This is a genomic window from Vibrio ulleungensis, assembly GCF_016900875.1.
Lineage (GTDB): Bacteria > Pseudomonadota > Gammaproteobacteria > Enterobacterales > Vibrionaceae > Vibrio > Vibrio ulleungensis.
Genome location: NZ_JAFEUM010000002.1, coordinates 729,923 through 787,401 on the forward strand (window position 1 = coordinate 729,923; position 57,479 = coordinate 787,401).

Genomic DNA, 57,479 nt, shown 5'->3' on the forward strand with positions numbered 1-57,479 from the left:
TGAGTACCAATTTTCAACTTAGACTACAAAATTTGTGCGGAAGTGGCGGAATTGGTAGACGCACCAGATTTAGGTTCTGGCGCCGCAAGGTGTGAGAGTTCAAGTCTCTCCTTCCGCACCATTATTAAGGCAGCGATGCCGAGTGTGGCTACGTAGCTCAGCTGGTTAGAGCACATCACTCATAATGATGGGGTCACAGGTTCGAATCCCGTCGTAGCCACCATTCTTTCTTTTTATTAAAGAGAGATAAAGAAAACAACGTCTCGTTGAGTACCAATTGTCAGCGAAGACTACAGATTTGTGCGGAAGTGGCGGAATTGGTAGACGCACCAGATTTAGGTTCTGGCGCCGCAAGGTGTGAGAGTTCAAGTCTCTCCTTCCGCACCATCCTTTAAGGGCTCGCTTTTTAGCGAGCCCTTTTTATTTGTGCATAATTTAGCTGGTCAATAACAATCAAAGCCAACTACTGCGCAGAATATTGCAGTAGTAAAGTCACTGCGAACAAGGTAAAGATTGCCGTAGATAGTTGTTCTACCTACAAAATCTTTAACGCCGCTATTAGCGATTTTAACAAGCAAGAATGACCAGTTAATTGCTTTGGTTGGTATAATTAGTGTTCAATCATGTATTCAGCCAATAGCACTTGCACCAGCTACTCAATTTGAGATGATTCAGCCCATAATCTCAGGCCAGCAGGACGCACTATGCAACACTCAATGTGGATTGGCAGTTACTCAGACAATGATTCAAGCCAGCCTTCTTACAATCCAGGACTCACACAAGTCGCTCTCGACAGTAACAGTGGTAAGTTGTCCTTTGCCAAAAAGACACATGATCGCTCAGCCATCTCTTGCGTACAGCCCTCCTATTTGTGTAATGCAAACGCTCACCTAGCCGTGGTCACAGAGCACTGCACGCCCCAGATACCGTATCTGAATATTGTTGACCCTAAGTCAAAAGAAGTGTTGTCTACAACCGAGATCACAGGCGATGCTCCTTGTCATATCGATTACAGCGAAATACATCAATGCATTGCCGTGGCGCACTATATGGGTGGCAATATTACCCTCCTTGATAGTGAGGATCTTTCACAGTCTCGTACTATCACCCGCTCAGGAACTGGCCCAATTCTGCACCGCCAAGAAAGTGCTCATTTACACCAAGTTCAGTTTCTAAACCATTCTAAGCAACTGCTTGCGGTCGATTTAGGGTGCGATGAAGTGCTGCTGTTCGACTTAACGCCGCAGCCTGGGAATATGAGTGAGGCAACGCTATCGAGCGTTATTAGGTTACCAGCAGGTCGCGGTCCTCGGCATGTTGTCCTTAACGAAGCAGAAGATCAGCTCTATGTCCTGTGTGAGCTATCGGAATCAGTGTGCCACTATAGAAAGAATGACCAACAAGAGTGGGGGCTGCATAATGAGCTTGCGCTTATAGAGAACGAACCAACCCAAGAAGCAGCAGCGGCAATAAAGCTCTCAGCTGATGGCAGTACACTCTATACCAGTGCGCGTGCTCAAAATAAGATCGTGAGTTTTAGAGTCTCTGATAGTGGAGAGCTATCTCCCCTGCAAATCATTGATTGTGGAGGAGAATTCCCAAGAGACTTTTCGATATCACCATGTGGCCAGTGGATGGTTATCGGCAACCAACATAGCCACACTCTGTCTGTTTTAAATATTGACCAAAACAGTGGATTACTCAGCAATACCCCTCACACATTACGCTTAGGCTCACCGGTGTGTGTGCTGTTTTAATCGCGCCCAAAAACTAGAGCCCTAAAGCGTATTTTAGGGCTTTCTCTTTCAACACACCGCTACGATCCGCCAGCTTTAACGCCGCATTACGCGCAAACTTTAGACCTGCCAAATCATTGCTAAATCCTTTATAGAAAAGATCCATTGAGGTTTGCATCAATAAGTTATCGGGATATCTGATTCGATGATAACGCTTAAAGGCATCGGTGTTGTTCCCTTCCTTTGCCACACTCTCCACCAATCCCATGACATCTTTAAAGCCCAAGTTGACCCCTTGGCCTGCCAACGGGTTGATGGTATGAGCGGCATCACCGACAAGCACCGTATGACCAACAAAGTAATGATTGGCATGACGCCGAGTTAGGGGGAAACTGCCTTGGTTGAGGACTTTAACTTGTCCTAATTTGGCCGGAAACGCTCGATGAATTTCCTCTTCAAGCTGGCGATTACTCATCTTACTCAAAGCACGGATCGTCGCGGGCGCGTCGTACCATACCAGCGATGCTTGTTGACCATTAAGTGGTAGCAGGGAGCGTGGCCCAGTTGGTGTAAACCATTGCCACGTAATGTCTTGTTGCGGCAGCTGCGTTTCAACATGAATAAGCATACAGTGCTGGCGATAATCCCATGCGGTAATGCCTATGTTGGACAACTGCCGCACCTTCGAATTAGCGCCATCTGCGCCAATGATAGTTTTAGTACTCAGCGTGGTTCCATTAGACAGCGCAACCAGGGTTGCTGCGGCGTCACCCTCAGTGTTTTGCGGGGTAAGACGGTCTAAATACTCACCGGAAAATAGCTCGATCTCTGGGTAATGCTCGAACTGCTCGAGTAGAGCCAATTGTACGACTCGATTCTCAACCATGTAGCCTAGCGACTCTAACGCTAACTGCTCGGCACTAAACTCGATTTGGCAGCCATCACTTTCCCATGTCGCAAGGCGCTTATAGGGGCAACAGCGCCTTGCCAAAATACCTTCCCAAGCTCCCAGTTCATTAAGCAATTTGACCGAGCCCGCCGAAATAGCAGAGACCCGCAAGTCGACAGATTGCTCTGGGTTAAATGGTTGAGGTAGCTGAGCCTCGACTACCGCGACCTTCCATCCCTGTTTCGCTAATCCAATGGCAGTTGCACTGCCCACCATTCCGCCGCCAATAATCGTAAAATCAAATTGCTTCATGCTGTCCATAACGCTGAGAACTGTACTCAAATGATTGTACTTAAAAGTGAAATTGATTGCTGCTAAAACTTAGAAATTCACCCTGCGCTTTAGCTCTGGTCACAGTGCGTGGAAACCAGTACAATACGCGCCCTGCCGTGTGTGGTGAGATTTCCTACAACGGCAACCAAATAACAATGGGCTTTGCTCCCTTATTTAAACTAACGATCGAGCGAACAGACATGAGTAAGAAACTTCTGATTAAAACCTGGGGCTGCCAGATGAACGAATACGATTCATCTAAGATGGCCGATTTATTAAATGCTGCTAACGGTTACGAGTTAACCGAAGTCCCAGAAGAGGCTGATGTTCTGCTGCTCAATACTTGCTCCATCCGCGAAAAAGCGCAGGAGAAAGTATTCCACCAATTGGGTCGTTGGAAAACGCTCAAAGACAAGAAGCCAGGTCTCGTGATCGGAGTCGGTGGCTGTGTTGCGACTCAAGAGGGCGATCACATTCGTCAACGAGCGCCTTACGTCGATGTTATTTTTGGTCCACAAACGCTGCACCGCTTACCAGAGATGATCAAGCGTTCACAAAATGATGACGCGCCTGTCATGGACATCTCTTTCCCCGAAATCGAAAAATTCGATAGCTTGCCCGAGCCACGCGCTGAAGGCGCAACGGCGTTCGTTTCGATTATGGAAGGCTGTTCAAAGTACTGTACTTACTGCGTGGTTCCCTACACCCGTGGTGAAGAAGTTAGCCGTCCAATGGACGATGTATTGTTTGAAGTGGCACAACTTGCGGAGCAAGGGGTACGTGAAGTTAACCTACTTGGCCAAAACGTAAATGCATACCGTGGTCCTACTCATGACGGTGATATCTGCAGCTTTGCGGAGCTATTGCGCTTAGTGGCGTCTATCGACGGTATTGACCGTTTACGCTTTACCACCAGCCACCCACTTGAATTCACAGATGACATCGTTGCCGTCTACGAAGACACCCCAGAGCTTGTGAGTTTCCTGCACTTGCCAGTACAAAGTGGTTCAGATCGCATTCTTACCATGATGAAAAGGCCGCACACTGCCATCGAATACAAATCTATTATTCGAAAGCTGCGTAAAGCGCGCCCAGACATTCAGATCAGCTCTGATTTCATCGTTGGCTTTCCAGGTGAAACCGACAAAGATTTCCAAGACACCATGAAGCTTATCCGTGATGTCGACTTTGATATGAGCTTTAGCTTCATTTTCTCACCTCGCCCTGGCACGCCAGCGGCAGATTACCCGTGTGATTTGAGTGAGCAAGAGAAGAAAGAGCGCTTGTACGAGCTTCAGCAGCAGGTCAACAGCCAAGCTATGCGCTACTCGCGTTTAATGCTCGATACTGAGCAGCGCATATTAGTAGAAGGCCCATCTAAGAAGAATTTGATGGAACTACGCGGTCGTACTGAAAACAACCGTGTAGTGAACTTTGAAGGCTCCGCTGACTTAATTGGGCAATATGTCGATGTTAAAATTACCGACGTGTTCGCAAACTCTCTACGTGCAGAACTGCTGCGCACCGAAGCAGAGCTTGGGTTACGCTCTATCACCTCGCCAAAACAGATGATGGAAAAAACCCGTCGCGAAGATGAATTGGGTGTGGCCACGTTTACGCCATAGATCTTCCGCTAGATCTTCAGTTTGAACAGATCTAAACTGGAAGTAGATCGAAACGGCAATGCCGCAACAAAAAGACAAACACGAGCCCGGTCACAATCGGGCTCTTTAAGTTTAAGGGATGTGAATTGAGCAATAAAATTGTCACTCTAGAAATTAATCTAGAACCTGCAGACAACCAACGTCTGTCCAGCCTTTGTGGCCCTTTTGATGACAACATCAAACATCTAGAGCGCCGTCTAGGCGTTGAAATCAACTACCGCGGAAATTTCTTCACCATAGTAGGTAAACCTCATACTGCTGCTGCGGGTCTGGATATCATTAAGCACCTCTACATCGAAACCGCTCCGGTAAAAGGCAAGCAAATCGATATTGAGCCTGAGCAAATTCACTTAGCGGTGAAAGAGTCAGGCGTGCTCGAGCAAACCGAAGAAGCTGAGTTTACGGTCGGCAAAGAAGTCTTTATTAAGACCAAAAAAGGCATCATCAAGCCTCGCACCCCTAATCAAGGTCAGTACTTGATGAACATGGTCACCCATGACATCAGTTTCGGTATCGGTCCTGCGGGTACAGGTAAGACGTATTTAGCGGTTGCTGCGGCTGTAGATGCCTTAGAGCGCCAAGAGATTCGCCGTATTCTGCTGACCCGACCTGCTGTTGAAGCGGGTGAGAAGCTGGGTTTTCTACCAGGCGATTTAAGCCAAAAAGTCGATCCTTACTTGCGCCCTTTGTACGATGCATTGTTTGAAATGCTCGGCTTTGAAAAAGTAGAAAAACTCATCGAGCGTAACGTCATTGAAGTCGCACCACTAGCTTACATGCGTGGGCGTACCCTTAATGATGCGTTCATCATTTTGGACGAAAGCCAAAACACCACTGTAGAGCAGATGAAAATGTTCCTAACGCGTATTGGCTTCAATTCACGCGCAGTGATCACAGGTGACGTTACCCAAATTGACTTACCTCGTGGAGCACGCTCAGGATTGCGTCATGCCATTGAGGTGCTTTCTGACGTCGAAGACATCAGCTTTAACTTCTTCCAGTCAGACGATGTAGTGAGACACCCTGTGGTTGCTCGTATCGTCAATGCGTACGAAAACTGGGAAGCCAAAGACGCTCTCGAGAAAAAAGCGATGGATAAAAAACGTCGTGAAGAGCGCGAGGCCAGAGAAGCTAAGTTAGTCGCTGACGCTGCACTTTCACAAGCGCAAGCTATCTCAAATAAATAATCTTTAATAGGCTGGTGAACACCTAATGAGCATTAATCTAGACTTTCAAATCGCGTGCGAAGAGTCGCAAAACCTTCCTAGCGAAGAGCAAGTGTCGCTATGGCTAAATACCGCAACAGAAAAACTCGATGAAGAGTTTGACCTCACGGTACGCCTAGTCGATGAGCAAGAGAGTCACCAGCTTAATTTCGATTATCGTGGCAAAGACAAACCCACCAATGTGCTCTCTTTTCCTTTTGAGGCGCCACCAGGTGTAGAGATCAATTTGTTGGGCGATTTAATCATTTGCAAACAGGTTGTCGAGCAAGAAGCGAAAGACCAAGATAAGACCTTAGCAGCACATTGGGCACATATGGTTGTGCATGGTGCCCTACATCTGCTAGGTTATGATCATATTGACGATGAAGAAGCGACCGAAATGGAATCGCTTGAGACTCAAATATTGCAAAGAATGGGGTTTGAAGACCCCTATCTAAGCGAAAAATCGTAATCGCTCACGCGTCTGCGATTACAGTGAGCTATCCCACTTCGGTAGCGCTAACTTAAGAGAAACAATGAACGACGACAATTCGACGTCTCCGGAAGGAACGAAGGAAAAATCAGAAGGTCCCAGTCGGAAGTCCTTCTTTGAACGCTTAGCACAGCTGTTTAACGGCGACCCTAAGGATAAACAAGAACTGGTTGATGTGATCCGAGATTCGGAGGTCAATGACCTTATCGACCACGACACCCGCGACATGCTCGAAGGGGTGATGGAAATCGCTGACCAACGCGTGAGAGACATTATGTTGCCTCGCTCGCAAATGGTCACGGTGGAACGCACTCATAACTTAGACGAGCTGATCGACATCATCACTGATGCACAACACTCCCGTTACCCAGTCATTAATGAAGACAAAGACCATGTTGAAGGTCTACTGCTGGCTAAGGACCTACTTGGGTACTTAGGCTCAGACAGTGCACCGTTCGATATTGAGCAAGTGCTTCGTCAAGCGGTTGTGGTGCCAGAGAGTAAGCGTGTCGACAAACTTCTAAAAGAGTTCAGAGAAGAGCGCTATCACATGGCGATCGTTGTCGATGAATTTGGGGGTGTATCGGGTCTTGTGACCATCGAAGACATTCTTGAAGAAATTGTTGGCGAAATCGAAGATGAGTTTGATGACGAAGAAGAGCAAGATATTCGCAAACTCAGTAAGCATACCTTCGCGGTAAAAGCGCTTACACCGATTGATGACTTTAACGACATGTTTGGCACAGCCTTAAGTGATGAAGAAGTCGATACTGTTGGTGGTTTAGTCATGACTCGATTTGGTCACCTACCAAGCCGTGGCGAAGTGGTTGATATCGATGAGCTATCATTCAAAGTGACGTCTGCGGACAATCGCCGAATCATTCAATTACAAGTTACGGTTCCCGATCAAGTGGTCGAAGCGAAACAACCTGAGTAATCTATCCACCATGATGAATTCTTCAATTATTCATCGCCTAAAAAGGCCGCTTGCGGCCTTTTTTGTGGGCGCTGTTACCCCTCTAGCCTTTGCTCCCTACTCATATTGGCCCATCGCGTTTGCATCAGTGCTTGTTTTGTTGCTAATACAGCACAAACAGACCGCTAAACAAGGTCTGGCGAGTGGTTTTAGCTATGGTCTCGGGTTATTTGGCTTTGGTATTAGTTGGGTGCATGTATCCATAGATACCTTTGGCGGGATGCCAAAGCTTGCTAGCCTATTTTTAATGCTCTTGCTGGTCAGCTATCTATCATTGTTTCCAGCCTTATTCGGCTACGTTAATCGACGCTATTCACCGAAACTGAACAACGCGCATAGCTTTGCGTTCCTTATCGCTGCATGGCTTAGTATTGATTGGCTTAGAGGCTGGATGTTAACTGGCTTTCCGTGGCTCTTATTAGGCTATAGCCAGATTGACTCACCTTACGCAAATTTTGCCCCAATAGGTGGTGTCGACTTAGTGACGCTTTCTGTTGTTGCCAGCTCGCTAGGTCTCTACTTTGCGGTAACGAATAAACGATGGCAGTGGGCAATTCCCACTGTTGCGATTGGCTTATTGTCTGTCACAGCGGGTAAAACAGATTGGGTGACGCCTGATCACGACCAAGTGACTTCGGTGGCACTGGTACAAGGTAATATTGCACAAGAGAAAAAATGGCTGCCCGCGGAGCGCTGGCCTACCCTGCTCAAATTTATGGACTTAACCCGTGAAAATTGGGACGCAGACATTATTGTCTGGCCAGAAGCCGCCATCCCTGCGTTTGAGCGCGAAGTTCGATCTTTTCTCACCTCTCTCGATGAAGCAGCAAAACTCAATAACAGCGCCGTCATCACTGGAGTCGTCACCGCTGAACAAGGGGACTACTACAACAGTGTGATCACGTTAGGCAAAACCAATCACGACGCTTACGACTACGCAACGCAGCAGCGCTATCACAAATATCATCTGTTGCCATTTGGTGAGTTCGTCCCCCTAGAGTCTTTGCTTCGTCCTCTAGCGCCGTTTTTTAATTTGCCAATGTCGTCGTTTGCGCGTGGCGAACGAATTCAACCTAACTTAGTCGCAGGCGATCATCATTTAGTCACCGCGCTCTGCTACGAGATCATTTTTAACCAATTGGTTCGCGACAATATTACGCAAGACAGTGACTATATCCTCACACTATCAAACGATGCTTGGTTTGGCACCTCTGCTGGCCCTTGGCAGCACATGGAAATTGCTCGAATGAGAGCACTAGAATTGGGTAAGCCAGTAATCCGTGCCACCAACAATGGTGTCACCATGGTCACTGACCATAAAGGGGACATTGTTGCAGAGATTCCGCAATTTACCACCGCGGTGCTACGAGCGGAAATAACACCCACCCAAGGAGTGACTCCTTTCTTAAATTTTGGTGTCCTGCCGCTAAAGCTGCTGGTTTTACTTCTGTTTATGATCAGCGTTCTGAGCCTAAGACAATCCAAAGGCTAGACACATTTTTTTATCTATAAATTTGGCTCACTTATGATTTAAGTGAGCCAAGGTGTCCATTAGAAGACAAAACGTGTGCTTTCCACCCTTGATAACTAAGTTATAAATGAGTGCGAAAGGCAATAGTTAAGGCTTAAGTGACTGCCGAGTAAACGAGCGGTGGTCACATTGCAAACACGGTGTAATTTCGGTGGCATGATTATATTCGGTACGATGACCGCATTTTTCACACACCAAAACGCCAAGACCGATGATCTCCCCCGCTTGATACACACCTTGATGCTCCAAATCTTGGAACAGCTCCACCCACTCTACTTTTGTCCTATCGGTGATTTCGAGTAAGCCTTGCCAGATGGAATTAGTGATAGTTAGATAAAAAGGGCCACTTTTGCTCGACTCATAATCGTTGGCAAAGGCTTTTAGATCCGATTTTACATAGGCAGAAATCAACGCCATCTCATCTTTTGTCATCTCGTTGGCGGCTTGAACCACTTCGGCTGACTTATCGAGTGCATTGGACAGTTCTTCTGGGCTGTGTTTGAGCGAATCGACCACTCCAGTGAGCATTTCTTCATAACCAGTTTTACGTTTTGGCATACAAACCTCCCAATCGTCACTTTGACTATTGTTGCCAGTGGTTCCTTTAGGTATTCTATGCTGATCAATAATGATCTGGTTTTACCGATCTCACAGATTCCAAAAAACGGACAGCATTAATGCAAGAGCAATACAACCCGCAACAGATTGAACAAAAAGTTCAAGAGCTTTGGGACAACAATAAGACCTTTGTTGTAAGTGAAGACCCAAATAAAGAAAAATTCTACTGCCTGTCGATGTTCCCTTACCCAAGTGGTCGACTGCATATGGGTCACGTACGTAATTACACCATAGGTGACGTTGTGTCTCGTTTCCAGCGTTTGCAAGGCAAAAACGTCATGCAACCTATTGGATGGGATGCATTCGGACTTCCAGCAGAAAACGCGGCTGTAAAAAACAAAACCGCTCCTGCACCTTGGACGTACGAAAACATCGAGTACATGAAGAACCAGCTAAAATTGCTGGGCTTTGGTTACGACTGGGATCGTGAATTTGCCACTTGTACGCCAGAATACTACCGCTGGGAACAAGAGTTTTTCACTAAGCTTTACGACAAAGGCTTGGTCTATAAGAAAACGGCTTCGGTTAACTGGTGTCCTAATGATCAAACGGTACTGGCGAACGAGCAAGTTGAAGATGGCTGCTGCTGGCGCTGTGACACCCCTGTTGAACAAAAAGAAATTCCTCAGTGGTTTATTAAGATCACCGAATACGCGCAAGAGCTACTTGATGACCTCGACAATCTAGATGGTTGGCCAGAAATGGTTAAAACCATGCAGCGCAACTGGATTGGCCGCTCAGAAGGTGTTGAGCTTAAGTTTGAAGTTAAAGGCCACAACGATCTTGAGGTATATACCACTCGTCCAGACACGCTCATGGGCGTGACTTACGTTGGTATTGCAGCAGGTCACCCTCTGGCAGCTGCTGCCGCTCAAAGTAATGCCGAGCTTGCAGACTTTATCGAAGAATGTAAGAACAACAAAGTTGCAGAAGCTGACATGGCAACAATGGAGAAGAAAGGTATGGCGACTGGCCTTACCGCGATTCACCCATTGAACGGCCGTGAAGTGCCAGTATTTGTCGCAAACTTCGTGTTGATGGACTACGGTACAGGCGCAGTAATGGCGGTACCCGCACACGATCAGCGAGATTACGAATTTGCGACCAAATACAGCCTAGACATTGTACCGGTAATCAAACCTATCGATGGCTCAGAGCTGGACGTTTCGACTGAGGCGTACACAGAAAAAGGTATCCTGTTTGATTCAGGCGAATTTGATGGTTTAGAGTTCCAAGCGGCCTTTAATGCCATCGCGGCAAAACTTGAAGCTGAAGAAAAAGGTGTGAAGACCGTAAACTTCCGTCTTCGCGACTGGGGTGTTTCACGTCAGCGCTACTGGGGTTCTCCAATCCCGATGGTTACGACTGAAGATGGTGAAGTCCATCCAGTTCCAGCCGATCAACTTCCTGTCATTTTGCCAGAAGACGTGGTCATGGATGGTGTAACAAGCCCAATTAAGGCCGATAAAGAGTGGGCGAAGACCACGTTCAACGGTGAACCAGCACTGCGTGAAACCGACACCTTCGATACCTTTATGGAATCGTCTTGGTACTACGCACGCTACTGTAGCCCACAAGCTGACGCAATTGTTGATTCAGAAAAAGCCAACTACTGGCTACCTGTGGATCAATACGTTGGCGGCATTGAGCACGCAGTAATGCACCTATTGTACTCACGTTTCTTCCACAAATTGCTGCGTGATGCAGGCTACGTCACTTCTGATGAGCCGTTTAAGAAATTACTGTGTCAAGGTATGGTACTGGCAGACGCGTTCTACCACACCAACGACAAAGGCACTAAAGAGTGGATTGCCCCAACCGACGTCAACGTCGATCGCGATGGCAAAGGTCGCATTACCAGCGCCATTGATACCCAAGGTCGCAGTGTCGAACATTCAGGCATGATCAAAATGTCTAAGTCTAAAAACAACGGCATTGACCCTCAAGAAATGGTCGACAAATACGGCGCCGATACTGTGCGTCTATTTATGATGTTTGCGTCACCAGCAGACATGACCCTTGAGTGGCAAGAATCTGGTGTTGAAGGTGCTAACCGTTTCTTGAAACGTGTTTGGAAACTGGTTAAGGACCACACTGAAAAAGGGGCCGCTCCAGCTCTTGATGCAGCCGCTCTTACCTCTGACCAAAAAGCACTACGCCGTGATGTGCACAAGACCATTGCTAAAGTGACTGATGACATCGACCGTCGTCAAACCTTTAACACCGCAATTGCTGCGATCATGGAATTGATGAACAAACTGGGCAAAGCACCACAAGAGACAGCGCAAGACCGTGCTATCCTTGATGAAGCGCTTAAAGCCATCATTGTGATGCTCTACCCAATCACTCCACACATCAGTTTTGAAATGTGGACAGCTTTGGGTGAAACAGACATCGATAACACCGCATGGCCAAAACACGACGAGAAAGCACTGGTTGAAGACGAGAAGCTGATTGTTGTTCAAGTAAATGGCAAATTGCGTGCAAAACTTACGGTTGCTGCAGATGCATCAAAAGACGACGTTGAAGCACTTGGTCTTAACGACGAAAATGTGGTGAAATTCACCGAAGGGAAAACGGTTCGTAAAGTGATTTACGTACCTGGTAAGCTACTGAACATCGTTGCTAACTAATTCCTACTTATAGACATTGCCGTAATGCGGCAATGTCTAGATTTCGCTCTTACGAGAGCGTCTATGTTTGCTGCTTTACAAAGTAGTATTGGCAGTAAACATAGGCTTAACCAATACGCTGTGGTATCCATGTACAAATCATTGAGTGTTAAACTCATCTCGGCTCTATTTATCTCTAGCATTTTAGCGGGATGTGGTTTCCACTTCCGCGGTGACTATTTCGTTCCTGAAAACATCGGCACACTTTCAGTGACCAGTTTCGACCAGTACTCACCTTTAGTACGACGCATTAATTCCGAGCTTCGTATGAATGGAATCGAAGTTGTTACTCCGGCTGCAAACACCCCCAACCTGCATTTGGCGAGTGAGTCTGTAAGTGAGCGAACACTGTCTCTTTACCAAAACAGTCGCGCCGCAGAAAAAGAACTCACCTACGTGGCCAATTATCGAGTTACCATTCCGAATGAAGGGGCAACATCATTTAGCGCTAAAGTGACCCGCAGCTTTTTAGATAACCCTTTAACCGTTTTGGCTAAGTCGGTCGAGCGTGATCAAATTGAAGATGAAATGCGTGGCCAGGCTGCGCAGCAGATAATCCGCCAACTTGCCCGTCTCAAAGAGAGCGAAGAATTCACTAGCCCTTACAAAGAAGTCGAGGTCGATTTTGACGATGATGATAGCGAACCCTCACTTGCAACGCCTTAGAGTCCATAAGACTGTATTGTGAAGATTTTTGCAGACAAACTTGTCACTCACCTTCAGCGTCAAACTCACCCCATATACTTTGTCGCTGGAAACGAGCCGCTGTTGGTCAACGAGTCACGTGAAACGCTGCGAGACATGGCGGTATCGCACGGTTTCGAAGCCGCTGCGCCATTTGTACTCGATAATCAAGCCGATTGGAATGCCATCAACAACGCGTGTACGGCGATGAGTCTTTTCGCGTCAAAAAACTTAGTTGAGTTGACCATTCCAGATTCTGGTCCAGGGGCTGCGAACGCCAAGCAGTTAGTGTCGTTAGTGGAACAATTGACGCCTGATACACTGCTGTTGTTAACCGCATCAAAGCTCAACAAACAAGTAGAAAGCAGCAAGTGGTATAAAGCCTTAACCAAACAAGGCTGCTGCATCAGTTGCATGACACCGGATAGCAGCCGCTTACCGCAATTTGTGCGTCAGCGTTGCCATGCATTAGGATTGCAAGCTGATGCTGAGGCGGTACAACTTCTAGCGCACTGGCATGAAGGCAATTTATTAGCACTGAGTCAGAGCTTACAAAAGCTGCTGCTGATCTACCCAGATAAACAGCTGACGTTAAACCGTGTCAAAGAGTCTCTCAGCCGGCACAATCACTTTACCGTGTTCCACTGGACAGATGCGATGCTAGCAGGAAAATCAAATCGTGCATTGCGAGTACTGTCTGAGCTAAAAGCCGAAGGTGTCGAACCAGTGATTATGCTGCGTACTGTGCAGAAAGAGTTGCTATTATTGGCCTCATTGTCTCAGCAAATGCTAACGACTCCAGTAAACACTCTTTTTGACCAACATAGAATTTGGTCCAGCAAGCGGCCCCAATACCAAGCCGCGCTGACAAGATTGTCTCAGACACACTTAACAAAGCTTATCCAGTTACTTGCGCAACTGGAGCGATCGGTCAAGACTGATTACGAGGCTAATCACTGGTTAGCTATGCAACATTTTACATTGGCAACTTGTGTACCGAGCGCACTCGGTATAACGCCACAACGACAACACTAGGACAACACCTTGCTACAACAACAACTTTGTGACTTTTTGGCTGACAAAGCCGACGATATGAAAGCCGAAAACATCATCACACTCGACGTTACCGGAAAATCCAGCATTACCGATACGATGATCATTTGTACCGGCACCTCAAAACGCCATGTTTCGTCGATTGCCGAACACATTGCTCAAGAAGCGAAATCGAAGGGCCTAGAGCCACTTGGTATGGACGGAGAAATTGAAGGTGAGTGGGTCGTGCTCGATATGGGCGATGCGATGGTTCACATTCTACAACAAGAACATCGAGAGCTTTATCAACTTGAAAAACTGTGGAGCTAAACCGTGAAGCTTCAACTGGTTGCCGTGGGCACTAAAATGCCCAAATGGGTCGAAGAAGGTTTTCAGGAGTACAAGCGCCGATTTCCTCACGACATGCCGTTAGAGCTCGTCGAAATATCGGCAGGCAAACGGGGCAAAAATGCCGATATCGCACGGATCCTGCAAAAAGAAGGGGAAGCCATGCTTGCGGCTGTGCCAAAGGGCAACCGGATTGTCACTCTCGATATCCCTGGTAAAAAATGGGATACCCCACAACTTGCTCAGCAATTAGAGCATTGGAAACTGGATGGCAGAGACGTCTCTATTTTGATAGGTGGGCCAGAAGGCTTGGCACCGGCTTGTAAAGCTGCAGCCGATCAAAGTTGGTCGCTTTCTGCATTGACACTGCCTCACCCTCTAGTAAGAATCGTGATGGCCGAAAGCCTATATCGCGCTTGGAGCGTGACAGCTAACCACCCGTACCACAGAGAATAGAGTGAAATGAAGAAGCAGCGCACCCACTTAAGAGACCACAAACAAGAGTCTCAGCTGTTTGCTCGTCGAGCCATTGTTGCCTTTTTGGGGATAGTGGTGATGATGGGTGCGCTTGTGGCTAACCTCTATACAATCCAAGTCAGCGAGTTTCAAGATTATAAAACTCGCTCTAACGATAATAGAATCAAAGTCGTCCCAATTGCACCCAATCGCGGATTAATCTACGACAGAAATGGTAAAATACTCGCAGAAAACAAACCGGTATTTAGCCTCGAGCTGATCCCTGAAAAAATCAGCGACATTGACCAGACCATCGCCGATCTGCGTACACTGATAACCATTACTGACGAACAAGTCGAGCGATTCCACCGCGACAGAAAACGCTCTCGCCGCTTTAAAGCAATCCCAATCGTCAGTCAGTTGGATGAAGAAACCCGTTCAATCTTTGCGGTCAATCAGCACAAATTTCCTGGCGTTGAGATTAACGCTGCCCTTAAGCGTTACTACCCTCACGGAAAAATGCTGACCCATGTACTGGGTTATGTATCGCGAATAAACGATCGCGACGTGCAACGGCTTGTCCGAGAAGAACAGTACACTAATTACCAAGCGACTCGAGACATTGGTAAACTTGGTATAGAACGCTACTACGAAACCATCTTACACGGCACAGCAGGCTACCAAGAGGTAGAGGTGAACAGTCGCGGTCGAGTGATCCGCACGTTAAAATATGTCCCGCCTATACCAGGTAAAGACTTAGTCCTCAATCTAGACTTAGACTTGCAGACGTATGTGTATGGACTGCTAGATAAACGCCGAGGTTCTGCGGTTGTGCTAGATCCAAGCACAAATGGCGTGTTGGCGATGGTATCGAGCCCAAGCTACGATCCAAACTCCTTTGTGCATGGGATCTCTAGTAAAGACTATAACGCGTTACTTAACGACAAAAACCGCCCACTGGTCAATCGTTCTACGTTAGGGATTTACCCGCCTGCGTCTACCGTCAAACCCTTTATCGCAGTCGCGGCGCTAGAAGAAGGTGTCATCACCACCAATACAACACGTAACGACCCAGGCTATTGGAAAATTCCCAACTCTAAAACTAAGCCGTTCCGTGATTGGCTACGCTGGGGGCACGGTAAAGTCGATATTGTTAAGGCGATAGAAGAGTCTGTCGATACCTTCTTCTATCAGATTGCGTATGATCTTGGTATTGATCGACTTTCTCAATGGATGATGATGTTCGGCTTTGGTGACTACACAGGCATTGATATTCATGAGGAAAGCAAAGCCAATATGCCCACACGCGAGTGGAAAATGGCGCGCCATCGTACGCCTTGGTATCAGGGTGACACCATTCCTGTAGGCATTGGACAAGGTTATTGGACCGCAACACCTATGCAGCTGGCGAAGGCAACCTCTGTGCTGGTCAATCGAGGAGAAGTCATTGCGCCCCACCTCCTTATGGCCACCATGGATAATGTCAGCAATCAGCATTTGAAAGATTATAGTGTTCCTGAATCTTACCCACCGGTCAGCGAAGTGGATGAACGCTATTGGAATGTTGCATTTGAAGGTATGAAGCTGGTGAACTACGGCAAAAAAGGCACCGCTCGGCGCGCCTTTGCAGACACGCCTTATCTTAGTGCAGGTAAATCGGGTACCGCTCAAGTCTTTGGCTTAGCCGAAGACCAAGAGTATAACGCTGACGAGTTAGCGGAACACTTGCGGGATCATGCCTTGTTTACAGGTTTTGCACCTTTAGACGATCCTCAGGTCGTGGTAACCATCGTACTAGAGAATGCCGGTGGCGGCTCCACGAATGGGGCACCCGTAGTTCGCCGTATCTTTGACCACATTCTAATCGATAAAACGACGTTAACCGACGAGAACCCTTCATGAAGCTAGATCCTACTACAGGTAAAAGCCGTTCACTGTTCGAACGAATTCACCTAGACCTGCCTTTGGTTCTTGGATTAATCCTACTCATGGCGGTTTCGATGTTAGTCATGTACAGCGCGAGCGGTCAGAATGTAGCGATGATGGAGCGTCAATTTATGCGCATGGTCCTCTCACTCGGTGTAATGGTGGTGCTCGCTCAAATCACGCCCCGCACCTACGAAGCCAGCGCACCGTTTTTATTTGCGGCTGGCATCATTTTGCTACTAGGTGTACTTTTTTTTGGTGAGGCCTCTAAAGGCGCACAGCGCTGGCTTAATTTAGGCTTTATTCGATTCCAACCCTCAGAACTAATGAAGCTTGCTGTGCCTTTGATGGTGGCGCGATATGTTGGTCGTCAGTCATTGCCGCCATCGTTTAAAACGCTAGCCATCTCTCTAATGATGGTGCTTTTCCCGACACTGCTCATTGCGAAACAGCCCGACCTTGGTACGTCTATTTTGATTGCTGCATCCGGAATATTTGTTATCTTTTTGGCTGGTATTAGCTGGAGAATCATATTTTCTGCCGGTCTATTTGTCGGGATTTTAGCCCCAGCTCTTTGGTTTTTAGGATTTATACGTGAGTACCAAAAGGTACGAGTGCGCACCTTATTTGATCCAGAATCGGATCCTCTCGGCGCGGGCTACCACATTATTCAAAGTAAGATCGCGATTGGTTCGGGTGGCGTATCAGGCAAAGGGTGGTTACAAGGCACTCAATCCCAACTCGAATTTTTACCGGAGCGGCACACTGACTTTATTTTTGCGGTTATCGCTGAAGAATGGGGGCTTATTGGCGTGCTCATGCTTTTGGTGCTGTATTTATTCATCATAGGCCGGGGGCTTTTGTTGGCATCGCAAGCTCAAACCGCGTTTGGTCGAATGATGGCGGGAAGTATTGTATTAAGCTTTTTTGTCTACATATTCGTAAACATTGGTATGGTGAGTGGAATCTTACCCGTTGTTGGTGTTCCCCTGCCCCTCATCAGTTATGGTGGAACCTCAATGATGACGCTTATGGCCGGATTTGGCATTTTGATGTCCATCCAAACGCACCGAAAAATGCTGTCCAAATCTACCTAACGATATTTATACCATGCATGGAGTTAAACCATTGAAACTGTTCAGACTGCTCACCATAAGTACACTCCTAGCAGTGTTAGTCGGATGCTCAACGAGCGGCGGACGGTACAGTTTAAAGGACGATAAAGCGCCTGAGCGACCTCTGGATGTCGCGCACATCGAAGACGCCACACCAAAGTACGAAAAATATAGCCTTGGCGGAAACAAGGACTACACATTGCGTGGACAACGCTATGCGATTATTCACGATCCAACCAATTTCACCCAACAAGGTGAAGCGTCATGGTATGGCAGCAAATTTCACGGACATCTCACATCCAACGGTGAAACTTATGACATGTACTCAATGAGTGCAGCGCATAAAACCCTACCAATACCAAGTTACGTAAAGGTCACCAACTTAGACAATAACAAAACCGCTATCGTCCGTGTTAACGATCGTGGGCCCTTTCATGAAGGGCGCATTATTGATTTAAGCTACGCAGCGGCAACTAAGTTAGATGTCATCAAGACTGGCACGGCCAATGTAAAGATTGAGCATATTACCACGACGCAAGCTCCTTCCCCCAAAGCGACGCAGCACTATGCAATACAAGTTGCTGCAAGTTCGAACCATCAACGCGCTCACGACGTACTTTCCAGATTGGTCGATCTGACCAAACAGGCAGGTTATCTAGAACGAAATGATGATCTTACAAAGATATTTATGGGACCTTTTAGTGACTATCAGACTGTACAAACCACACTAAAGACCGTTAAAAATGAAGGTTACTCTGATGCTTTCATCACAAAAAAACGCCTCGAAAAGTGAGGATTCGTTAACAAATTTACATTTCGTTGTTTCTATAAACGCTTAGCGAGTCTAGCCTTAACGGTGAATTCTGCTAAGATACCGTCTGATTGTTTGAATTCACGGATACGATTGCACTCATAATGAAAATCACCTTATCTAACGTACGTTTTAAAATGGCTATCGCAGGTGCGCTGGCTGTTGTGGCTTCCTGCGCAACAGCGGCTCCGATTGTGGTACCCGATGCTCCTCAAGTCTCAGCAAAAGGCTTTGTGCTAATGGATTACCATTCTGGCGCAATACTCGCTGAGAAAAATAAAGACGAGCAATTGTCGCCAGCCAGTCTAACCAAGATGATGACCAGTTACGTCATTGGCCAAGAGCTCAAGCGCGGTAACATCAGTTCTGACGATAAAGTCGTGATCAGTAAAAATGCTTGGGCAAAAAACTTTCCTGACTCTTCAAAAATGTTTATTGAAGTGGGCACCACGGTCACTGTCGACGAGTTAAACCGCGGCATAGTCATCCAGTCGGGCAATGATGCGTGTGTGGCGATGGCAGAACATGTTGCTGGCTCAGAAGATGCGTTTGTAGACTTGATGAATGCGTGGGCTTCTTCTTTAGGAATGAGCAACACAAACTTTGCGAATGTCCACGGCTTAGATCATGATCGCTTGTATTCAACACCTTACGACATGGGTCTGTTAGGACAAGCGCTCATTCGTGATGTGCCTGAAGAGTATGCGCTTTACGCAGAAAAGCAATTTACCTACAACGACATTACCCAATACAACCGCAATGGCCTGTTGTGGGATAAAAGTATGAATGTGGACGGCATTAAAACCGGTCACACTAGTCAAGCGGGTTATAGCTTAGTAAGCTCGGCAACCGAAGGTAAGATGCGTCTTGTTGCGGTAGTCATGGGTACCGACAGTGCTAACGCCCGTAAAGCAGAAAGCAAAAAATTGCTTAACTACGGCTTCCGTTTCTTTGAAACTGTAGCGCCGCACAAAAAAGGCGAAACCTTCATTGATGAAAAGATTTGGATGGGTTCTCAAGAAACTGTCGCACTGGGTGTGAACGAAGATACTTATGTCACTCTTCCTCGTGGCGTTGCTAAAAACCTGAAAGCCAGCTTTGTACTTGAAAAAGAGCTACAAGCCCCCATCTCTCAGGGTGACGTAGTGGGCACGCTTTATTATCAAGTTGATGGTGAAGATGTAGCGCAATACCCACTGCTTGCATTAGAAGATGTCAATGAAGGTAGCTTGTTCAGCCGCCTTATGGATTACATCATCTTGCTGTTTAAGAGTTGGTTCAAATAATCTATCCCACAAGATTAACGAAACAAAGCCGCTCTGATAGCGGCTTTGTTGTTTATTGAGTTTTATTGAGTAGCCAAGTACTATTCGCCCTGTCATTATTCGTTGGAGTTTGCCATGCAAGAGCAACCAAAATTGAAAGATCTTTTAGAGTTTCCATGTCAATTCACCTATAAGGTGATGGGCTATGCAAAGCCTGAGCTGCCTGATTTGGTCCTAGAAGTGATCCAAAAGCATGCCCCTGGCGATTACAGCCCAACAGTGAAACCTAGTGCCAAAGGAAACTACCACTCAGTGTCGATTAGCATCACTGCGACGTCCATTGAACAAGTAGAAATTCTGTATAAAGAATTGGGCGAGATAGATATCGTCCGTATGGTACTGTAGTACCCCAATTTTTGACCCCTCGACCAGAGATAAACATGCCAGCCGATCCAAAAGCCCTAACTATACGTTTATTAGGACGCCAAGATTATCAGCCCGTTTGGCAAGCGATGCACGATTTTACCGATACGCGCACCGACGAAACGACCGATGAGGTATGGATTGTTGAACACAATCCTGTGTTTACTCAAGGGCAAGCAGGTAAAGCTGAGCACCTATTGGAAACAGGCGATATACCTGTTGTTCAAAGCGATCGCGGGGGGCAAGTGACCTATCATGGTCCCGGTCAATTGGTGGTGTATTTTTTACTAAATTTACGCCGCAAAGACATGGGAGTTCGCGAACTGGTTACACACATTGAAACCATCATCATCAATACCCTAAAACAATACGCCATCAACTCTGCAGCTAAGCCAGACGCGCCAGGTGTTTACGTCGAAGGTAAAAAAGTCGCTTCGTTAGGACTGCGTATACGCAAAGGGTGCTCCTTTCATGGCCTCGCACTCAATGTAAACATGGACTTATCACCGTTTTTGCGTATCAACCCTTGTGGTTACCAAGGGATGGAGATGGTTCAGGTGTCACAATTAGGTGGCCCACAAGACATAGACAAGGTTGCACAAGATCTACTGCAACAGTTAACATCACAGCTTGATTATCAATCCGTCGAGCACACAACAAGAGTTTTAGCATGAGCAAACCGATTCAAATGGAGAAAGGGGTCAAGTATCGCGACGCCGACAAAATGGCATTGATCCCAACTAAAACCGTCGAAACTGCGCCTAAGGAAATGCTACGCAAGCCTGAATGGATGAAAATCAAGCTGCCAAGTGACAGTAAGCGTATTCAAGACATTAAATCGGCTATGCGTAAAAACAATCTTCACTCGGTGTGTGAAGAGGCCTCATGCCCCAACCTAGCTGAGTGTTTTAATCACGGTACCGCTACTTTCATGATTTTGGGTGCCATCTGCACAAGGCGCTGTCCTTTCTGTGATGTTGCTCATGGCCGCCCGCTTCCTCCAGAAGCGCAAGAGCCAACTAAGCTTGCACAAACCATTAAAGACATGGCGCTTCGCTATGTGGTGATCACTTCAGTCGACCGTGATGACCTTCGTGATGGCGGTGCAAAGCACTTTGCTGATTGTAATCGCGAGATCCGCGCACTCAGCCCAAACATTCAAATCGAAACGCTGGTCCCTGATTTTCGCGGCCGGATGGACAAAGCACTCGATCAGTTAAAAGAGTGTCCACCCGATGTGTTTAACCACAACCTCGAAACAGCGCCTCGCCTGTACCGAAAAGTTCGCCCAGGCGCTAACTATCAATGGTCTTTAGATCTGCTGAAGAAGTTTAAGCAGCAGCACCCTGACATCCCAACGAAATCGGGCCTAATGATGGGCTTGGGTGAGACCAAAGAAGAGATTGTAGAAGTGTTAAAGGACTTGCGAGCGCATGGCGTCACTATGCTGACATTGGGACAATACCTCGCGCCTAGTCGACATCACCTACCGGTAGAGCGCTATGTGCCACCAGCAGAATTTGAAGAGCTTAAAGAGATTGCATTGGAGCTTGGGTTTACTCATGCTGCATGTGGTCCATTTGTTCGCTCTTCATACCATGCCGATCTGCAAGCAAAAGGCGAAGAAGTGAAATAACCACTTCTCAATAGTGTGACAAGCACGGGGTGTTGGTAAGAAACCAATCACCCCGTTTTAATATCTGAGAACTTCATTTTCTTTTTTCATCACTATTGATTATGCTTGTTAGCAAGACGTAATTAACAAGGATGATACAATGAAGCAACTTGCCCTACTTATTCCAGTGTTTTTATTTGCTGGCTGTATGAACACCCCAACGACTCAAGACAACTACCGTGAAGCTTCTTTTGAGCTGTGTAATACAGAAGTCGACGTCTATTCAGTATCTGATGATGGGCGCGTTCGTATCATCTGTTCTGACGGCTCTAAGTTCGCCTTACAAAACGAAAAAACACTCGACGTAATGCGTGATATCAACCTAGATTACTGCGACGGTGAAGGTCTGGGTAAATTTAGTGAGAGCAACCGATACTACTCGTTCAGCTGTAAATCAGGCACACTGATCAGTATTAGCAAAAAATAAAGCTCAAGACTAAATAGCAAACATTAAAAAAGGGGTCATGGCAATTGCCATGACCCCTTTTCATTTGCTTTTTCGATTAAGCGTAAACAGGTAGACGCTTACAAATCTCAAGCACTTTAGCTTTAGTCGCTTCAATCACTTCTTGGTTGTCGATGTTATCCAACACATCAGCCATCCAATTTGCCAACTCTACTGCGTCTGCTTCTGTGAAGCCGCGACGAGTAATTGCTGGAGTACCAACACGAATGCCCGAGGTGACAAAAGGACTGCGAGGATCATTAGGTACAGAGTTTTTGTTCACGGTGATGTTTGCAGCACCCAGCGCAGCGTCCGCTTCTTTACCGGTGATGTCTTTGTCGATCAGATCGACAAGGAACAGGTGATTTTCGGTGCTGTTAGACACAATCTTGTAACCACGCTCTTGGAACTGAGCCACCATCGCTTTCGCATTCTTCACAACGCGAGCTTGGTAGGCTTTAAACTCTGGCTCCATCGCCTCTTTAAACGCCACCGCTTTCGCAGCGATTACGTGCATCAATGGACCGCCTTGACCGCCAGGGAAGACAGCAGAATTCAGTTTCTTGTACATGTCTTCGCCAGCATCAGACAAAATAAGACCGCCGCGAGGGCCAGCCAATGTTTTGTGTGTTGTGGTCGTGACTACGTGTGCGTGTTTTACAGGACTTGGGTATTCACCCGCTGCAATCAATCCCGCAACGTGTGCCATATCGACAAACAGGTACGCATCGACTTTATCGGCAATTTCACGCATGCGCGCCCAATCAACAACTTGCGAATACGCTGAGAAACCACCAATGATCATTTTTGGTTTGTGCTCTAGAGCTAGAGCTTCCATCTCGTCGTAGTTAATTTGGCCAGCTTCGTCGATACCGTAAGGAATAACGTTGTAGTGCTTACCAGAAAAGTTAACTGGAGAGCCGTGCGTTAAGTGGCCACCATGCGCCAAGCTCATACCTAGCACAGTATCACCTGGGTTAAGCAGGGCCATGTAAACCGCACTGTTGGCTTGAGAGCCTGAGTGTGGCTGTACGTTAGCGTATTCAGAACCAAATAGCTCACAAGCGCGATCAATAGCAAGAGCTTCGGCTTTATCTACATACTCACAACCGCCGTAGTAACGCTTGCCTGGGTAACCTTCAGCATACTTATTAGTAAGCTGAGAGCCTTGAGCTTCCATCACTCGTGGGCTGGTGTAGTTTTCGGAAGCGATTAGCTCGATGTGCTCTTCTTGACGTTGAGTCTCTTCCTGAATAGCCGCGAACAATTCTGCATCGTAATCTGCAATGTTCATATCACGCTTTAACATCTCTCTCTCCTGAATCAGAGTAAACGACTTTAGAACCGAAAAACCGATTATTAGCACTTTTCTCAGTGACGCAAACGTTTTCGGTTCAATAATAGTTGAGTGGATTCTACCGAATTTGGTTAGATGCAGAAACCCCTATATTCAACATAATTGCATGAAGTTTATTCATGATGCAATCAAAGGAAATTGATGGTTAGCATTTCACATCAGACACTTACCGAAAAAACAGTGGCTTGTACACACAATGTGTAAATCTGAGTAAACACCTAAACAGAATTTTAAAAGTTCAAAAAACTTCTATCTCACCGTAAGTTTCACTAGAATCTCGCGCTAAATCGCATCAACTTACAAAAAGAAAATGGAAAAACACACTTTTATGGAAGATTGTGCCGCAATGTTGACCGGCACGCTGCTTGTCGCGCAAGGCATCTTTTTTCTTAAGACCTCTTCAATGGTCGTTGGCGGAACAGCTGGTCTGGCGCTACTGTTTAATCAGTTCGCACCGCTAAGTTTTGGTACCACCTATTTTTTAATTAACATACCGTTTTACTTCTTGGCTTGGTCACGCCTTGGACCTAGATTCACGGTCAATAGTTTGATCGCGGTTACTCTAGTTTCAATTTTCACCGATAATCTGCATCATTTTGTCCAATTTGAAGGACTCAATATCGCCTACAGTGCCATCATTGGCGGACTGTTGATTGGACTAGGACTACTGATCTTATTTCGACATCGTGCCAGCCTTGGTGGATCCAATGTGTTGTGTCTAGTGATTCAAGACAAGACAGGCATATCGGTAGGTAAGACGCAGCTGGTTATTGATGCTTCCATTCTAGTGGCGTCACTGTACTTTATTTCACCGGTACAAATCGCTTGGTCTATTGGAGCTGCTATCGCCATCAATATTATATTGTGGATGAACCACAAACCGACTCGGTATGCCGTCAACTACAAATAAAAAAACAGGCAGCATCCATTACGATGCTGCCTATTCAATTAGTGTGTTGTGCGACTCACAACTTCACTAGCGAGTTGATCTTTAAGTTGTTTCTCAACATGACCTGGCGAACGTGTCGAACGTGCCATTAAAGCATACATGGCGGGAATAACACTTAGCGTGATAACGGTCGCAATAGCCATTCCAAAAAAGATCACCGTACCTACAGAGACTCGACTTTCATAACCCGCGCCAGTGGATAGAATCAATGGAATTGCCCCAGCCAAAGTCGTGAAGGCCGTCATCATGATAGGACGCAGTCGACGAGCCGCCGCTTCGACAATAGCATTGTCAAAGCTCAGTCCTTGATCACGCAATTGGTTGGCAAACTCTACAATCAATATGCCATTTTTAGTGACCATGCCGATGAGCATGATCATGCCAATCTGACTGTATAAATTCAGCCCCTGCCCCATGACAACCAGCCCTATCAATCCACCAACGATGCCTAACGGTACGGTAAACATGACGATTAAGGGGTTGATAAAGCTCTCAAATTGGGCAGCCAATACGAGGTAAGCCACCAACAACGCTAAAGCAAACACAACAGCGATACTGGATTGGTTTTCTTTGAAGTCTTTAGACTCCCCAGAATAACTGATCGCAATATCTCTAGGTAAGTGTTCCAATGCTTGCTGGTCAAGAAAATCCAACGCCTCACCTAATGTCGCACCATCGGTAAGGTTGGCGCTTAAGGTAATAGACTTCATTTTATTGTAGTGCGCCAAACGAATGGATGACGCCACTTCATCCACCTGAGTGATGGTGTCCAGTGTCACCAAATCGCCCGAGGAGGTGCGCATGTAAATCTGACTAAGGTCTGTTGCACTATTAAAGTTGGCCTCATCACCTCGCAGGTAAATATCATACTCTTCGCCACGTTCAACGTAGGTGGTTTCGGTTTTTCCCCCAAGCATTACTTCTAAGGTGGTTGAAATTTCACGCACCGAAATACCTAGCTCTGCCGCTCGCTGCCTATCGACGCTCACCACCAACTCTGGGGTTTTTTCAGAGTAATTGATTTCTGCGCCATACATAAACTCAGAGTCTTCTGCGATTAACTTTAGTTTTTCAGCATGCTGTTGCAACTCGTCGTAATCCGCTCCCCCTAACACAAACTGCACTGGCTCGCTCGATCCGCCTCGAAAGCCTGGTGTGAAAGGAAACACTCGAACATCCGTTATATCTGCGAGTGCTTTGCGCACCTCCACCAGAGCCTGTTGAGCGCTAATATCACGGTCGTTCCAATCCTCGAGGATCATCACTACAAAGCCTGTTTGGTCGCCCGCTGAGCCGCCAAACGCTGGACTTTCCACACTGAAAGATTTCAAAAATCCCTGCCCAAGTAGAGGCATCAAGCGATTTTCGACAATATCCATGTTAGTCGACATTCGGTCGTAACTGGTGGCATCTGCACCTCGGACAAAGGCAAAGATCACGCCCCTATCTTCCGATGGGGCCAATTGGCTTGGCACTTGGCCAAACAATACATAGGCACCGCCACCACTGAGTAAAATAATCAGCGGCGCTAACCATTTAAGGGGGATGATTTTTCTCAAAAACGCTTTGTATCCGTTTTCGATGATGGAAAACAGATGATTCACCGCTTGGGTAAAGCGATTAGGGGCTGATTTCGCTTTCAGCAGCTTACTGCCTAATACTGGGGTCAGAGTCAAAGCAATCAGTGAAGAAAAGATCACTGCCATAGACAACAACACCGAAAACTCGGTAAACAGCAAGCCGACCATGCCATCCATGAACGAAATCGGTAAGAACACCATGACGAGCACCAACGTGGTCGCTATAACCGCAAACCCCACTTCTCGCGTCCCTTTAAAAGCGGCGACCAAAGGCGTTTCGCCTTTTTCTAGGTGGGAGAAAATATTCTCAACCACCACAATGGCATCATCCACCACCAGCCCAATGGCAAGTATTAGGGCCATTAAAGTGATCAAGTTGATACTAAAGCCAAAATAGTAAGCCGCAATAAAGGACGATATTAATGACACAGGTACCGTTATCGCAGGGATCAGCGTGGCGCGAGCCTGACCAATAAATATATACAACACCAAAATTACTAACCCGCCAGTGATAAACAGCGTGCTGTACACTTCTTCAATGGAGCGCTCGATGAATATGGTGGTGTCATAATCAATTTGAAAACGGGTTCCTTCAGGCAAAAACTGCTGAATATCATCGACTTCTTTATGCACCAGTTTAGCAACTTCCACTGGGTTAGCGTCAGACTGAGGCACTATCCCTAATCCAACGTTCACCACGCCATCACTGCGAAACATAGAGTTTTCGTTCTTAGACCCTACATGCACATCCGCCACATCCTTAAGGTATAACGGAGAACCATCTGATGCTGTTTTTACGACCAAGTATTGAAAGTCTTCAGCAGTTTGATAGGTACGCGCGGTTCGAACAGACATAGTGGTCACATCATTTCGTACCACGCCGCCTGGCGCTTCTACATTTTCGCGTCGCAAAGCGTCACTGATATCGGACACGGTCACCCCAAGACCCGCCATTAACACTGGCTTAAGGCGCACGTACATCACTTGATATAACGCCCCAGACACATTCACCGAGCTTACACCTGAGATCAAACTCAATCTATCTAATAAGACTCGGTCCGCATAATCGGTTAGTTGTTGTCTATCGAGAACCGTTGAGCTTAAATTCACGTACCAAGACGCCTGCCCTGATCCATTGTTTTTATACACAATAGGATCATCCGCCTCATCAGGTAGCGCTCTCATCGCTCGAGCCACGGCATCTCGCACATCACTGATGCCCGTATTGAGATCGTAGGAAAGCTCAAAGGTGATGGTGATTTGCGAGAACCCATTTCGAGTCGTCGAACTGATCTCGTCAATACCACTGATGCCCGACAATTGTTCCTCGAGGACGGTGGTAATTTGGCTTTCAATAATGGTTGCCGATGCGCCATCGTATCGCGTGTTTATTGAAACCACGGGGCTATCGATATTGGGCATTTCCCGAACCGACAATTTACTGAATGACACAAAGCCAAATACACACAGCAACAGTGAAAGCACGACGGCTGCCACTGGACGCTTAATTGAGATATCCGATAACAACACTAGGGAGACTCCGCAGCAACTTCTTTAATGGCAACGCCATCTCGCATGTTAACCAGCCCTTGAACGACAATGGTTTCGCCGATTTCTATGCCGCTCTCTATAACCACACGATTGTCCACTCGCGCACCGACTTTGACCTCGGTTCGCTGTGCCTTGCCATCTACCACTCGATACACGAAACGCTTGGTGCCAGAGTACTCAAGTGCTTGTACTGAGATGATGGCGACAGGTTCAGGGGCGAAGGTTAATGTGGCTGCGCTTAACATGCCTGGCTTCAGTTTGTTGTCTGCATTAGACATTTTAACCCGTGCTTTAATGTTCAGTGTTTCTGGGTTCACTCGTGTATCGACGGCATCCACGGTACCAACAAATCTTTCGTTGCCCCATGCCTGAACTTGAACATCGACCCCCATGCCAACCACGAGTTGTGACAGGTAGCGTTCAGGTATCAACAGATCCAACTCCATTTCGCTCATGTCATCCAGCGTCAAAAGTGGCTGTCCTACACTGATAAATTCTCCTGGGTTTAAATCAACCAAACCAATATGACCAGAGAAAGGGGCGTTTAGCTGATGGTCGCGCAAATTTGCCTTTGCAGCCGACTGACGCGCAATCGCAATATCGACGTTGGCTTTTTGAGCTTCGATTTCAGTTTGAGTTATCGCACCGCGACTGAACAAGCGTTCATACTCAGAAAGCTTGCGTTTTTCATTCAGCAAATAGGCGGTCGCTTCTTGCAAAGACGCCGTGGCTTTATCATCGGAAAGCACAATCAAAGGCTGTCCCGCAACCACATGTTGGTTAGAACTGACCGAAATATTTTCTACTTTCGCGGTGACTTCAGAGGTGATATCTACAGAGCGACTAGCAGCGAGTTTACCCACGAGGTTAAGCGATTGAGTGACGTCGTATTGCTCTACTGGAGACACTGTCGCAGCAACACTGTTTGCTTGCGCAGTTATACTAAAAACGCTAAAAAGCAGCGCAAACACTTGTAAGCTGCGATGCAATACACGCGGTTTAAACAAATAGGTAGAAGTCATCAAGTGGCATTTTTATCGAACGAGGGAACGTGCGATCAATATAGAGACTTCCAACTAAAAAGCGAGGAGCAGACCCCCTCGCTAATAAAATTTTACACTTTCGTACTTTCTCTTAGTACTTTTTTAGTATTTGAATCGTCGGATCTGACTCACCATCTGTTGGCCGACCGCTAACAGATTGTCGGTCGCCTCTTCTAACTGCCTGCTGTCCGAGGTTAGATTGACCGCGCTGCTATTTAACTGTTCCATATCCGAGTTCACCGTCTGAGTCACGTTAGCTTGCTCCTCAGTTGCACTTGCGATCAGGTGGATCATGTCATTAATCGCATTCATTTCGTCAGTGATTTCATCAAGCGAATGACTGGTCGCTTGAGCCGACTCAATCGTATCCGCCACTTTACTTTTACTCGATTGTGTCGATTGATAAGACGCTTCCGCTTGCGCTTGAAGCTCTTCAATGATGCTTTCAATTTCAGTCGTAGACTCATGCGTCTTGCTAGCCAACGCACGAACCTCGTCGGCAACAACCGCGAATCCTCGACCCGACTCCCCAGCTCGCGCTGCTTCAATAGCCGCATTCAAAGCAAGAAGGTTAGTTTGTTCTGCAATCCCTTTAATCACATCCAAAACGCTACCAATATTATCACTGGCCTGTTTTAACGACGACACTTCACCTGCTGTCTGCTCCAAGTTTTCGACCAGAGAGCTGATATTGGCGATGTTGTTGTTTATGGACCCGCGAGACTCTGTAGACACCCCAACAGCTTTATGAGTGATCGCTACAGTAGATTCAGTATTATTGGCTATTTCTTTAGTCGCAATATCAAGCTGACGCATATTCTCCACTGATGTATCGGTCAGCTGTGACTGTGACTCAGTACTGGCAATGGTTTTGTCTTTGATAATACGTACTTGTTCAGACACTTCTTCCAGTTTATTTGATGCGTTGGCAACATCCGAAATAATCTCCTGTACCGTATCGATAAAGCTATTAAAGTTGGTCGCCAGTTGCCCTATCTCGTCTTTCGTTTTCACCGGGATACGCGCAGTTAAGTCACCGCCTCCTTGAGCAATATCAGAAAGAACACCATTAAGCTCATTCAGCGGTGCAGTCACTACATATCGGACAACGAGAGTCGTCATAGCACCAATCGCTGCCATAAGAACCAGCATTGATACAACAACCGATGTTAGGTTATCGCTCATTGCCTGTACGATCATTTGCCGGGAATACAAAACATTCACCGAGCCGATACTTTTACCGTCCCACTGCAACTCAATTACAGACGAGACGTCTTGGTTGCGATTGGTCGTTTTATCCGCAAGCACCTTGCCTCGATGATCTTGAACGGTGATCGCAGCAATCATCTCGTCGTTTGCAAACGAATCAACAATCGCTTCAATCATAGGTATGTCGAACACAAAAACAGGTTCGCCAAAAACCGTCTCCATTTGCTGCTCAACCACTGCTTTATCATGAGTAAACTGCTCGTTTAATTTAGTGGATGACAGATAATAATCAAACCCACCAGCCAAAAACCCCACACAAACAATGAGTACTGCAATAATGGATAAGAATTTAGAATTAATTGATTTCATTATTGTTTTCCTTTCAATGGATCAAACCATATAGAGCTATCGATCGCTCTGCTACGGGGAGAAAGATCTGGGTTGTCCAAATCTAGGACGGTACGTTCTGCAAGGTTTGCGAGAGGTAATGAGGTGCTAACCTCTGGATCGGCAAAAAATAGTTCGTTGTAGGTGCCATCTTCAAACATATCTTCGATAATTGACGTAAGGTGATTAGCAAGATCCGTATTGCCTTTTCTTACAAACAGGTAATACGGCATGCGATAGCGAAGCATCACATGCTCATCAACCATAAAGTCGTACTGAGTGTAATTTTGAACTTCGCTAAATGGTTCAAATACGCCTCGCGGGAAATAATCACATCGCTCCGCATCAAGCATTGGGAACAAGTTAGGGTACTTAAGACTTTTAGCGACCTTTAGGCCATTCGCTTCTAAGATAAACGTATCGGACCAGGTTTTGCCTTGGCATGGAATAAAAGATTTAAACTGTGAAAAGGTGTTAATGCCGGCAAATTGGTTTGCGTCGTCGCGATTTATAATGGCAATACGCATCCCAAGTAATCCTCGGTATATAGGAAAATAAACCGCTTCCATATCTTGTTCGTAGCGACTGGTCGTGCCAAACCAGACAATATCTAGGTCACCTTGCTGTAAGTCAGCCAAAACCTTGGTCGAGGCGGGTTCACCTGTTTCAGCATAGATGTGTGTATAACTGTCATAGCGGTCACTTCGAGCAACCACTTCCTTAATCACCTCAATAGCCAGCTTTTGATCAGCTGGACCACCAGGAACATTCAATGTTTTCGCGTGCGCATTGAGCCCAATTATAGTAGTACACAACGCCGCAAGCATTAGTCTAGTTTTCATGCCACCCCCTGTTAACGCATAGCGTTCCGTATAATAGTGGGAATGTAACAAAATGCAAAAGTTTTCTATAAAAAAAGCCGGACACTCATGTCCGGCTCTCAATAATTTATTTAGCTACACTAATTAGCTCAAGTAATCAGCCACATTGCCGATGCTATCCAAAACCACATCCGCAAGCGCCTCACCTTCCTCAGTGACCGCTTTCCCAGTTCGGACCAAAATTTTGGTACCGATTCCGGCAGCCTCTGCTGCGCGCATATCGTCAGCCTTATCACCCACCATCACTGACTTTTCTAAATCAATATTTAAAAATTGCTGTGCTGAGTGGAACATTCCAGGCTTAGGTTTGCGGCAATCGCACTCTATCTTGTAGTCGCCCACGCCTTTTTCGGCATGATGAGGACAATAGTAAATCCCGTCTAATTCAACACCGTTATCTTCAAAGTTCCAATCCATCCACTGAGTAAGCGATAAAAATCGGTCTTCGGTGAAATACCCTCTAGCAATGCCAGATTGATTGGTGACGACCACAATAAGGTAACCACGTTCTTTTAACGCTTTGGCCGACTCAAACACACCATCGATAAACTCGAAGTCGTGCTCATCGTGCACATAACCAGTATCGACATTAATGACACCATCGCGATCTAAAAACACAGCGGGTTGTAGCCTAGATTTACTCATAGGAATGACATTGCTCTTGGAAACTATTTGATTGGAAAATTATCGCATGCTTTATGGTGGGAAACCAATGACAAATGACGCCGCGAACGTTTAGACGTCTAGACGTAAAAATATCTATTGACTTAGATCACATTACACCCTAGCATCCACTACATATTGAGAGATTGCTCAACATATTCTACTGGTTAGGCAGTGCGATGATCGAATTAAACAACGTAAATAAAACCTTTTACCAAGGTCAAACTCCGATACACGCCCTAAAAGAGATAGATCTGCACATTCCTGCAGGGCAAATCTTTGGTGTTATTGGCGCATCGGGAGCAGGCAAGAGCACGCTCATTCGCTGTGTTAACCTTTTGGAAGCTCCCACACAAGGCTCTGTTATTGTTGATGGCGTCGACTTGACGGCATTAAGCAAATCGCAACTAAGCCAAGCACGTCAAAACATCGGCATGATTTTCCAGCACTTCAATTTGCTGTCGTCTCGGACCGTGTTTGAAAACATCGCTTTGCCGCTCGAATTGGCAGGAGTCGCAAATGAGCGTATCTCAGAGAAGGTCCAGCAGCTACTTAAACTCGTTGGGTTGGAAGATAAACACAACGTGTACCCATCAAATCTTAGTGGTGGGCAAAAGCAACGTGTAGCCATTGCCCGCGCTCTGTCATCGGATCCTAAAGTATTATTGTGTGACGAAGCCACCAGCGCACTGGATCCAGCAACCACTCAATCAATACTGGCACTACTAAAAGAGATCAATCGAAAACTCAACATCACCATTTTGCTGATCACCCACGAAATGGATGTGGTAAAAAACATTTGCCACCAAGTGGCCATCATTGGTGATGGAGAATTGGTTGAGAAAGGCAGTGTCGGTGAGATTTTCGCTCACCCTAAGACAGACTTAGCACATCAGTTTATCCGGTCTACATTGGATCTCTCAATTCCAGAGGATTACCAAGCAAAGCTGCAACAGCAACGCGTAGCCGGAAGCCATCCATTGGTTCGCTTAGAATTTACCGGTGATACTGTGGATGCACCACTCATCAGCCAGATGGCACGCCAGTTTAATATTGATATTTCCATTCTAAGTTCGGATCTTGACTACGCGGGTGGCGTTAAGTTCGGCATGATGGTCGCTGAGCTATTCGGCTCTGAATCAGACGATCAAGCTGCTATCGCGTTTCTAGAACAACATAAAGTAAAAGTAGAGGTACTTGGCTATGTCCTTTGAAATTTTAAGTGAATGGTTAAGCCAAAATGGCAATTTATTGCTTAAAGCTACTTGGGAAACCTTGTACATGGTGGGTGTATCGGGTCTAGTCGGCTTTGCGGTAGGCATACCACTTGGGGTGATATTACACACTACAAAACAGGGTGGACTACTGGAGAATGCGCGTCTAAATAAAGTACTTGGCGCCATCGTAAATATTGGTCGTTCTGTGCCGTTCTTGGTGTTAATGGTCGCTATTATTCCTTTTACCAAGCTTTTGATTGGCACCTTTATCGGCACAACAGCAGCCATTGTTCCACTAACAATTGGCGCTATTCCTTTTGTCGCTCGCTTGATTGAAGGGGCATTATTAGAAGTCCCAAGTGGGCTTGTTGAAGCCGCACAATCTATGGGTGCGACACCATATCAAATTATTCGCAAGGTTCTGCTGCCTGAAGCTCTGCCAACCATTCTAAACTCAGTCACCATTACCCTAGTGACCCTAGTGAGTTATTCCGCAATGGCGGGGACAGTCGGTGGTGGCGGTCTTGGTGATGTCGCAATACGTTACGGATTTCACCGTTACGATGTAGTGATTATGGCAGTGACAGTCGTTATGCTGATTGTTTTAGTTCAAGTGATCCAGTCGATTGGTGACGCGTTAGTTCGCCGCGTGGATCATCGTTAATATTGGTAAGTTAATAATTAAAATTATACGGAGATAGTTATGAAATTTAGTCCAAAAACCCTTTTGGCTGCAGTTGCAGCAACCTCAGCACTGCTGCTTTCAGGTTGTGGTGATCAAGCAGAAGATATGTCAAAAATCAAAGTCGGTGTGATGGCAGGAGCTGAAGCTCAAGTGGCGGAAGTCGCAGCGAAAATTGCAAAAGAACGATACGATCTTGACGTTGAACTGGTTACATTCACCGATTACGTAACGCCAAATGCAGCGCTAGATGATGGCTCTGTGGACATCAATGCCTTTCAACATAAGCCTTATCTAGATCAGCAAGTTGCGGATCGCGGATATAAACTTGCTATTGCTGGTAATAGCTTTGTTTACCCAATCGCAGGTTACTCAAAAGAAGTCGACAGCGTAGACGACATTGATGAAGGCGATCGCATTGCGGTTCCAAATGATCCAACGAACCTTGGTCGCTCACTGCTTCTTCTTGAGCAGCAAGGCCTTATCACCCTTAAACAAGGTGCAGGTCTACTCGCTACAGTGCGCGACATTGAAGATAATCCTAAAAACATCGAAATTGTCGAGCTTGATGCGGCTCAATTGCCTCGTTCGTTAGACGATGTTGCACTGTCGATCATTAACACGACATACGCCAGTTCAATCAACCTAACGCCACAAAAAGACGGAATTTTTGTTGAAGACAAAGATTCACCTTATGTGAACCTTATTGTGTCGCGCGAAGAAAACTTGAATGCAGAAAATGTACAAAATTTCGTAAAAGCATACCAGTCTGATGAAGTGTACAACGCAGCGTCAGAAATCTTCCAAGGTGGCGTAGTAAAAGGTTGGTAACAGCCAGTATTACTTAAAACGACTTGTAGTAAAAAGGCTGACATTGTCAGCCTTTTTTTTGCGTTAAACCGAAACAACCCTCAGCATTATTATTGCGATATTGCCTCGAGACTAAACCACAACAACTTGGTCACGCCCCTGCTGCTTTGCCTTATATAGCGCTGTATCTGCTCGCTTGATGCACCCTTCAAGATCATTGGCTTGCATTCCTATGCTCCCCCCTACGCTCACCGAGACGATATGCGAAGTATGACTATCTTGATGGGTAGACACAGCTTTCCTAAGTCTCTGCCCAATTTTCTCTACCAGCGCGCCATCTACATGAGGTACGAACACGATAAACTCCTCACCACCCCAGCGTGCAAGCTCGCAATCACCACGCAAACTGCCTTGCAACTGCAGTGCGACCAGTTTTAAGATTTCATCACCAACGTCGTGCCCATACTCATCGTTGATCCTCTTAAAGTGGTCAATATCTACCAACAAGACCGCGTAGTTATCACCGTCATGCTGTGCTTTATCTAACGATGGACGTATTTGGTTTTCAAAGCCACGTCTATTAAGCACTCCAGTCAGTGGATCGATCATCATTAGACGCTGACTTGCTTGGGCTGTAGCGTGCTTTCGCAGTGCCGTTACCGTCAGTACATACAGACCGAGTAACACTAACCAAAACTTAACTGAGCTCTTCATGGCTAAGAGGTTAAGTTGTCTATGAGAGATCTTGTGTACAAAAACTAATTGCTGGTGCTTGGTGTCTTCAATCAATGGCGTTGCATAAAAATACCCGCTCGAGTTTACGTCAAACGCCTTGTGAGTATTACTAATCGCGGATTGTGATACTTCCGAGAAGGGTTGCATAACATCATTGACGTCAACGACTTGCCCAGTCGCATCCAAAAGATAACTTTGACCGACGTTCAAGGGTTCGGCCACTAGCGAAAGTAAGTTTTGGGTGTCTATGTCATACGCAATCACACCTGCAAAATCTTCGAGATCATCAAGCGGGTTAACATACGTCACCATGGTGGTCCCTGACACCTCTTCACGATAAACCGGTGATACGAAGGTATCTCTTTTGGGGTTATTTTCTGGCAATGCTTGAGTCCAGAAGTGACTTTCATACATTTGAGGCTTGATTCTATAGGACTCAAATGGAAGCTCTGGTAGCACATAGAAAAAATGTTTCGCCGACAAGTAGTACACTTGATTGACCAAAGGATCGCTAATAATGGTCTCGAGTTGTGGGTTAAGGCTTAGAATGACTTTAAGTTCACTCAGAGTGTCGGGGTGATCTAGCTCTACATCAGTAAAGGCACTGAGCGATCCTTGTATTTCAACTTCGGCACCATTAGTGAGCTCAGAAAAAGCGATCCCTTTTATACCTAACGACGGATAAGGCTTAAGCAGTGAATCGAACTCCGTCAACCGGCTAACCCAGTAGCGACGAGCAAACGCATATTCGGCGGTACTACGAACGCTCTCTTCGCTCACACTCAACAAGTTTAAATAACGGTTTACTATGTCCGTACGGCTGTTTAGGGAAATGAGTGCTGATTGAGTCAGTAATTTGTGTTCCACTTGATAGTAGAGAGAACCGAGTACAAAAGTAATCAGCAGCAACAAAAAGTGGACGCGTTTTCGGACGTTGTTATTCATTTTTTCAGCTAGTTATTGTATTTAGTCGAATTATTAAGCAGATATTTTGTCAGAGTATCACATCGACCGCTTTACGCCCCCCATTATAAACGAAAAAAACGCGGCAAAGCCGCGTTTAATTTCGAGTTAATTCATCAGTTTAGGGTTATGGCGTGTAGAACGTCGCTGAACCTGGACCTACTGGCATACCAAACACAAATACCCATAGGTAGAAAAGGATACTCCAACCGACTAGGAAACAGATTGAGTACGGCAACATGGTTGCAATCAATGTACCTATACCTAGATTTTTCATATAACGCGTTGCAACCGCAAGAATCAGTCCAAAGTAACTCATCATCGGCGTAATAATGTTTGTGGTTGAGTCACCAATACGGTAAGCCGCTTGGATTGTTTCAGGTGCGTAACCCACTAACATTAACATTGGAACAAATATAGGAGCAGTAACAGCCCATTGTGCGGACGCTGAACCAATCATCAGGTTGATAAAGCCACACATTAAGATGAACGCGAAGAACAGTGCTGGGCCAGTAAGACCAATAGACTGAATGAAATCTGCACCGGCTACCGCAAATACTTGTCCAAAGTTACTCCAGCTAAAGAAGGCAACAAATTGAGCCGCGAAGAATACAAGAACAATGTACAGTCCCATCGAAGACATTGATTTTGCCATTGCATCAATCACATCACGGTCTGTCTTCATTGAGCCCGTTACCTTGCCGTAGACAAAGCCAGGAATTGCAAAGAACACAAAAATGAACGCGACAATACTTCTAAGGAAAGGAGAGCCTGCAACCAGTCCGGTTTCTGGGTGACGTAGTACGCCATTTTCTGGAACGATGGTAAGCGCGAGCAATACACTGACTGCCAGTACCGCGATACCGGCCATTTTCAGACCTTTCTTCTCGATAGCAGTGAGTGAACCCATAGTATCTTGAGACAAATCTTCTGCAGCTTCTTCATCATTGTATTTGCCCAATTTAGGCTCAACGATTTTCTCGGTTACGAATGCGCCCATAAACGAGATAAAGAATGTGGAGATGAACATAAAGTACCAGTTCGCCTCTGGGCCAACGGTATAGGTAGGGTCAATCATCTGTGCTGCGGTTTCTGTAATGCCAGAAAGCAGTGGATCAACAGTACCAATCAGTAGGTTAGCTGAGTATCCACCCGATACACCAGCAAACGCTGCCGCTAAACCTGCTAGAGGGTGACGGCCTAAAGAATGGAAGAGCATCGCTGCAAGTGGAATTAATACCACGTAGCCAAGCTCTGAAGCCGTATTAGAGATAATACCTGCAAACACTACCACAACAGTAACCATGCGTTGTGACGCGCCCATAACCATGCCACGCATTGCGGCAGATAACATACCTGAGTGTTCTGCAATCGCTACACCTAGCATTGCGACGAGTACTGTACCCAGAGGAGCAAAGCCGGTGAAGTTAGTCACTAGGTTAGTTACGATTAATCTAAGGCCATCTGCGTTAAGTAAGCTAACGACTTCGATCATGCCATCTGCTGAACGACCTGGAGCTCCTTCTGGACGCGGGTCGATCACAGCAACGTCAAAATATCCAGCAATACCGGATAGGACGAGTATAGCCACACAGAAGATTGCGAAAAGTGTGATTGGGTGTGGCAGTAAGTTACCTAAGTATTCCACGCCATCGAGAAAGCGTGTAAATAGAGGCTTTTTTGGTGCTTGTTGTGTTTGCGAAGATGATGAATTCATCACTTCCTCCTATTTATAATTATCCATTCTGTCTTAGTGCAGAAGGCTGCAAAGAATAGCGCCCACCCCCATAAAGAAAAGGTATAAAAATAAATTCTTATCAACACCGCTGTACAAATTGCAACCAGACAACACTTACCAGCAACAAACTGCCAAGCACAACCCAATGAATAAACTGTATTTTTATGGTTTTTTATCTAATTTACAAAACAAACAAACTTCCAAGTAAAGCGTGATCTAGATCATTATTTTGAATCTAAATTTGACGTTAATAATGGCTTTTCTTTGGTCGAAAATCGGCGATAATGTCACTATCCAACGCAAAAATAGGCGTAACATGAGCCAATTTACTGTCGAGCCAATTGGCATTATCGACTCTCCTTACCAAGAAAAGTTTGCTGTTCCTAGGCAACCCTCCTTGGTCCCAAGTGCCAAAGCAAAGCTTCATTTACTCGGCGAAGCAAATACCCCATTCGCCGTCGAAGGGCTCACCCAGTTCAGTCATATTTGGCTGCTATTTATGTTTGATCAAAATATCGACAAAGGGTGGAAGCCTAGAGTAAGGCCTCCTCGTTTAGGGGGGAATCAAAAAATCGGAGTGTTTGCCTCTCGTGCCACGTTTCGTCCCAACCATATAGGAATGTCGTTGGTCGAACTCACTGGCATATCAGAATCCAAGGGACAAGTTAGTCTCATTTTATCTGGTGTTGATTTGGTGAATGGCACGCCAGTTATCGATATCAAACCCTATTTGCCTTACGCAGACAGCGTAGACAATGCAAAAGGTGGCTATGCGGAGTCTGAGCCCGACGTATTGAAGGTCGAGTTTAGCTCTGAAGCACGCAAAGCCCTAGACCAGCAACCCGATGGCCAGCACCAGAGACAAGTCATTCGTGAAGTGCTCGCTCAAGACCCAAGACCCGCCTATAAAAAAAATGCCGACGACAACAATGACTACGGTGTGCATTTGTTTCATCTCAACGTCCAATTTAAAGTGCATGAGCAACAGGTCATTGTCACCTCAATTACCCCTTTAGCCAGCAAGGATTGACTGCTATTATAGGCGGCTAACTTTGTGGCCCGATGCATTGGTATTCGGACTGCAAACTATTAACGTATAATTAACTGACGGATGAGATAAATGCGCACCAGTAACTATCTTCTTTCTACCCTAAAGGAGACGCCTAATGACGCGGAAGTAATAAGCCACCAGCTTATGCTACGCGCAGGCATGATTCGTAAACTGGCTTCGGGACTGTACACATGGCTTCCCACCGGTTTACGTGTTCTACGTAAAGTAGAAAACATTGTTCGCGAAGAAATTAACAATGCAGGTGCCGTAGAGACCTTAATGCCGGTGGTCCAACCCTTTGAGCTCTGGGAAGAAACCGGTCGCAGCGAAAAAATGGGCGCCGAACTGCTTCGCCTATCTGACCGTCATCATCGTCCGTTTGTACTGAGTCCAACAGCTGAAGAAGTGATCACAAGCCTTGTTCGCAACGAAGTGAACTCATACAAACAGTTGCCCCTTAATCTGTACCAAATTCAAACTAAGTTCCGTGACGAACGTCGCCCGCGCTTTGGCGTAATGCGCGCTCGCGAATTTAGCATGATGGACGCTTACAGCTTTGACATCGACAAAGACGGCCTGCAAAAGTCTTACGATGCGATGCACGCAGCTTACTGTAAAGCCTTTGACCGTATGGGTCTAGATTACCGCCCAGTGCTCGCTGATACAGGCGCAATCGGTGGTAGTGGCTCACATGAGTTCCATGTACTAGCAGAAAGTGGTGAAGACCTTATTGCCTTCTCTACCGAGTCGGACTATGCCGCTAACATCGAAAAAGCAGAAGCTCTAGCTCCTACTGGAGAGATGGCCGCGCCGACGGTTGAGATGACTTTGGTGGATACACCTAATGCCAAAACTATTGCTGAGTTGGTGGAGCAGTTTGAGCTGCCTGTTGAGAAAACCGTAAAAACGTTGTTTGTAAAAGCTTCAGACGAGGTTGATGCTGAGATTATCGCATTGATCATTCGTGGCGATCACGAACTGAACGAAGTAAAAGCAGAAAACCTAAAAGAAGTTGCTTCTCCACTTGAGATGGCGACAGAAGATGAGATCCGCGCGCTAATCGGTGCAGGTCCAGGCTCACTGGGTCCTGTTGGCCTTAAGCTTCCGTTCATTGTTGACCGCACAGTCGCTAAAATGAGTGACTTTGGTGCCGGCGCTAATGTTGATGACAAACACTACTTCGGCATTAACTGGGGTCGCGACGTTGAACTCGGTCAGGTAGAAGATCTACGTAACGTTGTTGAAGGCGAACCAAGCCCATGTGGTCAAGGTACTATCGCGCTTAAACGTGGTATCGAAGTAGGTCATATTTTCCAGCTTGGTAAAAACTATTCTGAAAAAATGAACTGTGGCGTACTCGGTCCAGACGGTAAAAACACCATCTTAGAAATGGGTTGTTACGGCATCGGTGTATCACGTGTAGTGGCTTCTGCCATCGAGCAAAACCACGACAAGTTCGGCGTGATTTGGCCAGAAGCGATTGCACCATTCCAGGTGGCTATCGTCCCTATGAACATGCACAAGTCTGAAGAAGTCAAAGCGGCAGCCGAAAAGCTATACGCAGACTTAACGGCAGCGGGTATTGAAGTACTGTTTGACGATCGTAAAGAGCGTCCTGGGGTGATGTTCTCCGATATCGAGCTTGTCGGTATTCCACATACTGTCGTTATTGGCGATCGCTCGATGAAAGAAGGTAACTTCGAATACAAGAACCGTCGTACTGGTGACAAAACACCAATCGCGATGGAACAAATTGTTGAGCATCTGCAAGCGCAATTTGCGTAACGCAGAATGATTGACCAAAAAGGTCAGCTTCGAGCACTCGAATCTGGCCTTTTTTAATGGCTCAATCTTTTACGTTATACCAATCGAAGTAATTAACTGGTCAGAAAATTACGCCGGAAAAATCGCTAAGAGCAAGGCAAAGATTACCGTAGATAGTTGTTCTACCTACAAAATCTTTAACGCCGCTATTAGCTATTTTAACAAGCAAAAATGACCTGTTAATTGCTTTGGTTGGTATTAAATCCATTTTTTAGACAAACACTAAGGAACTCTTTATGAGAATCTACGACTGTTGCGACCTCATCCGCGAACTCTACGCTCAAATAGGCAGTGGTGACCAAGCCTATGTTCCACAAGCCATTACCTGCGCACTAAAATCACTTAATGATATTGCCAGCGACGACAGCTTACCGATTGCCGTTCGCGAAAAAGCCGCATTCGCAGCCGCTAACCTGTTTATTTCTGACTTTGACGATAAGGTCTAGATAATGGATTTGGCTAAATTTGAAAGCATGGATGTTGTGATGTTGATGAGTATAATCAACATGAAGTTGCGCGATGATTTCGGCGGTCAACTTGATCAGTTTGTCGCGTTTTATGATATCAGTCGCGATGAGCTTGAAAAGAAGCTAGCCAAAGGCGGTTTTGAATATCTACCTGAGGTTGGACAGTTTAGGTAAAGGTACATTCCTAAAACGCTACTCGTAAAAGAAACCAAACAATCAACTACAAAAGCGATAATTGCTGAGCTTGTGCCAACGGCTTCAACGTGACGTGCAATCCAATTAAACGTATTTCTCGCCCTTTTTGGCGCTCCAACACTTGTCTTAGTAAGCTTTTGTAGTCGCTCAGCTCTAACGTTTGATGCCCATGTTCAATAGTGGTCAATTGAAAATCGTCAAACTTTAGCTTGATGCCCTGCTTAATGATCTCGCGCTCCGTTTTCTCAAGGCGACCTTTTAGCTCTGGGAACAGCTTGTCTTCAATCAGTGACCAACACTCGTCATAGCTAGAAATATTCTGACTCAACGTACGCTCAACACCGACTGATTTTCGTTCACGCTCAGTCACTACACCTCGATTATCGATGCCGTGGCTCTTTCGCCACAGCGAGGCCCCTAGACGACCAAATCGAGTCAGCAGCTGTCTAAAATCACTTTGTCGAACGTCTAAACAGGTGTACAAACCGGCCGCATTCAGTTTAGTGATCCCTACCTTCCCTACACCGGGTATTTTTTTGAGATCGAGTTGATCAATAAATTCTTGAGCGTCGGCGGGTGCAATGACGCATTGACCGTTGGGTTTGTTTTCATCTGAGGCTATTTTGGCAAGAAACTTTAATGGTGCAATCCCAGCCGAGGCTGTAAGCCCTGTTGTGTCATAAATTTTTTGACGGATCTCAGCAGCCATTAAAGTGGCTGATCCACGGCAGTGGGTTGAATCGCTGACATCGAGAAACGCCTCATCTAACGATAGAGGTTCGATCAGTGACGTGTACTCTTCGAATATTTTGCGAATCTGTTTAGAGACCGACTTATACACATCCATTCGGCCAGGCACCACAACCAGTTGAGGGCACAATTTTACCGCCTGTGCGGTCGCCATCGCAGAACGCACACCATACGCGCGAGCCTCATAATTACAGGTCGCAATGACCCCACGTTGACGCTCACGACCGCCCACAGCAATAGGTTTGCCACGCAACTTAGGGTTATCACGCATCTCAACGGCTGCGTAAAAGCAATCCATATCAATATGAATGATTTTTCTGAGAGCTTCACTCATAGTCAAAGGTCGGGTCACTGGTTATTAATACAGTATTATGACCCAAAAAAACAAACGGATCACCTTTTTTGGGTGATCCGCTGGATCTTGGATTACTTATTTGTGGAGGTTTAAAGAATTTTCTCTTTTTCCCACTGCGCCAGTTTCGCGGCTCTCACAGCTTCTCGCGCCTCTCGCTTTTTACGAGCATCACAAGGCTCTGGGCAATTACAGACTTTATCTATGCCCACAGCGCCTAACCCGCCGCAACTGCCTTTTACAACTTTCTTCTGAAAAATGTATCCGACTGACATCAGTAGAATCACTAGCATGAATGCGCCAAAGGCTAATAGAAATGTGGTCATAGTTTCTCTCTTAATTCTGGCTTCCACACCAAGCACGGTTATTCGCTGGCGGGTAAGCGTTGTTAGCTTATTACAGTCGTTAGCTCTTTGGCAAGTAAGGAGCAAATGCGTCGGTATGAATCTGCTTATACCCGTCTTGCGTCTTAACCACCATTAATACGGCGATGCCTTGCTCATTGGCCATATTGATCCCGTCGACATCACCCATAACCATCAAGCCTGTCGCTAGGCCATCGGCGGTCATTGCAGAAGAGTGAAGAACCGTGACAGACACAACCTTGTTGTTAATTGGCTTGCCAGTCGTTGGATCGATAATGTGTGAATAGCGAACCCCATCTTCTTCAAAATAGTTACGATAATCACCCGACGTGGCCATAGCCGTATCACCGGGTTGAACGATAAGTTGTGCTTGTCGATCACCAATGGCTGTCGGCTTCTCTATCGCAATTCTCCATGGATTTAACTCGGCATTCACCCCTTTTAATCGAAGTTCTCCACCAATCTCGACCATGTAGTTGTGGATGCCTTCCGACTCTAGGAAGTTAGCAACGACGTCGACACCCCAACCCTTAGCTATCGTCGATAAGTCGACGTATAGCTCTGGAATTTTCTTCACCAAATAGCTGCTTTGTACGTCTAGATAGTCAATACCAACAATCTCGCGACGCTCGGCAAGCTCAGCCTCGGTTGGGCGTTTGTCTGGGCGCGCTTCAGGGCCAAAGCCCCACAAATTAACAAGTGGGCCTACGGTGACATCAAGAGCACCATCGGTTAGCTGATTTAAACGAATCGCTTCGTTAACCACAAGCGCGGTTTCCGCAGAAACAGCAAATGGCTTTAGGCTACGAGAACGGTTAAACAGGCTCAGCTCTGAGTCTTTTTTATAAGTCGACATCTGTGCATTCAGCTGTACCAGTAAGTCATCAATCTGCTGCTGAAGCTCACTCGGGGAGGCAACGTCACCCTCAACCAAATATTTAATGTTGTAACTGGTGCCCATTGTAGGACCCGACAGTACTTCTTGTTTAGGACCATTATCACAACCAGCCAAAAGCAGTAGCGTCGCCACCCCCAAAACCAGTTTTTGTAATAAACCTCGACCCATTACGTCTCTCCTTATAAAAAAGACCTCGTGATTGCGGACATTCTTTCACAGCAAATAGCGGCTCAGAAAATATCGGGCAATGACGAATAAGAAAAATCAGTGTGTGTAAAATTAAAATGGCTGACTCAACAGAGCCAGCCATTTTGCAGTGAAGCTTAGGTAGGATTAACCGCCAAAGTCATCAAGTAGAATGTTTTCGTCCTCAACACCGAGGTCTTTAAGCATTCCAATCACCGCAGAGTTCATCATTGGTGGACCACACATGTAGTACTCACAATCCTCTGGTGCTTCATGATCTTTCAAGTAGTTTTCATAAAGAACGTTATGGATGAAGCCTGTGTAACCATCCCAATTATCTTCTGGCATCGGATCTGAAAGCGCACAGTGCCATACGAAGTTTTCGTTTTCTGCTTGAAGACCATCAAAGTCCTCTACATAGAACATTTCGCGACGAGAACGTGCACCGTACCAGAACGACATCTTGCGTGAAGAGTTTAGTCGCTTAAGCTGATCAAAGATGTGTGAGCGCATTGGAGCCATACCGGCACCACCACCAACAAATACCATTTCTGCGTCAGTTTCTTTAGCGAAGAACTCTCCAAATGGACCTGAAATCGTACACTTATCACCTTCTTTCAGTGACCAGATAAACGAAGACATGATACCTGGTGGCACATCAGGATTATTAGGCGGCGGCGTAGCGATACGCACGTTAAGCATAATAATACCCTCTTCCTCAGGGTAGTTTGCCATTGAATAAGCACGAATGGTTTCTTCGTCAACTTTAGACTCGTATCGGAACAGATTGAAGCGGTCCCAATCTTCACGATACTCTTCAGGAACGTCAAATTCCGAATATTTCACGTGGTGAGCAGGTGCTTCGATCTGAATGTAACCGCCGGCACGAAACGGAACCGATTCGCCATCTGGAATACGCAGCTTAAGCTCTTTGATGAAGGTCGCTTTGTTATCGTTAGAGATAACTTCACATTCCCACTTTTTAACGCCGAAGATCTCTTCTGGAAGCTCGATTTCCATGTCGGTTTTCATTGCTACCTGACAGGCTAGACGTTCGCCTTCGCGAGCTTCACCTTTAGAGATATGATCAAGTTCGGTAGGGAGAATATCACCACCGCCTGATTTCACTTTCACTTTACACTGGCCACAAGAACCACCGCCACCACACGCAGACGATACAAATACGCCCGCACCGGCTAGCGCAGTCAATAACTTGCCGCCCGGTTGTGTGGTGATCGCAAGTTCTGGATCGCCATTAACTGCAATACTGATGTCACCTGTTGGCACTAGCTTCGATTTGGCGAACAAAATCACCAAAACCAACGCTAGAACAATCAGTGTAAACATCACTACACCTAGAATAATGTCCATTGATTCTTCCTTACCTTACAGTTGAACACCAGAGAATGACATGAAGCCAAGAGCCATCAAGCCAACAGTGATAAAGGTAATACCTAAACCACGAAGACCTGGAGGCACATCAGAGTACTTCATTTTCTCACGTAGACCGGCCAATGCCACAATAGCAAGCAACCAACCCACACCTGAACCAAAGCCGTATACGACAGATTCCGCAAAGTTGTAATCACGCTGAACCATGAACGATACACCACCAAAGATTGCACAGTTAACTGTGATCAACGGTAAGAATATGCCCAGTGCGTTGTACAACGGTGGGAAAAAGCGGTCTAACACCATTTCCAAAATCTGTACTAGCGCTGCGATTACACCGATAAAGGTGATGAAGTTAAGGAAGCTTAGATCAACACCTGAGACCAGAGCATTCTCTTTCAAAATTAGGTTATAAAGCAGGTTGTTTACCGGTACTGCAACAGTCAGTACCACAACAACCGCAACGCCCAAACCAAACGACGTTTTCACTTTCTTGGAAACGGCCAAGAAAGTACACATTCCCAAGAAGAATGATAATGCTAAGTTTTCGATGAAGATCGACTTAACAAGTAGGCTTAAATAATGTTCCATCGATTACTCCTTCGCTTCGATCTGTTCTGGACGCAGAATACGGATCACCCAAATCATGAAGCCGATTAGGAAGAACGCAGAAGGTGCTAGTAGGAACAGGCCGTTTGGCTGATACCAACCGCCATTGCTCACTAGAGGTAGCACTTCCAAGCCAAATAGCTTGCCTGAGCCGATAAGCTCACGGAAGAATGCGACAGTTAATAGAACGAAACCGTAACCCAAACCGTTGCCAATACCATCGATAAAAGAAGGCAGTGGCTTAGACTTCATCGCGAAGGCTTCTGCACGGCCCATTACGATACAGTTGGTAATGATAAGGCCAACGAATACCGACAACTGCTTAGAGATGTCGTACAAGTAGGCTTTAAGCACTTGGTCAACCACGATTACTAGCGATGCAATAATTGCCATTTGGACAATGATACGCACACTGTTAGGAATGTGATTACGGATCAGAGAAACGAATAAGTTAGACAATGCTGTTACAAAGACAACGGCTAGAGTCATAACAAACGCAGTTTCAAGCTTAGTCGTAACGGCCAGTGCTGAACAGACACCCAGTACCTGCAAGGCGATTGGGTTATTGTCCAAGATTGGCGCCATTACGCTCTTTTTGAGTTCTTTTGCACCTGCTGACATTAGTTCAGACCTCCATCACGAACTTTGGCTAGGAAAGGACCAAAGCCCATGTCGCCCATCCAAAAGTCAAATGTGCCTTGAACACCGTTTGCCGTTAGGGTTGCACCAGACAGACCATCCACACCGTGAATGTCGCCTTGTTGTGCGCCACCTTTTACGACTTTAAGTGCAGGCTCAAAGTTGTCATCAAACAATTGCTTGCCTTCAAATTGTGCACGCCAAGTTGGGTTTTCAACTTCACCACCCAATCCTGGAGTTTCACCTTGTTCGTAGTAGGTAATACCCGCAATAGTGTTGCCGTCGGTTTCAACCGCAACAAACGCGTACATCATTGACCAAAGGCCGTTGCCATGAACAGGAAGGATCACTTTAGAGATTTGATCGTTCTCTTTCACCAGATACACAACACCCGTATTAGCGCGACGTAGGATCTTGGCGTTGTCTTGATCACTCTCTAGTTTAGTGCTTTGAGACGCATCTTTTGCTGCGGCGCGTTGGTCGTAGCTTTCTGCATCTTCATCAACAAACTCACCAGTGTCAAAATCAACCAAGCGAGGTTCAATGTATTGCGCATAAAGCTCAGCGACAGTGCCTTCGGCTTCTACGCCAGAAACGTCAATGATTTTCGACTGCTTATCCAACAATGCGTTGGCTTTTTGCTTATCACGCAAGCTCACAGCTGCAACCGATACGATGATCGAACAGACTAGGCTAAGGGCGATAACAACAAAAAGGGTCTTTTTGATGCTGTCGTTATTACTTGCCATAACGTGACAACCTCCGTTTGATGTTCTTTTCGATAACAACATGGTCAAAGATTGGGGCAAATAGGTTCGCGAATAGAATCGCTAGCATCATACCCTCAGGGTACGCAGGGTTTGCCACACGGATCATGACACACATTGCACCAATCAATGCGCCGTACCACCATTTACCTTTATTAGTAAACGAAGCCGAAACAGGGTCGGTTGCCATAAAGAACATACCGAATGCAAATCCACCTAGAACTAAGTGCCAATGCCAAGGCATTGCAAATAGGGCGTTAGTGTCTGAACCAATAATGTTGAACAAGAACGAGGTCACCACCATGCCAATCATTACACCAGCAATAATGCGCCAAGACGCTATGCCCATGTAAACGATCAGCGCAGCACCAAGAATGAGCGCCAGAGTCGATACTTCACCAATAGAACCTGGGATGTTACCGATAAACGCGTCCATCCAAGTAATGGTTTCGCCAGTTACGTTATGAACGAGAGCACCTGCGCCACCTTGAGCCCACTGACTCAACGCCGTAGCACCAGAGAATCCGTCTGCCGCAACCCAAACTACATCACCTGAAATTTGCGCTGGATACGCAAAGAACAAGAACGCACGGCCTGCAAGAGCCGGGTTTAGGAAGTTACGCCCTGTACCACCAAAGATTTCTTTGGCGACAACCACACCGAAGGTGATACCTAAAGCGGCTTGCCACAAAGGAAGCGTTGGCGGAACAATCAATGCAAACAGAATAGAAGTAACAAAGAAGCCTTCGTTCACTTCGTGCTTACGTACCATACAGAAAAGCACTTCCCAAAATCCGCCCACTGCAAAGACAGTGATATAGATAGGAAGGAAGTAGGTTGCACCGAGAATCATAGCGGTGCCCCACCCGGCTTCTGCGCCGACGGTGCCACCTAATAACTCGGTTAACCAGTAGTGCCAGTTTCCATCTACGATAGCGGTCAATTCAGCCGCTGAGTGCAGATGGTTTAGCGCGATAAGCGCTTGGTTACCGGCGTTGTACATACCCCAGAACATCGCTGGAAATACAGCAAACCACACCATGATCATGATGCGCTTTAAATCGACACTATCACGTACGTGTGAACCACGTTTGGTCACAAGACCTGGGGTGTAGAATAACGTCGCAGCGGCTTCGTAGAGCGCAAACCACTTTTCGTGTTTCCCACCAGGCTCAAAATGATGTTCGATATCTTCAATAAACTTTTTAAGGCCCATGAATTACCCTTCCTTAACAATAGTGTCTAGGCATTCACGAAGAAGCGGTCCGTACTCGTATTTACCAGGGCAAACAAAAGTACACAGTGCCAAATCTTCTTCATCTAGCTCAAGTGCGCCAAGACGCTCCGCGCTGTCGTTATCGCCAGCACATAGATCCCTAAGTAGTAGTGTTGGCTCAATGTCCAGAGGCATCACTTTTTCGTAGTTACCAATTGGCACCATCGCACGGTCACTACCGTTAGTGGATGTTGTCATGTTAAACAGTTGGTTCGAAAAGAGGTGACCTAAGAATGAGCGCGTAACTGAGAAGCGGTTTTTACCAGGCATTGCCCAGCCAAACAGCTCTTTGTCACGACCTTCACGCAGGGCAGAAACTTGAACATGATAACGGCCAAGGTAGCCATGAGGACCAGCAGCTTGAGTGCCAGACAGTACTGAGCCAGACAACAAACGCACCTCACCAGGCATCATTTCGTTGTTCGCCAATTCTGTTAAACAAGCGCCTATACGTGTACGCACTAAGCGAGGCTTGTTCACCACAGGGCCAGCAAGTGAAACCACGCGATCGGTATAGAGCTCACCTGTTGTGAACAGTTTACCTAGTGCGATAACATCTTGGTAATTGATGCTCCATGCTACATTTTCTTTGTTCACTGGGAACAAATGATGCATGTGAGTCCCAACGAGACCGGCTGGATGCGGGCCATCAAAGACGTGTTCTTCTACATTGCCTTGACTAGAACGAGGTAAGCTAGTACCTGTTTTACAAACAAACACTTTACCGTCGGTCACGCCAGACAACAGATCCAAACCCGCAACAAACGCATCGGCTTGTTCACTGATCACCACTTCTGGATTCGCAGCCAATGGGTTGGTATCGATCGCAGTAACGAAAATCGCGTTGGTAGAAGAGTCAATTGCTGGAACACGGCTAAATGGGCGCGTTTTAAACGCAGTCCACATACCCGACTCAACCAGCTGATTCACGACTTGCTCACGAGGTAGAGATGCCAACTTATTTGCGTCAAACTTCTCGAAAGTCACCTGGTCGTCACCTGCAACTTCAATCACGACAGATTGAAGAACACGCTTTTCACCACGGTTCACTTCGATAACTTTACCGCTAGCTGGAGCCGTAAACTTAACGCCAGGATTCTTTTTGTCTACAAATAGAATCTGACCTTTTTTCACGTCATCACCTACGCGAACATGCATTGTTGGTCGCATGCCCACGTATTCTTCGCCAAGCAAGGCGACTTTTGTAACGGTATTACCGTCATCAATCACCTGAGTTGGAACACCTGAAATAGGAAGATCCAAACCCTTTTTTATTGTAATCATACGCACTTGCACTATTTATTGGATTAAAAAATCGTCTAACTGCAGGAAGCAGCAACGAGTTTCGATAGAGGCAAAGTCTTGGGCCACTTTCGCAACATCCTGGTTGCTGTCTCGCAATCTAAAGGGAGTTTTCTCCGGGCACGTAGTCTAGCATCAAATCGCCCTTCAATGCCATGATCGCCCTCGGCTAACCCCCCAATATATTGACCACTAAGTGACCACCTCACTACAAAATGCCCGTTTTCTTGATGCAACGCACAAAAAATGAGGCCTAATAGCCACCTAGTATTGTTTCATATCAACAAAAAACATTAGGTTTTTTGCTTGTTGCTCCCAGCGCATTTTGGACTGGCAGGCACATCACCACGCACTGTCTCCCACTCTTGTGGAGAATAGGTGTGCATGGATAACGCGTGAATAAAGTCGGATAGTTCATCGGATAAAAGCTGATTGATTATTCGATGTCGCGCGATGAGGCGCTTTCCTTCAAATTGTTCGCTCACTACCACCAATTTAAAATGGCTTTCTGAGCCTGGCGGCACATGATGCATGTGGCTTTCGTTAATGACTTCCAGATGAATAGGGTTGAGCTCTAGATGCAGCTTTTTTTCGATTTGGGGTTGTTTCATCCCTACTCCTTTACGACCTATTAACAATCTACGTCAAATTGAATGCCACAAGTATAACCGACTAACCACAAAATGTGAGTGTAAAAATCCGAAACTCAGCACTAGCACTCAAGTTTTAATTCTGCCCTTAATATTGATGCTGGCTGATATTGACTTCATCCCGTAAACTAGTTTGCTTTCAGCAACATCAATAGACGCAAGCCTTTATGAAAACCCAATTACAGTTGCCTGACCAAACTCTACGATTACAACGCTATCCATATATAGAGGGCAGCGATTTACAAGCGTGGAGCGCCGGTGATGAATACGTGTATCGCTACTTGCAAGAGCAGCAATTGGATAAGCAGCAACGCATTTTGATTTTAAATGACCATTTTGGTGCTTTGAGCAGTATGCTGGCGTCTAACAATCAAGTCACCTTCATGAGTGACTCCAAGGTCGCGCATCTAGCCCTGCGTCAAAACCTGTTACTCAATCAGCTGCCAGAGGTAAACTGCTTAACCAGCATCGATTCTATCAACAACGAGTACGACGTAGTCGTAATGAGTTTGCCTAAGATCAATCGAATGTTGTGCTGGCAGCTCACTCAATTACGAGCGGTATTACCTTCAAATATACCGGTTATTGCGGTCGATAAAGCTAAGCAGATTCATAGCTCTACATTGAAGTTATTTGAGCAACACCTTGGTACAACGACGACCTCTCTTGCCTATAAAAAGCATCGATTGATCTTTAGCTTTGCAGACAATGCGTCACCAAAGCAAGCGGAAGAAGCCGTGTCTTGGAGCGCAACCCCCACTCCTGTCGAACTGTCTAATCTTGCCAATGTGTATAGCGGAGAAAAGCTGGATCAAGGTGCTCGCTTATTGCTAGAGCACCTTCCTACACCGTCTTGCGAGCCTTGTGACGTGATAGATCTTGGCTGTGGCAATGGCATTATTGGGATCCGCTATAAACAGCTGAACCCTACTTCATCCGTCACCTTTGTTGATGAAAGCTACATGGCGGTTGAGTCTGCTAAAAGGAACGCTCTTAGCAATATCGGTACTTTAGATGGCTGTAACTTTAGGGTAGACAACTGCTTGGAGTCAGCGCCGAAAGAAAGCGCTGACATCATCCTTTGTAACCCCCCTTTCCACCAGCAAAATGCCATTACTGATCATATTGCTCAACAAATGTTTGAAGATGCGAAAAACACACTGCGCTCTAAAGGCACTTTACGTGTCATTGGTAACCGCCATTTGGGGTATTTTGCAGCCCTGGTCAAACTGTTTGGACGTGAGCAGGTGAGTTTGGTGACTCAAAACCGTAAATTTGTCATTATTGACGCGACTAAGCGCTAGAACGAAAAAAAGGAATAAAAACAATGAAAAAGCTGTTTACGATATTCACTATCGCATTACTGGCAGGATGCAGCTCAACCCAACCTCAGCAAGTTAGCTACCAACCAAAAGCACCAGAAGTCGAGACTGTTGCAGGTGCAGAATCGGTCGCCTTTACCTTAACCAGCAAAGATCTGCGAACCGCTCAATATGTGGGACTGTACAGAGTGAACGACGATCGCTCTATGCCAATCCATCCCCGCCAAAACGTACGCATCGCATTAGATTCTGAATTTAGCAGCCTATTTAGCGATCTCGGATATACCCTAACACCGAATGGTGAGAACAGTGTAAAGATCGAGATATTAGAACTACTAGCCAATGTCTCACCAGGATCGTTTACCTCCACCACCAGTGCCAAAATGGCGGTTCAATTGACGGCAGAGTCACCGCAGGGTAAGTTTGTCAAAACCTATCGTGGCGAAGCTAATCTAGAAGGCAGCGGCGTTGATGAAGACAAAGTAGCTTCTGTACTCAACCGAGTATCAAACGTAGTCCTAGAGACCATCGCTAACGATGTTGAATTACAAACTTACCTAGAGAAACAATTCTAATGAAACCAATACTTCCGCTCATCACCTTACTTTGCGCGTCTGCATGGGTCAATGCGGCCCCTTTAGTTGAAGTTGAAACCACGTTGGGCAACTTTGTAATCGATTTAGACAGTGAACTTGCGCCGATCTCAAGTGAAAACTTTTTAAGCTATGTAGAAGATGGTAGTTACGAAGGCACTATTTTCCATCGAGTCATAAAAGACTTTATGGCTCAAGGTGGTGGATTTGACGATTCAATGAATCAATTGCCCACTCAAGCCCCCATAAAGAATGAAGCGAGCAACGGACTGAAAAACCTCACTGCGACGGTTGCAATGGCAAGAACCAACAATCCAGATTCTGCGACGCGTCAGTTTTTTATAAACTATAAAGACAACTATTTCTTAGACCATACGTTTACTAACCCTGGTTATGCCGTGTTTGGTAAAGTCGTTGATGGGTTTGATGTGATACAGAAAATGGCAACCGTTCCAACGGGAAGCTACGGTCCATTCTCTGATGTGCCAACTGAGCAAATTGTGATCAAAAAAATGACGGTACTGGCAGAGTAACCTCATCATTACCGTATTTCTCTAGCAAGCAATAAAAAGCAGCGAACACTATCGCTGCTTTTTCAGTTTTGGAGACAAGCCTCTACTATGGGTACATTCCACGACCAAACATATTGAAGATGCGTGCTACGCCTTGGGTAAACACCATAGGCTCGGTCAATACCGTTAAGCACAAGCAGTCTTGACCTTTCATAGTACGAGGGGCGTGTTTGGTTTCGCCGTCTTCGATCATGAAATCGCCTTTTCTGTAGTGACCGTTTTCATCTTCAAACTCACCGTGCAACACTAATGTAGCCTCGGTACCTTTATGAGTGTGTTGAGGCACTTGCACGTCTTCCGAAATATACAAAAGACTGACTCGCTCTTCCTCACCAATATCAAATGATGCAGAGAATACTTTGCCGCCGTAGCTTTTCCAGTCCTGAAGTTGCCCAGCGATGCCTTTCAACGCTGCAGGTAACTTGAACGTTTTACCATTCACCTCAACCGTTGCCAATGTTGCCGGCTTACCCTCAACTGGCTGTGCCTGCGTCATATCGGTGATCTGGCTAAGCAATGCAGCCATGTCTACTTCAATCGCGCTAGTGGATGGTGCGACGTCTAACTCGTCACTGGCTAATTTGGCTTCTAATTCGTTGGTTAGATCGCTGCAATGCGGACAACGTTCTAGGTGCGCCGCTACAATCAAACCGTTACATGCGTCGATGGTGCCATCCGCATACTGCATGAGCGTGTCGTTACTAGGATGATGTTTCATAATTGCTCCGAATTGATCGTATCTTTTAGTTTTTCTACAGCCAGTCTCAAACGAGATTTCACTGTCCCTAAAGGTATATCAAATTTATCCGCCACGTCCTGGTGTGGCATTTCGTCAAGGTAGATGGCCTTCACCACCTGCTTCTGTTTCAGTGGCAGCAAATCGAGATATCGAACAATTTGCTCTTTGAGCATGCTTTGCTCAGGTGAGTAATGGTCGACCAAATCTGGCGGACAATAGTCATCAGGCCAAATATCTTCGGAATGAAGGTGCAATTCTCTGCCCTTTTGTTTACGCAAGAGATCAAAACATAAGTTTCTAGCAATTGTGTAAATCCAAGTAGATAGAGCGCTCTTAGTGCCGTCAAACAAATGTGCTTTTTGCCATACTGCCGCAAGTGTGTCTTGCACCAGCTCCATCGCAACATGCTCACTGCCAACGTGCTTCATAGCGAACTGCTTTAGCCTCGGCGTAAAGTGGGTAAAGATCACAGCAAAAGCTGTACTGTCTCCCGCTTGTACCTTAGTCATGCAGTCGTTCCACTCTTGCCGTGACATTTTGGTGGTATCTGCCAATTGGTTGTCCATAATTCATCCTTCCACTGTGGGAGCACAATGCTCCCACACCATCCTGCTATTCGGTAATCTCATCGAGAAGAAGGTCAAAGCCCGCGCCTTCTGCTAATTCGATCGCAATTGCCTGGTAGACCTTACCATTTTCTACGCTAACCTGCACAGGTCCTATCGCAGCGGTCTTGGTTCCGGGCAGTGCAACAGTTACCCAATAACTGCCTGCAGGGAGGTAAACTTGTTGTACACTTTGTTTATACGCAAAACCGGGTATAGATGGATCACTTTGAGTAATATCATTTGTTGCAGTGACGTACACATCCACCGTCGCGGCTGCCGAATTAGGCACGGCATGTAGCACATTGAGTACCGCGCTAGTGGCAACGGAGCGTCGCTCATCGACCACAACAAGAGGGGCAATCGTGTCTAACGTACCTACTGCATACACCGTGTAGTCTTGGGCGGCGTCAAAGGGTACATCCATTGCGTCAATAACCAGTGTCCCTGGTGTATTATCTGGATACACACCTATATCGTATTCACCCACAGCGACATCCACATATCCTCTAACTTCGGCAAACACAAGGTCTGAAATCGCTTCGCTACCGTTTAGAGCAACATCTACCGTTGGCGCGTTGTTCACCAAATGGCCGACCTGAATTTGCGCTTGCTCTGCGGTATTGTAAACAAACTGCCCATTAGTTCCGTCCATCACCAGCAATTTGACCAAAGCTGAATTGGCAGCATTATTGACGTTTGGTATTGCCGCAATAGTAAGATCAGCACCAGCGGGGAGATCGACAGCTCCTGAATCAAACGCCACCGTTTTGGTTCCCGCCAAGGTTAGTCTAACTTGATAGCTGCCCCCAGCAATGGTGATCACGCCAGTGTCGTCTTCGTACGCGAGGGTATCTAGAGGTTGGGCTGTATTAATGTCTGCGCCTGGCGCAGTCACGTACACATCTACCGTAGGCACACCCGCTGCCGCGTGGACAACTTGCACATCTAAATTATCTGCATCCGCATTACTGCTTACAGGGCGGGTAATAATCGTCGGCTTAACTGGAAACCCGACACTGCTGTCAGCATACCCAGTAACTAATACCGTGTAGCGAGTGCCTTCCATTAAGCTTAAGTCAGATTCTGGAATCACCGTTGCGGTATTGCCTAAACCAACCTGAACATCCACCTGAACACTGTTGGTGCCGGAGCTTAAAGTCAGATAGCCTGACGCCACACCGTAGTCAACGCCCTCCAGTTGTGGCGAGCCATTGACCCAAACATTGGCTAATGGTGCATCCGGCGAGGCATGTACGGCTTGAAGATAAGTGAGTGAGTTACTTGCTGTATCCGCAGCGGTATCATTGTCGTCGCTGTCACTGCCGCAGCCAGTCAAAAACAGTGCTGACGCAGTGAGCGTAGCGGCTAATATGCGGGTATTCATGAGATAATCTCCGTTTAATCTTTTGAAGGGTCGATAGCTTGGCTAAGAAAATGCAATGCTTCAGTACAGTCAGGATGCAACACTAATTGGTCAAAAACGGTCGACCTTAAAGGCAGTAGTTCCAACCAACGTTGTGCAATCCAACTTGCGTCATCAAATTTTGGGCTTGGGTACAGCTGCTGAATTTGTGGGAAATCACGATAGACCCGTTTCAGTTGTTCGCTCAAGAACAAGTTATGCGAATCTATGGGTGATGCTTGCCATTCATCCAGTATCTCAACTTGGGCACAACGTAGGCCGTCAGGTTCGCTCCACACATTTTGTATAGTGAACCGATTAGAGCCTTCAATTGTGACACCAAGCAAACCATCTGAAAGAAGTTCGAAATCAATAATGTTTGCTAACGTGCCGGCAGTAGAAATGCTAGTAGGAGCCGTTTGAATATCTTCATTGACCAAGCAGACACCAAAACCCTCTCCTCGTTGGCTACATTCGCTGATCAGGCGCTTGTATCGAGGTTCGAAGATTCTTAAGTTCATTTTGCCTTTAGGTAAAACAACAGAACTTAACGGGAACAGCTTAATCTCAGTCATGGACTCTTTCCTTGTTTACATTTCCTCGGTTTATACGCATCGATTTAGCGATGGATCACTTCGCGCTCATTTTGGCTAAGTAGCACGCGCAGAATGGCGTACGGCTACTTTTGTGATCTTAATCACCAAAAAATATTGAACTTTTCATCGTTACAGCTGGAACTTGCGAAATAGATCGCTAAAATAGCGCGCAATGGATTGCGTTAGCACGGAAAGGCTACTTTTTATCCAAATTATTTATAAGAGAATGCAAAATGCGTAAAACTTTAGCAGCAGTGGGTGTACTAGCAGCGACCCTTTCACTTCCTTCTCACGCAGAATACCTATACGGTTGGGGTGATGTTTCACTTAACTACCTAGACTGGTCAAACGGCACTGAAAGTCGTTCTGGCAAGCAAGACTTCGGTTACCTAGAGCTTGAAGGTGGTGCTGGTTTTACTTGGGGTGAGCTATACGGCTTTGCTGACTTCGAAAACCAAGATGGCGACATGGCAATGTCTACTAAAGGCTCTATTGCTGTGAAAACTGGTCTTGAAGAGCTACGTGTTTACGCTCAAACATACTCAACGGAAAACCAAGGTTTCCACGCTCGCAACACTGTAGCGGGTCTATCTTACAACCTAGGCGGTGACTCTTGGTACTTCAACCCATTTGTTGGCGGTCACTACACCAACACTGTTGGATTTGCTGGCTTTAACGGCGGTATGGTTGGCTGGGTAGCTGGTTACAACTTCAACCTTGGTTCACAAGCGTTCTCTATCTCAAACTGGCACGAAACTGAATTTGCTCGCAGCAGTGACTACATTGGTGACGGTGAAGGAGAAACTGACGATCTGTCAGCAAACGGTGCAATCGCAGCATGGTGGCACGCGACTCCTCAAGT

At 46.3% G+C, this 57,479-nt stretch carries 55 protein-coding genes and 3 tRNA genes (1 of these 58 cut by a window edge); 34 read left to right on the top strand and 24 right to left on the bottom strand.

Annotation, left to right across the window (positions count from 1 at the left end; translation table 11 throughout):
* Positions 1-36 precede the first annotated feature (36 nt).
* The 4 genes from JQC93_RS08230 (at position 37) to JQC93_RS08245 (ending at position 1,757) form a co-directional block, all read left to right on the top strand.
* Positions 37-121: transfer RNA gene (locus JQC93_RS08230), tRNA-Leu, on the top strand.
* Positions 122-146: 25 nt separating this feature from the next.
* A tRNA-Met gene (locus tag JQC93_RS08235) sits at positions 147-223 on the top strand.
* Positions 224-302: 79 nt separating this feature from the next.
* Positions 303-387, top strand: a tRNA-Leu gene (locus JQC93_RS08240).
* 317 nt (positions 388-704) lie between these two features.
* Positions 705-1,757 (top strand): lactonase family protein, encoded by a 1,053-nt coding sequence (locus JQC93_RS08245; RefSeq protein WP_205157959.1) that lies wholly within the window; start codon positions 705-707, stop codon positions 1,755-1,757.
* A gap of 13 nt (positions 1,758-1,770) precedes the next feature.
* Here JQC93_RS08245 and JQC93_RS08250 read toward each other — a convergent pair whose 3' ends face one another.
* Positions 1,771-2,937 carry an FAD-dependent oxidoreductase gene (locus JQC93_RS08250; protein ID WP_205157960.1) on the bottom strand — a complete coding sequence of 389 codons (1,167 nt, stop codon included), beginning with the start codon at positions 2,935-2,937 and terminating at the stop codon, positions 1,771-1,773.
* Between the two features lie 221 nt (positions 2,938-3,158).
* On the opposite strand from JQC93_RS08250, the gene miaB reads away from it, so the two are divergent.
* The 5 genes from miaB to lnt all read left to right on the top strand — a co-directional run bounded on the left by miaB (position 3,159) and on the right by lnt (position 8,788).
* Positions 3,159-4,583 (top strand): tRNA (N6-isopentenyl adenosine(37)-C2)-methylthiotransferase MiaB, encoded by a 1,425-nt coding sequence (gene miaB, locus JQC93_RS08255; protein WP_205157961.1) that lies wholly within the window; start codon positions 3,159-3,161, stop codon positions 4,581-4,583.
* Positions 4,584-4,708: 125 nt separating this feature from the next.
* Positions 4,709-5,809, top strand: coding sequence for a PhoH family protein (locus JQC93_RS08260; protein WP_205157962.1), 1,101 nt, complete (start codon positions 4,709-4,711; stop codon positions 5,807-5,809).
* A gap of 25 nt (positions 5,810-5,834) precedes the next feature.
* On the top strand, positions 5,835-6,299 hold the full coding sequence (ybeY, locus tag JQC93_RS08265) for an rRNA maturation RNase YbeY (RefSeq protein WP_205157963.1): 465 nt from the start codon (positions 5,835-5,837) through the stop codon (positions 6,297-6,299).
* A 64-nt stretch (positions 6,300-6,363) separates the two neighbouring features.
* Positions 6,364-7,257, top strand: a complete 894-nt coding sequence (gene corC / locus JQC93_RS08270) for a CNNM family magnesium/cobalt transport protein CorC (protein ID WP_205157964.1) — start codon at positions 6,364-6,366, stop codon at positions 7,255-7,257.
* Positions 7,258-7,270: 13 nt separating this feature from the next.
* Positions 7,271-8,788, top strand: coding sequence for an apolipoprotein N-acyltransferase (lnt, locus tag JQC93_RS08275; protein WP_205158044.1), 1,518 nt, complete (start codon positions 7,271-7,273; stop codon positions 8,786-8,788).
* 126 nt (positions 8,789-8,914) lie between these two features.
* On the opposite strand, the gene JQC93_RS08280 is transcribed toward lnt, so the two are convergent.
* Positions 8,915-9,385, bottom strand: a complete 471-nt coding sequence (locus tag JQC93_RS08280; RefSeq protein ID WP_205157965.1) for a zinc ribbon-containing protein — start codon at positions 9,383-9,385, stop codon at positions 8,915-8,917.
* Positions 9,386-9,504: 119 nt separating this feature from the next.
* Here JQC93_RS08280 and leuS point away from each other — a divergent pair, with 119 nt between their 5' ends.
* The 13 genes from leuS to JQC93_RS08345 all read left to right on the top strand — a co-directional run bounded on the left by leuS (position 9,505) and on the right by JQC93_RS08345 (position 22,279).
* The gene (leuS, locus tag JQC93_RS08285) at positions 9,505-12,078 is read left to right on the top strand and encodes a leucine--tRNA ligase (protein ID WP_205157966.1); all 2,574 of its coding nucleotides are present in this window, start codon (positions 9,505-9,507) and stop codon (positions 12,076-12,078) included.
* Positions 12,079-12,207: 129 nt separating this feature from the next.
* Positions 12,208-12,783, top strand: a complete 576-nt coding sequence (locus JQC93_RS08290) for an LPS-assembly lipoprotein LptE (protein WP_205158045.1) — start codon at positions 12,208-12,210, stop codon at positions 12,781-12,783.
* 18 nt (positions 12,784-12,801) lie between these two features.
* Positions 12,802-13,836 (top strand): DNA polymerase III subunit delta, encoded by a 1,035-nt coding sequence (gene holA / locus JQC93_RS08295; protein WP_205157967.1) that lies wholly within the window; start codon positions 12,802-12,804, stop codon positions 13,834-13,836.
* A 9-nt stretch (positions 13,837-13,845) separates the two neighbouring features.
* Entirely contained in the window at positions 13,846-14,163 is a 318-nt protein-coding gene (gene rsfS / locus JQC93_RS08300; RefSeq protein ID WP_084886971.1) for a ribosome silencing factor, read from the top strand.
* A 3-nt stretch (positions 14,164-14,166) separates the two neighbouring features.
* Positions 14,167-14,637 (top strand): 23S rRNA (pseudouridine(1915)-N(3))-methyltransferase RlmH, encoded by a 471-nt coding sequence (gene rlmH / locus JQC93_RS08305; RefSeq protein WP_205157968.1) that lies wholly within the window; start codon positions 14,167-14,169, stop codon positions 14,635-14,637.
* A gap of 6 nt (positions 14,638-14,643) precedes the next feature.
* Complete coding sequence (gene mrdA, locus JQC93_RS08310) at positions 14,644-16,539, top strand: penicillin-binding protein 2 (RefSeq protein WP_205157969.1); 1,896 nt, start codon at positions 14,644-14,646, stop codon at positions 16,537-16,539.
* Positions 16,536-17,660, top strand: coding sequence for a rod shape-determining protein RodA (rodA, locus tag JQC93_RS08315; protein ID WP_205157970.1), 1,125 nt, complete (start codon positions 16,536-16,538; stop codon positions 17,658-17,660). Before mrdA ends, rodA begins: the two co-directional genes overlap by 4 nt.
* Before the next feature lie 13 nt (positions 17,661-17,673).
* Positions 17,674-18,471, top strand: a complete 798-nt coding sequence (locus JQC93_RS08320; RefSeq protein WP_205157971.1) for a septal ring lytic transglycosylase RlpA family protein — start codon at positions 17,674-17,676, stop codon at positions 18,469-18,471.
* A gap of 155 nt (positions 18,472-18,626) precedes the next feature.
* Entirely contained in the window at positions 18,627-19,775 is a 1,149-nt protein-coding gene (locus JQC93_RS08325) for a serine hydrolase (RefSeq protein ID WP_236009441.1), read from the top strand.
* Positions 19,776-19,889: 114 nt separating this feature from the next.
* Positions 19,890-20,159 (top strand): DUF493 family protein YbeD, encoded by a 270-nt coding sequence (ybeD, locus tag JQC93_RS08330; protein ID WP_084886959.1) that lies wholly within the window; start codon positions 19,890-19,892, stop codon positions 20,157-20,159.
* A 35-nt stretch (positions 20,160-20,194) separates the two neighbouring features.
* On the top strand, positions 20,195-20,851 hold the full coding sequence (gene lipB / locus JQC93_RS08335; protein ID WP_205157973.1) for a lipoyl(octanoyl) transferase LipB: 657 nt from the start codon (positions 20,195-20,197) through the stop codon (positions 20,849-20,851).
* The gene (gene lipA, locus JQC93_RS08340; protein WP_084886955.1) at positions 20,848-21,813 is read left to right on the top strand and encodes a lipoyl synthase; all 966 of its coding nucleotides are present in this window, start codon (positions 20,848-20,850) and stop codon (positions 21,811-21,813) included. Before lipB ends, lipA begins: the two co-directional genes overlap by 4 nt.
* A 139-nt stretch (positions 21,814-21,952) precedes the next feature.
* Positions 21,953-22,279 (top strand): hypothetical protein, encoded by a 327-nt coding sequence (locus JQC93_RS08345; protein ID WP_205157974.1) that lies wholly within the window; start codon positions 21,953-21,955, stop codon positions 22,277-22,279.
* Positions 22,280-22,355: 76 nt separating this feature from the next.
* On the opposite strand, the gene glyA is transcribed toward JQC93_RS08345, so the two are convergent.
* Positions 22,356-23,606: a serine hydroxymethyltransferase gene (gene glyA, locus JQC93_RS08350; RefSeq protein ID WP_205157975.1), complete on the bottom strand. Its 1,251-nt coding sequence runs from the start codon at positions 23,604-23,606 to the stop codon at positions 22,356-22,358.
* A gap of 358 nt (positions 23,607-23,964) precedes the next feature.
* Between glyA and JQC93_RS08355 the strand changes: the two genes are divergently transcribed.
* Positions 23,965-24,564, top strand: coding sequence for a YitT family protein (locus JQC93_RS08355; RefSeq protein WP_205157976.1), 600 nt, complete (start codon positions 23,965-23,967; stop codon positions 24,562-24,564).
* A 38-nt stretch (positions 24,565-24,602) separates the two neighbouring features.
* Here JQC93_RS08355 and JQC93_RS08360 read toward each other — a convergent pair whose 3' ends face one another.
* From JQC93_RS08360 to gmhB, 5 genes are all read right to left on the bottom strand, one after another.
* Positions 24,603-27,713, bottom strand: coding sequence for a multidrug efflux RND transporter permease subunit (locus tag JQC93_RS08360; protein ID WP_205157977.1), 3,111 nt, complete (start codon positions 27,711-27,713; stop codon positions 24,603-24,605).
* Positions 27,713-28,756, bottom strand: a complete 1,044-nt coding sequence (locus JQC93_RS08365) for an efflux RND transporter periplasmic adaptor subunit (RefSeq protein ID WP_236009398.1) — start codon at positions 28,754-28,756, stop codon at positions 27,713-27,715. Before JQC93_RS08365 ends, JQC93_RS08360 begins: the two co-directional genes overlap by 1 nt.
* 123 nt (positions 28,757-28,879) lie before the next feature.
* Positions 28,880-30,355 (bottom strand): methyl-accepting chemotaxis protein, encoded by a 1,476-nt coding sequence (locus tag JQC93_RS08370; protein WP_205157978.1) that lies wholly within the window; start codon positions 30,353-30,355, stop codon positions 28,880-28,882.
* Complete coding sequence (locus JQC93_RS08375) at positions 30,355-31,215, bottom strand: transporter substrate-binding domain-containing protein (RefSeq protein ID WP_205157979.1); 861 nt, start codon at positions 31,213-31,215, stop codon at positions 30,355-30,357. Before JQC93_RS08375 ends, JQC93_RS08370 begins: the two co-directional genes overlap by 1 nt.
* Before the next feature lie 123 nt (positions 31,216-31,338).
* Positions 31,339-31,899: a D-glycero-beta-D-manno-heptose 1,7-bisphosphate 7-phosphatase gene (gmhB, locus tag JQC93_RS08380; RefSeq protein ID WP_205157980.1), complete on the bottom strand. Its 561-nt coding sequence runs from the start codon at positions 31,897-31,899 to the stop codon at positions 31,339-31,341.
* Between the two features lie 197 nt (positions 31,900-32,096).
* Between gmhB and metN the strand changes: the two genes are divergently transcribed.
* Genes metN through JQC93_RS08395 form a run of 3 tightly spaced genes read left to right on the top strand, consistent with a single transcriptional unit; the run spans position 32,097 to position 34,647 of the window.
* Positions 32,097-33,131 carry a methionine ABC transporter ATP-binding protein MetN gene (gene metN, locus JQC93_RS08385; protein ID WP_205157981.1) on the top strand — a complete coding sequence of 345 codons (1,035 nt, stop codon included), beginning with the start codon at positions 32,097-32,099 and terminating at the stop codon, positions 33,129-33,131.
* On the top strand, positions 33,121-33,798 hold the full coding sequence (locus tag JQC93_RS08390; RefSeq protein WP_205157982.1) for a methionine ABC transporter permease: 678 nt from the start codon (positions 33,121-33,123) through the stop codon (positions 33,796-33,798). The genes metN and JQC93_RS08390 overlap by 11 nt, the downstream gene beginning before the upstream one ends.
* 39 nt (positions 33,799-33,837) lie before the next feature.
* Positions 33,838-34,647 (top strand): MetQ/NlpA family lipoprotein, encoded by an 810-nt coding sequence (locus JQC93_RS08395; protein WP_205157983.1) that lies wholly within the window; start codon positions 33,838-33,840, stop codon positions 34,645-34,647.
* Positions 34,648-34,758: 111 nt separating this feature from the next.
* On the opposite strand, the gene JQC93_RS08400 is transcribed toward JQC93_RS08395, so the two are convergent.
* Together JQC93_RS08400 and JQC93_RS08405 are read right to left on the bottom strand one after the other, a co-directional pair.
* Positions 34,759-36,306 (bottom strand): sensor domain-containing diguanylate cyclase, encoded by a 1,548-nt coding sequence (locus JQC93_RS08400; RefSeq protein WP_205157984.1) that lies wholly within the window; start codon positions 36,304-36,306, stop codon positions 34,759-34,761.
* A gap of 145 nt (positions 36,307-36,451) precedes the next feature.
* Positions 36,452-38,041 (bottom strand): AbgT family transporter, encoded by a 1,590-nt coding sequence (locus JQC93_RS08405; protein WP_205157985.1) that lies wholly within the window; start codon positions 38,039-38,041, stop codon positions 36,452-36,454.
* A 337-nt stretch (positions 38,042-38,378) separates the two neighbouring features.
* On the opposite strand from JQC93_RS08405, the gene tsaA reads away from it, so the two are divergent.
* The 4 genes from tsaA to JQC93_RS08425 all read left to right on the top strand — a co-directional run bounded on the left by tsaA (position 38,379) and on the right by JQC93_RS08425 (position 41,578).
* Complete coding sequence (gene tsaA / locus JQC93_RS08410; protein ID WP_205157986.1) at positions 38,379-39,092, top strand: tRNA (N6-threonylcarbamoyladenosine(37)-N6)-methyltransferase TrmO; 714 nt, start codon at positions 38,379-38,381, stop codon at positions 39,090-39,092.
* A 90-nt stretch (positions 39,093-39,182) separates the two neighbouring features.
* Positions 39,183-40,898: a proline--tRNA ligase gene (locus JQC93_RS08415; protein ID WP_205157987.1), complete on the top strand. Its 1,716-nt coding sequence runs from the start codon at positions 39,183-39,185 to the stop codon at positions 40,896-40,898.
* A 275-nt stretch (positions 40,899-41,173) separates the two neighbouring features.
* Positions 41,174-41,383 (top strand): YaeP family protein, encoded by a 210-nt coding sequence (locus JQC93_RS08420; protein ID WP_205157988.1) that lies wholly within the window; start codon positions 41,174-41,176, stop codon positions 41,381-41,383.
* A 3-nt stretch (positions 41,384-41,386) separates the two neighbouring features.
* On the top strand, positions 41,387-41,578 hold the full coding sequence (locus JQC93_RS08425; protein WP_205157989.1) for a DUF4250 domain-containing protein: 192 nt from the start codon (positions 41,387-41,389) through the stop codon (positions 41,576-41,578).
* A 46-nt stretch (positions 41,579-41,624) separates the two neighbouring features.
* Here JQC93_RS08425 and dinB read toward each other — a convergent pair whose 3' ends face one another.
* The 10 genes from dinB to JQC93_RS08475 all read right to left on the bottom strand — a co-directional run bounded on the left by dinB (position 41,625) and on the right by JQC93_RS08475 (position 50,746).
* Positions 41,625-42,683, bottom strand: coding sequence for a DNA polymerase IV (gene dinB / locus JQC93_RS08430; protein ID WP_205157990.1), 1,059 nt, complete (start codon positions 42,681-42,683; stop codon positions 41,625-41,627).
* A 110-nt stretch (positions 42,684-42,793) separates the two neighbouring features.
* Positions 42,794-43,027 carry a (Na+)-NQR maturation NqrM gene (gene nqrM / locus JQC93_RS08435; protein ID WP_084886921.1) on the bottom strand — a complete coding sequence of 78 codons (234 nt, stop codon included), beginning with the start codon at positions 43,025-43,027 and terminating at the stop codon, positions 42,794-42,796.
* Positions 43,028-43,106: 79 nt separating this feature from the next.
* Positions 43,107-44,132 (bottom strand): FAD:protein FMN transferase, encoded by a 1,026-nt coding sequence (locus tag JQC93_RS08440; RefSeq protein ID WP_205157991.1) that lies wholly within the window; start codon positions 44,130-44,132, stop codon positions 43,107-43,109.
* 165 nt (positions 44,133-44,297) lie between these two features.
* Complete coding sequence (gene nqrF, locus JQC93_RS08445) at positions 44,298-45,521, bottom strand: NADH:ubiquinone reductase (Na(+)-transporting) subunit F (protein WP_205157992.1); 1,224 nt, start codon at positions 45,519-45,521, stop codon at positions 44,298-44,300.
* A gap of 15 nt (positions 45,522-45,536) precedes the next feature.
* A complete protein-coding gene (nqrE, locus tag JQC93_RS08450) occupies positions 45,537-46,133 on the bottom strand; it encodes an NADH:ubiquinone reductase (Na(+)-transporting) subunit E (RefSeq protein ID WP_084886915.1) in 597 nt (198 codons plus the stop codon).
* A gap of 3 nt (positions 46,134-46,136) precedes the next feature.
* Positions 46,137-46,772, bottom strand: coding sequence for an NADH:ubiquinone reductase (Na(+)-transporting) subunit D (locus JQC93_RS08455; protein WP_084886913.1), 636 nt, complete (start codon positions 46,770-46,772; stop codon positions 46,137-46,139).
* Positions 46,772-47,539 (bottom strand): Na(+)-translocating NADH-quinone reductase subunit C, encoded by a 768-nt coding sequence (locus JQC93_RS08460; RefSeq protein WP_205157993.1) that lies wholly within the window; start codon positions 47,537-47,539, stop codon positions 46,772-46,774. Before JQC93_RS08460 ends, JQC93_RS08455 begins: the two co-directional genes overlap by 1 nt.
* Complete coding sequence (locus JQC93_RS08465; RefSeq protein ID WP_205157994.1) at positions 47,529-48,773, bottom strand: NADH:ubiquinone reductase (Na(+)-transporting) subunit B; 1,245 nt, start codon at positions 48,771-48,773, stop codon at positions 47,529-47,531. The genes JQC93_RS08460 and JQC93_RS08465 overlap by 11 nt, the downstream gene beginning before the upstream one ends.
* Before the next feature lie 3 nt (positions 48,774-48,776).
* On the bottom strand, positions 48,777-50,117 hold the full coding sequence (locus tag JQC93_RS08470) for a Na(+)-translocating NADH-quinone reductase subunit A (RefSeq protein ID WP_205157995.1): 1,341 nt from the start codon (positions 50,115-50,117) through the stop codon (positions 48,777-48,779).
* Positions 50,118-50,428: 311 nt separating this feature from the next.
* On the bottom strand, positions 50,429-50,746 hold the full coding sequence (locus tag JQC93_RS08475) for a BolA/IbaG family iron-sulfur metabolism protein (protein ID WP_205157996.1): 318 nt from the start codon (positions 50,744-50,746) through the stop codon (positions 50,429-50,431).
* A gap of 206 nt (positions 50,747-50,952) precedes the next feature.
* On the opposite strand from JQC93_RS08475, the gene JQC93_RS08480 reads away from it, so the two are divergent.
* Genes JQC93_RS08480 through JQC93_RS08490 form a run of 3 tightly spaced genes read left to right on the top strand, consistent with a single transcriptional unit; the run spans position 50,953 to position 53,233 of the window.
* Entirely contained in the window at positions 50,953-52,089 is a 1,137-nt protein-coding gene (locus JQC93_RS08480) for a methyltransferase (protein WP_205157997.1), read from the top strand.
* Positions 52,090-52,112: 23 nt separating this feature from the next.
* Positions 52,113-52,682, top strand: coding sequence for a YajG family lipoprotein (locus JQC93_RS08485; protein ID WP_205157998.1), 570 nt, complete (start codon positions 52,113-52,115; stop codon positions 52,680-52,682).
* Positions 52,682-53,233, top strand: coding sequence for a peptidylprolyl isomerase (locus JQC93_RS08490; protein WP_205157999.1), 552 nt, complete (start codon positions 52,682-52,684; stop codon positions 53,231-53,233). The genes JQC93_RS08485 and JQC93_RS08490 overlap by 1 nt, the downstream gene beginning before the upstream one ends.
* Positions 53,234-53,318: 85 nt before the next feature.
* On the opposite strand, the gene JQC93_RS08495 is transcribed toward JQC93_RS08490, so the two are convergent.
* The 4 genes from JQC93_RS08495 to JQC93_RS08510 are packed head-to-tail and all read right to left on the bottom strand — an operon-like array spanning position 53,319 to position 56,596.
* A complete protein-coding gene (locus JQC93_RS08495; RefSeq protein ID WP_205158000.1) occupies positions 53,319-53,990 on the bottom strand; it encodes a ChrR family anti-sigma-E factor in 672 nt (223 codons plus the stop codon).
* Entirely contained in the window at positions 53,987-54,577 is a 591-nt protein-coding gene (locus JQC93_RS08500) for a sigma-70 family RNA polymerase sigma factor (protein ID WP_205158001.1), read from the bottom strand. Before JQC93_RS08500 ends, JQC93_RS08495 begins: the two co-directional genes overlap by 4 nt.
* 46 nt (positions 54,578-54,623) lie before the next feature.
* Positions 54,624-56,003, bottom strand: coding sequence for a DUF4397 domain-containing protein (locus JQC93_RS08505; protein WP_205158002.1), 1,380 nt, complete (start codon positions 56,001-56,003; stop codon positions 54,624-54,626).
* A 14-nt stretch (positions 56,004-56,017) separates the two neighbouring features.
* Entirely contained in the window at positions 56,018-56,596 is a 579-nt protein-coding gene (locus tag JQC93_RS08510) for an LON peptidase substrate-binding domain-containing protein (RefSeq protein WP_205158003.1), read from the bottom strand.
* A 254-nt stretch (positions 56,597-56,850) separates the two neighbouring features.
* Here JQC93_RS08510 and JQC93_RS08515 point away from each other — a divergent pair, with 254 nt between their 5' ends.
* On the top strand, positions 56,851-57,479 hold the 5' portion of the coding sequence (locus tag JQC93_RS08515) for an outer membrane protein OmpK (RefSeq protein ID WP_205158004.1). It continues 94 nt past the right edge of the window; the window shows 629 of its 723 coding nt (coding positions 1-629); it begins with the start codon at positions 56,851-56,853; its stop codon lies off the right edge, out of view.

What these genes read in the sequence shown, in the direction of transcription:
- JQC93_RS08390 (WP_205157982.1), top strand. Translation starts at nt 33,121, where the DNA reads ATGTCCTTTGAAATTTTAAGTGAATGGTTAAGCCAAAATGGCAATTTA.
- glyA (WP_205157975.1), bottom strand. Translation starts at nt 23,606, where the DNA reads ATGTTAAAGCGTGATATGAACATTGCAGATTACGATGCAGAATTGTTC.
- JQC93_RS08355 (WP_205157976.1), top strand. Translation starts at nt 23,965, where the DNA reads ATGGAAAAACACACTTTTATGGAAGATTGTGCCGCAATGTTGACCGGC.
- JQC93_RS08345 (WP_205157974.1), top strand. Translation starts at nt 21,953, where the DNA reads ATGAAGCAACTTGCCCTACTTATTCCAGTGTTTTTATTTGCTGGCTGT.
- JQC93_RS08500 (WP_205158001.1), bottom strand. Translation starts at nt 54,577, where the DNA reads ATGGACAACCAATTGGCAGATACCACCAAAATGTCACGGCAAGAGTGG.
- JQC93_RS08280 (WP_205157965.1), bottom strand. Translation starts at nt 9,385, where the DNA reads ATGCCAAAACGTAAAACTGGTTATGAAGAAATGCTCACTGGAGTGGTC.
- mrdA (WP_205157969.1), top strand. Translation starts at nt 14,644, where the DNA reads ATGAAGAAGCAGCGCACCCACTTAAGAGACCACAAACAAGAGTCTCAG.
- ybeY (WP_205157963.1), top strand. Translation starts at nt 5,835, where the DNA reads ATGAGCATTAATCTAGACTTTCAAATCGCGTGCGAAGAGTCGCAAAAC.
- JQC93_RS08440 (WP_205157991.1), bottom strand. Translation starts at nt 44,132, where the DNA reads ATGGGTCGAGGTTTATTACAAAAACTGGTTTTGGGGGTGGCGACGCTA.
- JQC93_RS08415 (WP_205157987.1), top strand. Translation starts at nt 39,183, where the DNA reads ATGCGCACCAGTAACTATCTTCTTTCTACCCTAAAGGAGACGCCTAAT.
- JQC93_RS08325 (WP_236009441.1), top strand. Translation starts at nt 18,627, where the DNA reads ATGGCTATCGCAGGTGCGCTGGCTGTTGTGGCTTCCTGCGCAACAGCG.
- JQC93_RS08470 (WP_205157995.1), bottom strand. Translation starts at nt 50,117, where the DNA reads ATGATTACAATAAAAAAGGGTTTGGATCTTCCTATTTCAGGTGTTCCA.
- JQC93_RS08465 (WP_205157994.1), bottom strand. Translation starts at nt 48,773, where the DNA reads ATGGGCCTTAAAAAGTTTATTGAAGATATCGAACATCATTTTGAGCCT.
- JQC93_RS08370 (WP_205157978.1), bottom strand. Translation starts at nt 30,355, where the DNA reads ATGAAATCAATTAATTCTAAATTCTTATCCATTATTGCAGTACTCATT.
- JQC93_RS08455 (WP_084886913.1), bottom strand. Translation starts at nt 46,772, where the DNA reads ATGTCAGCAGGTGCAAAAGAACTCAAAAAGAGCGTAATGGCGCCAATC.
- corC (WP_205157964.1), top strand. Translation starts at nt 6,364, where the DNA reads ATGAACGACGACAATTCGACGTCTCCGGAAGGAACGAAGGAAAAATCA.
- JQC93_RS08495 (WP_205158000.1), bottom strand. Translation starts at nt 53,990, where the DNA reads ATGAAACATCATCCTAGTAACGACACGCTCATGCAGTATGCGGATGGC.
- lipA (WP_084886955.1), top strand. Translation starts at nt 20,848, where the DNA reads ATGAGCAAACCGATTCAAATGGAGAAAGGGGTCAAGTATCGCGACGCC.
- JQC93_RS08395 (WP_205157983.1), top strand. Translation starts at nt 33,838, where the DNA reads ATGAAATTTAGTCCAAAAACCCTTTTGGCTGCAGTTGCAGCAACCTCA.
- JQC93_RS08460 (WP_205157993.1), bottom strand. Translation starts at nt 47,539, where the DNA reads ATGGCAAGTAATAACGACAGCATCAAAAAGACCCTTTTTGTTGTTATC.
- lipB (WP_205157973.1), top strand. Translation starts at nt 20,195, where the DNA reads ATGCCAGCCGATCCAAAAGCCCTAACTATACGTTTATTAGGACGCCAA.
- tsaA (WP_205157986.1), top strand. Translation starts at nt 38,379, where the DNA reads ATGAGCCAATTTACTGTCGAGCCAATTGGCATTATCGACTCTCCTTAC.
- JQC93_RS08485 (WP_205157998.1), top strand. Translation starts at nt 52,113, where the DNA reads ATGAAAAAGCTGTTTACGATATTCACTATCGCATTACTGGCAGGATGC.
- JQC93_RS08365 (WP_236009398.1), bottom strand. Translation starts at nt 28,756, where the DNA reads ATGACTTCTACCTATTTGTTTAAACCGCGTGTATTGCATCGCAGCTTA.
- JQC93_RS08400 (WP_205157984.1), bottom strand. Translation starts at nt 36,306, where the DNA reads ATGAATAACAACGTCCGAAAACGCGTCCACTTTTTGTTGCTGCTGATT.
- JQC93_RS08375 (WP_205157979.1), bottom strand. Translation starts at nt 31,215, where the DNA reads ATGAAAACTAGACTAATGCTTGCGGCGTTGTGTACTACTATAATTGGG.
- JQC93_RS08490 (WP_205157999.1), top strand. Translation starts at nt 52,682, where the DNA reads ATGAAACCAATACTTCCGCTCATCACCTTACTTTGCGCGTCTGCATGG.
- nqrE (WP_084886915.1), bottom strand. Translation starts at nt 46,133, where the DNA reads ATGGAACATTATTTAAGCCTACTTGTTAAGTCGATCTTCATCGAAAAC.
- JQC93_RS08475 (WP_205157996.1), bottom strand. Translation starts at nt 50,746, where the DNA reads ATGAAACAACCCCAAATCGAAAAAAAGCTGCATCTAGAGCTCAACCCT.
- leuS (WP_205157966.1), top strand. Translation starts at nt 9,505, where the DNA reads ATGCAAGAGCAATACAACCCGCAACAGATTGAACAAAAAGTTCAAGAG.
- JQC93_RS08250 (WP_205157960.1), bottom strand. Translation starts at nt 2,937, where the DNA reads ATGAAGCAATTTGATTTTACGATTATTGGCGGCGGAATGGTGGGCAGT.
- miaB (WP_205157961.1), top strand. Translation starts at nt 3,159, where the DNA reads ATGAGTAAGAAACTTCTGATTAAAACCTGGGGCTGCCAGATGAACGAA.
- ybeD (WP_084886959.1), top strand. Translation starts at nt 19,890, where the DNA reads ATGCAAGAGCAACCAAAATTGAAAGATCTTTTAGAGTTTCCATGTCAA.
- dinB (WP_205157990.1), bottom strand. Translation starts at nt 42,683, where the DNA reads ATGAGTGAAGCTCTCAGAAAAATCATTCATATTGATATGGATTGCTTT.
- JQC93_RS08405 (WP_205157985.1), bottom strand. Translation starts at nt 38,041, where the DNA reads ATGAATTCATCATCTTCGCAAACACAACAAGCACCAAAAAAGCCTCTA.
- JQC93_RS08420 (WP_205157988.1), top strand. Translation starts at nt 41,174, where the DNA reads ATGAGAATCTACGACTGTTGCGACCTCATCCGCGAACTCTACGCTCAA.
- metN (WP_205157981.1), top strand. Translation starts at nt 32,097, where the DNA reads ATGATCGAATTAAACAACGTAAATAAAACCTTTTACCAAGGTCAAACT.
- JQC93_RS08425 (WP_205157989.1), top strand. Translation starts at nt 41,387, where the DNA reads ATGGATTTGGCTAAATTTGAAAGCATGGATGTTGTGATGTTGATGAGT.
- JQC93_RS08245 (WP_205157959.1), top strand. Translation starts at nt 705, where the DNA reads ATGCAACACTCAATGTGGATTGGCAGTTACTCAGACAATGATTCAAGC.
- JQC93_RS08505 (WP_205158002.1), bottom strand. Translation starts at nt 56,003, where the DNA reads ATGAATACCCGCATATTAGCCGCTACGCTCACTGCGTCAGCACTGTTT.
- rodA (WP_205157970.1), top strand. Translation starts at nt 16,536, where the DNA reads ATGAAGCTAGATCCTACTACAGGTAAAAGCCGTTCACTGTTCGAACGA.
- nqrM (WP_084886921.1), bottom strand. Translation starts at nt 43,027, where the DNA reads ATGACCACATTTCTATTAGCCTTTGGCGCATTCATGCTAGTGATTCTA.
- gmhB (WP_205157980.1), bottom strand. Translation starts at nt 31,899, where the DNA reads ATGAGTAAATCTAGGCTACAACCCGCTGTGTTTTTAGATCGCGATGGT.
- JQC93_RS08290 (WP_205158045.1), top strand. Translation starts at nt 12,208, where the DNA reads ATGTACAAATCATTGAGTGTTAAACTCATCTCGGCTCTATTTATCTCT.
- lnt (WP_205158044.1), top strand. Translation starts at nt 7,271, where the DNA reads ATGAATTCTTCAATTATTCATCGCCTAAAAAGGCCGCTTGCGGCCTTT.
- nqrF (WP_205157992.1), bottom strand. Translation starts at nt 45,521, where the DNA reads ATGGACATTATTCTAGGTGTAGTGATGTTTACACTGATTGTTCTAGCG.
- JQC93_RS08510 (WP_205158003.1), bottom strand. Translation starts at nt 56,596, where the DNA reads ATGACTGAGATTAAGCTGTTCCCGTTAAGTTCTGTTGTTTTACCTAAA.
- JQC93_RS08320 (WP_205157971.1), top strand. Translation starts at nt 17,674, where the DNA reads ATGCATGGAGTTAAACCATTGAAACTGTTCAGACTGCTCACCATAAGT.
- JQC93_RS08480 (WP_205157997.1), top strand. Translation starts at nt 50,953, where the DNA reads ATGAAAACCCAATTACAGTTGCCTGACCAAACTCTACGATTACAACGC.